Here is a 56,741-nt window from a genome sequence, read left to right on the forward strand (position 1 = left end):
CAGCACTTCGATGCTGGGAAAGCGGATCGGATAGCCGAACTCGATATACCAATCCTTGGTGACGCGGGATTCGCCCTGGTAGGCCAGCGACACGTCGGTGCTGGTGCCGCCCATGTCGAGGCCGATCGAATTCTTGTAGCCGCAGAGCATGGCGATGTAGCGGCTGGCAATGGCGCCGGCGGCAATCCCCGAGCCGGCCAGCCGCGCGGCGAAATCCTTGACGCTCTTTGGGGTCATCACGCCGCCGCCGGTATGCAGCAGCAGGAGATCGCGGGTATAACCCTTGCCGGCGAGGCTCTCGCCCAGCCGCGTCGTGTAATCGACGACGACGGGGCTCAGCGCCGCATTAGCCACCGTGGTCGAGAAACGCTCGTGCTCGAAGATTTCCGGCATGACCTCGGAGGAAATGGAAACGGCGAGTTCGGGGATTTCCTCGGCCAGGATTTCCTTCATCCGCTTCTCGTTGGCGCCATTGACGAAGGCGTTCATGAAGCAGACCGAGATCGCCTTGACGCCGCGCCGCTTGAAGATGCGCGCCACGCGCCGGGCATCATCCTCGTCGAGCGGCGTGACGATCTTGCCGGCGGCATCGACGCGCTCCCTAACGGTCAGGCGGTCCTTGCGAGGAATATAGGGGGGTGCGACGTCGTTATAGGCGTCCCACAGATCCTGCTTGTTGGCACGGCGGATCTCGATCACATCGCGAAAACCTTCGGTCGAGATCATGCCGGTGCGCGGCAGGCGGCGGGTGATCAGCGCATTGGTGGCGACCGTCGTGCCGTGCGAGAACATCGACACCTGGGAGAGGTCGACATTGGCGCGCTCGACGCCGGACATGATGCCGTCGATCGGGTCCGGCGTCGACGATGTCTTTTCGATCCGGAGCGCGCCGGTCTCCTCGTCCATGATGCAGATGTCGGTAAATGTGCCGCCGACATCGACGGCCACGCGTAAATTCGTCATTCTCGTAACCTCTTGCAAATGCGCGCAGCAAGGCTCGCCGCCGCAAACCGCGGGCGCCGGGTGGTCCGTGCTGGTGTTGGGATTGGCCGCGGCAAAGCGCTGCGGCCGTGTCAGCGAGCGCATATCGCCTGAAAGTGAGAACCAGTTTCAGGATAACGACACGCGCAAATAGAAAAGCTTAGAGCCGGTTCCGATCCATCGGAACGCAAAGCGCCCTAACAGAGCGGCTGAAGCCGGTATTCCGATCGCGCCTGGCTCGGCGAACGGCCGAAATACATCCGGTAGTTCTTGGAAAACTGCGATTGGTCGGCGAAACCCCAGCGATAGGCGATCTCGGAGATCGAATGCGGCGTATTGGCCTTGCGCAATTCCTCGTCGCACATCAAGAGCCGCTGTTCCCTGATCCATTCATAGATCGAGCGGCCGCTATCGGTGAACAGCCGCTGCAGGTAGCGCAGCGAGATGCCGCAGGCATCGGCAACGTCCTGCGGCTGCAGGTCGCCCTTGGCGAGATTGGCTCTTATATGCTGCTCCGCCCGGAACAGATGGGCGGCGCGCACCGAACTCAGATTGCTGTCCAGCACCCGTTCATCGTCCTGGATCGCCAGGCACAAGAGATCGATCAGCTGCTGGCCGATCGTTTCCTTGGCCGCCGAATTGAGTTCATCGAGGCGCTTGGCCGTCGAGCGGATCGTATCGATGAAATAGGCCCCCACCCCCTGCTGCGCATCGAAGGAAAAGGCCGAAAACCGCTCGGGCGGCCCGACACGGGCGCGCAAAGCCGAACTCGGCACTTTCAGCACCCAGAGCGAATTGGCGCCCGGCTGGCGGAACTCATAGGGCGCATCGCCCCGCTCGATCAGGAAGCCGCCGGGCCGGCAGCGGGTTTCGCGATTGCACTGCTCGAACTGCACTTCGGCCAGTTCCGGCACCGTGATCAGCAGCGTCTTCTCCCGCTCGGTCAGCACCTGGCGCTGGTTGCGCCGATAAAGAATGGCGTCGGTCCTCAGCCGCGACAGCGAGGCCAACCCCAGCGACCAGCATTTCAGATCGCCATTGAACCTGTCGTCGTCGCGGAAGACCGTATCGAGCGGAAAGAACGTGTCGGAAATCACATTCTGCCAGCAGCTGCTTCGGGCACCCGGCTCGGTGGCCTGCGTCGAAAATTCCATTCCGATCCTCCTTTGCGAAGGCTGGGGCAATCACCGCCAGGTGACACGCCCATAAAGTTCCCTGTCATTTTTATGACATCGATCCTAACACAAACTCAGCCGGAGTCTTGTTGCTGCGCGCCCAAAAAGTCGTCAAATCTGGCACCGGGGGCTGAGGTTCGCGATATTGTAGTGCATGGAGGCAGGGCAATCGCATATGAGGAATTGCTGACGGTCGATGGCTTGGCTCCCTCTTCCCCTCGGGGAGAAGGTGGCCGAAGGCCGGATGAGGGGGCTTCCCGGGTGGGGCGGCCCCCCTCATCGCCTCGCTTTGCTCGGCACTTCTCCCCTCGGGTAGAAGAGGGAGCAAGCGGCAAGCGTCACTAGAAGGAGACGGGTGCTGTGCCGATCGATGGGGCGGTCAAATCCGAGGCGGAGCAGAGGACGTTGCAGGAACCTTATCGGAAGCCGACAAGTCAACGCCGAAATGTGCAGCGACCTCGTCCACGTTCTCACAGCCTGCCTTCCCAAAACCACTGATTTGCAACGATTAATTACTAATATCCGCAATTAAGTTAGGTTATCGACGGGAGGCGCTAGCTCGGCAATCCGATTGCCGCAACAACAGTCAACGCCGCAATTGCCCCGAGTTCTGTAACCGATGTCACAGCAATTCGGCGTTACTCATCGGGAAACAGTCCTGGAAGAAACCGAGTCGCCAGGCTCACAGGAAATGCCAGCCGCAGAGGACTACGACTTGTTTCGGAAGCGATCACGCCCGTATTGATAAGCGATGCCGTGAGCCGTCTGGCCGACCTTCCGCTCATGCCGGTCAAGATTTCCACCTCATTGCGCTCCAACTCTCCGCGATAGAGAATTGCATTCAAAATCACATCTGACCGGGCCTGCAATCTACCGCCAGCGGTTTCTTCCCGGGCCCATGTCATAACCCGATCGCGCAATCTGTTTGGCTGCATCAAGCCGCTCATGAAATCGACCTGATCGATGCAAATCTCAAGAAAAAATTGAGAAAATTCCGCAAGCGCTGACTCGCTGAGTGTTCCTCGTCCATCTAAACTCCCACGACGCGGCTCATCGCAGGATTGGAGATGCGCCTTGTAGTTTCTCTCTTTCCTTGCCAAACCGCGCGCGACGGACCACAAACCCTTCGTGTTTATTGCCGATCTTAAGACGGCATACGATACCAGGCGCGCCACCCGGCCATTTCCGTCGACGAAGGGATGAACCCAAAGAAGTCTGTGATGTCCACAAGCGGCGCTGAGAATCCGCTCTATGCGTCCTTTAGACCGATAGGCCTCTTCTATCCTCAATAAAAAGCGCGGGACTGCCCCCGGACTCACCGCGATGTGCCYGCCGACTTTGACATCCTTCGATCTGACTTCCCCCGAAACCATGGCCACATGTCGGTCTTCTGCCGTTTCGCCGACCAATAGGAGTTCCGGCGGCAGCAACTCGCAAAAGCGTTTGTGTATCTCCAGTACGCTCGCTACCGAATAGGGATCGCTTTCAAGGCCGCCATCGTCGATCCATTTCTGCACCGTGATATGGGCTCGCGCCTCAAGTTGCAGGTCACGCTTTTTCTTGTCATCGCTGTAATCACTCTGCATTGCCCGTTCGATATCGATCGGGTGGGTATTGTGCCCTTCGATGAGGTTGCTGTAGTAGCAATTCATAGCCCTCACGAGGTCTGACAGCGAGTCAGAGATCGCAGAGGGGAGCGACGCGGAAAATGCGGATGACTTTTCGGCCAAAGTCAACGCAAGGTCATTCAACTTCGGTCGGAGCTTGGAGCCTTCCGAGACCATTAAAGGTTCGAACAAGCCAATGCTCTCATTGTCGTCCCGCGCCAACATTGGACATTCCATTTCCATAAATCCTGGCCGCCATTTTGGCCGCTTCTTTGGCCACTTAATTCGCCACAGATAATCAAATTATATCAGGTATTAAGCGGAGCAGAAAGGATTGTTTTGGCCGTTTTTCTGGCCACTTTCGCGGCCGGTTCACGACCACTCGCTGGTACAATCTTACCCAGAATGGGCAAAACCTCACTTTCCCCCGATTCCTCCCACGTTCGCGGCCCCCMCCGCCAAACACCGGTTTCATCCCCCACCCCACCCAAACCACAAGCAGAACCCGCTACCCTCGCAGTGCGCTCAAGCACAAAACTTTGTTCGCTGCTGAATGATGCTATTGCGACGCGTTTTGTTATCGTTTTGGCCCACGGGAGCAGATATCGAAACCAGAAGAACAAGCCCCCGCACGATCCGCATTGCTTTTCGGCGACGCACGGCGCGCGCCCGGCAAGCGGACGGACGACAATAATCAAAAGAGGTGGAACAATGAAAAAAGCTCATATCGCATTCCTGAGTGCGACCGTCCTGGCGCTGCTCCAGGCCCCGGTCGCCAGCGCGGCGGATGTCTGGCCGTTCAACGTCGTCGATGCCGCCAAGGGCGGCAAGGTCGTGCCGTATACCGGGCTGGAAAAGGCATCGAAGAAGTGGAAGATCTGCGTGCTCTTCCCGCATATGAAGGACAGCTACTGGGTCGGCGTCGATTACGGCATCGTCGACCAGGCCCGCAAGCTGGGCGTCAGCGCGACGATTTTCGAAGCCGGCGGCTATACCGAGGCCGCCAAGCAGGTGTCGCAATATAACGACTGTGTCGCGCTCGGCGTCGATGCGATCATCATCGGCGCGATTTCCGAAGCCGGCCTGACCAAGAGCATGGAGGAAGGCAAGACCAAGGGCATCGTTCAGGTGGGCGTCATCAACCCGCTGCAAAACAAGGTCGCCGATGCCAAGATCTATGCCAATTATGACGACGCGGCCGAGGCGGGCGCCAAATTCCTGGCGGAGAAGTTCAAGGGCCATAACGGCAAGGTCAATCTCCTGCATTTCCCTGGCCCCCAGGGCTCGGGCTGGGCGGAATCCTCGACCGAAGGCGTCAAGCGCGCCATCAAGGACACCAACATCAACCTGCTCGATGCGAAATACGGCGACACCGGCAAGAATGTCCAATTGCAGCTCGTCGAAGATGCGCTGCAGGCCTACAGCAATATCGACATCATCTACGGCACGGCTGTCACCGCCGAGGTCGCGCCGCAGGCGGTTCAGGAAGCCGGGCTCGATCATCCGGTGGCGGTCGCCGCCTATTATTCCAACGAAGGCATCGTCAATCTGGTAAAAAGCGGACAGGTCGCGGCGACCGTCACCGAGTCACCGGTCATGGAAGCGCGGATCGCCGTCGACCTCGCGGTGCGCATCCTGGAAAAGAAGGAGCATTACACCTTCCTCAATCCCGGCATGAGCGTCGTCACCAAGGACAATATCGGTTCGATGGACCTGACCAGAACCTTTGCCCCCGAGGGCTGGAAGCCGGTCTACAAGGTCGATTGATGGATATCAGAGTTGAAAGGCTAGCCCGACCGATGACGACAGGCGCGACAGACGACATCCTGGCAATGCGCGGCGTGGTCAAGCGGTTCGGCTCTTTCGCAGCGCTCAGCGACGTGGACTTTTCCCTGAAATCCGGTGAAGTCCACGTCCTCTTCGGCGAAAACGGCGCCGGCAAATCGACGCTGATCCAGATCATCGCTGGTGTGCATACGGCCGATGAGGGCGAGTACACTCTGCTCTCCCAGCCCGTCCTGCATCCGACCCCGGCGAAGCTTCAGCATGCCGGCGTCTCGGCGGTGTTCCAGGAATTCAGCCTCATCCCCGACATGACCGTGGCCGAGAACATTTTTCTCGGCCGCGAGATCACCAGGGGCGGACGTCTCGCCAAAGGCGAGATGCGCCGCGCCTGCGAAGAGGTGCTTGCAAAACTCGGCTTCGCCATCGACCCGGATGCGCGCGTCAAAACGCTCCGGCGCGCGCACCAGCAAATGGTCGAGATCGCCAAGGCGTTGCTCCGGCAGGCACGCGTGATCATCTTCGACGAACCGAGCGCTTCGCTCGCCGACCAGGAAGCGGCTGCCCTCTTCGACATCATCGAAGGCTTGCGGGCTCAAGGCATCGGCATCATCTACATTTCCCACCGCATGTCGGAGATCGACCGCCTGGCCGATCGCGTCACCGTACTCCGCGACGGCCGCAAGATCTGCACGCTGACGCGCGACGAAATCAGCCACGAGCGGCTGGTCACCTCGATGACCGGGCGCAGTTTCGAGAGCTTTTATCCGGAGATCAAGCGACAGCCTTCCGGCGATGCCGTGGTGATCTCCGGGCTCAGCACCGACAACGGCCTTGTCGACGATGTCAGCCTAAGAATCCGGCGCGGCGAAGTGCTCGGCATTGCCGGCCTCGCCGGCTGCGGCAAGTCGGAGCTGATCCGCGCCGTCTTCGGCCTGGAACGGATTGCGGCCGGCACCGTCACCCTGGATGGCGAAGCCATATCGCATCCCTCGCCCGCCGGCATGCTGGCAAGGCGCGTCTGCTACATGCCGTCGGACCGGGCGACGGAAGGCTTGGCGATGCGCCAGAGCGTCGGCCGCAACAGCACCATCGCCTCGCTCGACACAGGCAGTTTCTCCCGCTGGAAGACCTGGCTGCGGCTGAAGGCGGAACAGACATTCGCCAGCGGTGTGATCGACAGGATGCAGATCAAGACCCGCAGTGCCACCACGCCAGTCGATGCGCTCTCGGGCGGCAACAAGCAGAAAGTGCTGCTCGCCCGCGGCCTGTCGCGGGAGCTTGACGTCTATCTGTTCGACGAGCCCACCGTCGGCGTCGACGTGCAGGCCAAGGTCGAGATCTACAATTTCATCAAAGAACTCACCGAGGCCGGCAAGGCAGTGGTCATCGCCTCCTCCGACATGGCCGAGGTCATCCATCTCTCGCACAGGCTGGTCGTCATGCGCGAGGGCAAGATCGTCTCGGAAATGGAAGGCGGCAGTTTTTCCGAGGAAGCGCTGCTCTCCAGTTTCTTCGGCCGCCCGGCCGCGCCGCAGCCACTCAGGGAATTGGCCTCGTGAAGCAAAGGAACCGCCCTTGGAAACCGTAAGAAAATCTAGGGTTACAGGCTTTGGCAGGCTGGCCTTGCCCTTGCTGCCGGTGCTTCTCGTGGCCTTCTGCATCACCTTCGGCATGATCGAGCCGCGCTTCCTGCGCTATGCCAATATCTTCAACATCCTACGAAACGCCTCCTACCTGTCGCTGGTCGCCGCCGGGCAGATGCTGGTCATCGTGGTCGGCGGTTTCGACATTTCCGTCAGCGCCGTGGTGGCACTCACCAGCGTCTCGACCGCGCTGTCGCTTGGCATGATGGGGACCCTCCTGCCGGATGCGGCCATTCTCGCAGCCGTGCTGGGGTGCCTGCTCGGCATGGTGCCGGCGCTGATCGTCGGACTGGCGAACGGCCTGTCGGTGTCGGTGCTGAAGGCGCCGCCCTTCATCGTCACCATCGGCACCATGTCCGTGGCACTCGGCATTGCCGATTACCTCTCCGGCGGCACGCCGATCTATGGCCTGCCCGACAATTTCCTTGCGACCATCGGCACAGGCAAAGTCGGCGGCATCGCCAATGCGATCATCATCGCCGCGGTCACGCTCACCGTGCTTGCCTATATACTCGGCTCGACCCGAAGCGGGCGCTATTTCTATGCCGTCGGCGGCAATGAGCGTGGGGCACGCTTTTCCGGCGTCAATGTCACGCTCTACACCACGCTCGCCTATGTCCTGAGCGCGGCACTCGCCGGCCTCGCCGGCATTCTGCTCACCGCCCGGGTAGGCTCGGGCGAGGCGACGCTCGGCAATTCGCTGATGCTGCAGAGCATTGCCGCCGCCATCCTCGCCGGCGTGTCGCTGCGCGGCGGTTCCGGCAGCCTGCCGATGGTCGTGCTCGGCGCGATCTTTCTGTCGATGGTTTCCAACGGCCTCAACCTCATCCATGTCGACAGCCGCTACGAAGTCATCGTCACCGGCGTCATCGTCATCGCCGCCGTTGCCATGGAAAAGCTCAGAGAGAAGGGTTCGCGGAGATGAAAAGCCTATCCCTGCCCGCTGCGGCACCGGTAAAAGAGATCGGCCTGCCGGTCGCCATCCTGCTCATCTACCTCGCCTTCGTCGCGGCACAGCCGGCCATGGCCTCGCTCGCCAGCATCGAAAACCTGGTCAAGCAGACATCGCTGCTGTTCCTGATCGCCTCGGCCCAGCTGATCGTGCTGGTCGCGAGAGGCTTCGATCTCTCCGTCGGCGCCAATGTCTCCCTGGTCTCGGTCGTCTCTTCCATGGCCATGGTGCATTTTGCCGGCGACGGCAATGCCGCGGCGCTAGCCATGGGTTTCCTCGCCGCCGTCGCCATCGGCCTCCTGGTCGGCGGCCTCAATGGCTTCCTCGTCGCCTATCTCGACATCAATCCCTTCGTCACCACGCTGGGCACGATGAGCATTGTCGGCGGCATCGCGACGACGATTTCCGGCGGCTTTCCGATCTTCGACGTCCCGGCTTCGTTCCCATATGTCTTCAACCAGATGACATGGCTCGTCCTGCCCGCGCCGGTCATGGCCGCTCTGCTGGTCGCCGTCCTGCTGCATCTGACGCTGACCCGCACCGTGCATGGCCGGACGCTCTACCTGATCGGCGACAATGCCCGCGCCGCCGCCGTGGCCGGACGCAATGTGAAACTGCACACGCTCGCCGCCTACACCGCCTGCGGCGTGCTCGCCGCCTTCGCCGGCCTGATGATGACGGCGCAGACGGGATCGGGCGAACCCAATCTCGGCACCAATCTCGTCCTCGACAGCATCGCCGCCGCCGTCGTCGGCGGCGCCTCGCTCCGCGGCGGCACAGGAACGGTCTTCGCCCCGCTGCAGGGTGCTGCCCTGGTAACGATCGTCTCGGTGGGCATGAACCTCGCCCGCATCGACGGCTCGCTGCAATCGGTGGTGATCGGGCTGGTGGTCATAGCCGCAACGCTGTTCGGCGCCCGGCGGGGGCGGTAACTATCCCCACCCTCACCCGGCAAGCCGGCCGCGATAACGGCTGATCTCTTCGATATGTTCCGGGCCGATGCCGCAGCAGCCGCCGACGACGGTGGCGCCCTGGCTGATCCAGCGGTCGATCCATTTGAGATAATTGGCGGGGTCGAGATCGGCGCGGATGTCGGAAATGCCGGCATAGGGCTCATCCGAGGGCGGCTCAGGCGCGAAGGCATTGGCATAGACGCCGACCGGCACCGTTGCATCGGTGGTCACGCGGCGCGCGGCGATCACCGCTTCGCTCATCACTTCCGGCTGGCTGCAATTGAAGAACACGCCGGATGCACCGGCTTCGAGGGTTTTCCTGACGGCATCCTCCACCGGTTCGCCCGAGCGAAGCTCCGGCGGCCCGGTCCGGCCTTCCTCATCCTTGAGCGTGTAGGAAACGTAGACCGGTCGGCCGAAATCCCTGACCGCGGCCAGCGCCGTCAAGGCTTCGGCGGTCGAGCTCTGGGTCTCGATCAGCCAAAGGTCGACATAGGGTTTCAGTCCCCCGACCAGGCTTTCCAGGATTTGCGGCGCCCTTTCGGCCTGGAACCGCCCGGGCCGGTAGCTCTCGAACAAGGGCGGCAGCGAGCCGGCGACGAGCACCTTGCGGCCAGCGGCGGAGGCGACCTCGCGCGCCAGCCGGCCGGCGAGATCCGCCAGCGTCCGGCCCTGCCTCGCGAACCGCTCTTCGCCCAGCATATGCGGAACCAGGCCGTAGGAATTGGTGGTGACGATGTCGGCGCCGCTGTCGACATAGGCCTGGTGCGCCTGGGTGACGAAATGCGGCGCCTCGATCAGCGACAGTGCCGACCATTCGGGCAAGCGGAAGGGCGCTCCCAAGCGCTCGAGCAGGCGGCCCATGCCGCCGTCCAATATCGAAAAGGCAGTGTTGTTCGTCATCATCATTCCTCTCATCGTTCTGCGGCGACGCTGCGTCCAAAATGGCGCTCCAGCCGGCTTTGGATCACTTCCAGCCCGATCGACAGAACCCAGTAGATCACGGCCGCAGAGAGCAGCATTTCCATATAGTGATATGTCGACCGTCCAAAGGACTGCGCGAGAAAATTCAGCTCCCACAATCCCATGATCGACACCAGCGAAGAATCCTTGAGCATCGAGATGAACTGCGCGCCCGCCGGCGGAATGATGACGCGCATCGCCTGCGGCGCGACGATCTTCATGCCGATCAGCGTGCGCCCGAGGCCGAGCGCCATCGCCGCCTCGCGCTGGCCCTTCGGTACGGAGGCGATGCCGGCGCGAATGGTTTCGGCGAGATAGGCGCCATAATTGAGCGACAGCGCCAGAATGCCCGAGACGAAGCCGGACAGGACCAGCCCGAACTGCGGCAGGGCCAGATAGATGATCAGCACCTGCACCAGCAGAGGCGTGCCGCGGAAGAACGACGCGTAGAACGTCGCCACTCCGAACGCGACGGGATTGCTCGACAGCCTGCCGAGCGCGGTGAGCACCGCCACCACCAGCGACACCGCCATCGAAATCACGGTGATCAGGATGGTCAGCGCCACGCCCTGGATGAAGCCGTCCGGCGACAGCTTCAAACCCAGCATGAACGGCAGCTTCTGCCGGATGAGGTCAAAATCGAGGCCGAGGCGATAGAAGCCGAAAAACAGCAAGCCGACCAGCACAAGCCAGACCATCTGCACCTTGAACCAGAACGGGCGCCGGCTGAGCTTCAGGCGAAGCGGCAGCGCCTTCGTCAGCGAACCGCTTCGCAATGCCTGCTCGCCGTCAGAAGGCATATTTGGTGATATCCGTCTTGAACCACTTTTCGGAAATCTTGGCGAGCGTGCCGTCCTGCTGCAATTCAGTGATCACGCGCTTGACCTCGGCATCCCATTCGGGATCGCCCTTGTCGGTGACAACGGCATTCGGCTCGGCAAACAGCGGCGCGCCGAGCACCTTCAGCTTGCCCTGGGCATCGATCTGGCCCTGCGCCGTGCCGAGCGAGGCGACAATGGCATCCAGGCGCACGCCAGGACCGAGCGCGAGGTTCTGGAAATTGACGGTCTCGTCGCCCGGAACGACCTGGACATCGCCAAAGGGGAACGTGATCGCGGCCTGGCCGGGGATGGAAAACTTCTTGTTGAGATAGGCTTCATAGGACGAGCCGGTGCCGACGCCGACGCGCTTGCCGGTGATGTCGGCGATCGATTTGATCGACGTCTCGTCCTTGTTGACGACCAGCACGGCCGGAACGCTGTAATAATTGACCGGGAAGTTGACGACCTTGGCCCGCTCCTCCGTCGGCGTCGACGAGGTGATGGCGATATCCCAGCGATTGGCCCAGCGGCCGCCGATGATCGTTTCCCAGCCCGGCGTTTCGAGCCGAAGCTTGACGCCCAGCTTGGCGGCCAGGGCCTTGGCGACATCGATGTCGAAACCGTCCAACTCGTTCTTGTCGTTGAGATAGGCAAACGGTGGATAGTCGTTGACGACAGCATCGACCACCTCCCCGTTCTTCTTGACGCGATCCAGCACTTCGCCGGCGGATGCGCTTGAGCCGATGCACAAGACCAGCGCAAGCGTGGTCAGAAGAGCATTCAGGGATTTTGCCATCGATACGATCTCCATATTTCACTGCCCGGCCATTTGCCGGATATTGCCGGAAAATAGACGACCGTTCTTATCTCCATAAGAACATATTTTCTATCTTTTTTATCAATTTTATAAAGAGCACATTGCGCGGCGAGCAAGAGCAGCAATCCTGTGTTGCGCGCCAAAAACTTCCACTTGACTTAACTCCACATATGTTCTCTCTTCGTTCCATTTTTGAGAGACACCTATGATCGAAACCAGCGAACTCAATGCCATCATCGTCAGGGCCAAGGCTGCCACTTATGTCGGCGGCGGCACACCGGTGAGCGCGAGCCGGCGCCGTTCCCATGACCTCACATGGTCGGAAGGGGAATGGAGCTACCTCGACAGCTATTTCGGCGGCACCGATTTCGCCGGCCAGGAGGTGCTCTGGTTTCGCGGCGAGCCCATATGGGCGATGAATTATTACGGCACTATCCGGCTTCCGGAACTGATCGACGCCGAGCGCGCGGGCGCGACCATCAAGGCAGCCCTGTCTGCTATGTACAGGCAGGGACGCTTTCTCGGCGGTTTCGAATGGACCGGCGAACATGGAACATATGTCGATCGTAGCGAGGGCGATGCGGCGCATTTCCATGGCCACGAGGCCATCCTCGTCGACCGCCAGAAGGCCTACGCGCTCGACTATTTCGGCGGGCTGATCAAGCCGTAGACGAAGCAAATGATTGCCGTCGCGGAGGCGAAGGCGCAAGCATCTGGCAGAGGCCGAACCGACCGGAGATGAGGAGCTCCGGCCGGGATGGAGGTGCAGAGCGGTAGCAAGCCCGTGCCCGGCACATCGCTTTGCAGACCCATGGACGGTTGGCATGACGGATCTGGCGCATAGAAGGGGAGACACGTCCCATCCGCTGATCGAGGCGACGATCGGGCAATTTTTCGATGCCACCTGCGCCCGCTATCCTGACGTCGATGCGCTGATCTCCGTCCATCAGGATGTCCGCATGACCTATGCCGGGCTTCGTGAGAAGGTCGATGCGCTGGCAGTTTCGCTCCGCCGCCTAACCTACGCAAGGTTCGGTCGAGGGATCCGCACGCCTTCAAGACCATTGCCATTTTCCATCAAGGGGTAGGCGCTGGCAAGGACGTCGTGATCGTGATCCGTGATGTCAATCAGGTCGAACCTCTTATGACCAGTCGGCCCGGGAAGTCCACACTCTCCTTGGGTCGACGACCCAGGATCATTTCGACCGCCGCGGCGGCCATTTGCGTCATTGGTTGATCGTAAGACGTGAGGTCGAAAGCGGGCGACGCAGCGAATGCGGTATTGTCGAAGCCCACGACAGCGACATCCTCAGGCACCCTGATCCCGAGTTCCTGGCGAAGGACGCTCATCGCTCCGAAGGCCAAAGCATCGTTTTCGCACATCAACACGTCGATCGAAGGAATATTTCCCCCGGCTGCGAAAAAGCCGCGTACCGCTTCGGCGCCTGACCAATCGCTATAGGCATCCGCGACCATTCCGGAAATCGGATCGACGCCCTTTTCATGCCAGAAGTCGCGGAACTTGCGTCTGCGGCCAAGTGCCGTCGACAGTACGCGCGGACCGGCGAGGAAGGCGGGTTTTCTATAACCCTTGTCATAGAGATGCTCGCAAATCTCCGTCATGGCCCGATCTGTGTCACAATTGATCGCCGGTACCCCTTCGATCTGCGAGCCTCGCGCCAGAACAAACATTGGGGCAGCGCCGAGCAGCCTTTTGTCTCTTAGCATCTCATTGCGAAACGCCGTGCCGAAAAGGATGACTGCGTCTACCTGGCGCTGTTCGGCATTGATCAAGGCGTCGACATGGTCGTTGTGGTCATTGATGTTGATCAGCAGCGCCAGCAACCCGTTGGCCTGAAGCTCATGGGTGAGTTTCCCGAGATAGGAGAGTTTGCTCGGATTTTCGAAATCGTCCACGAGAACCGCAACCTGATGCGTGAGATTGGTGTTGAGGCTCCTGGCCAACAAGTTGGGCCGATAGTTCAACGTATCTGCGGCTGCGAGCACTTTCTGCCGACTGATATCGGTGATCGAGGCGCCGGGGGTGAATGCCCGAATGACGGTCCATTTCGACACGCCTGCCAGGTCGGCTACATTCTGAGCGGTCGCGCGTTTCGCCATGGTCTTCTCCGAAGCTATCCATGGAACGTCTATTCCGTTTGACCGGAAATTGAAATGAATGGTTGACAAATTTCCGTGCCTCGATATTTGTATCCGCGTTTGCTACCGGTAGCAAATTGGCCGGCAAGCAAGATCGGGAGCGTCAGCGACGTCGGGAGACGCGCTGTTTGAACATTGGGCGCGGGAGGATATGCGCCCTCAGCTGGAGGAATAAATGAAGACCGTATTCAAGAAACTCGCCGTCGGCGTAGCCGTTGTCGGCTGCCTTCTGTCCGGGATGAGACTGGCGGAAGCCAAGGACATCAAGATCATCGCGGTAACCCATGGCCAGGCCAACGATCCGTTCTGGTCGGTGGTCAAGAACGGCGTCGCCGCAGGCGCCAAGGACACCGGCGTCCAGGTCGACTATCGGGCACCCGAAACCTTCGACATGGTTGCCATGAGCCAGCTCATCGATGCTGCGGTCAACCAGAAGCCCGATGGACTGATCGTCTCGATCCCGGACGCCTCGGCGCTTGGACCGTCGATCAAGAAGGCCGTGGCCGCTGGCATTCCGGTGATCTCGATCAATTCGGGATCGGACGTGTCCAAGGAGCTCGGTGCTCTCCTGCATGTCGGCCAGGATGAATACAGCGCCGGCAAGGCAGCGGGCGAAAAGCTCAAGGAAATGGGCGGCAAGATCGGCCTGTGCGTCAACCAGGAGGTCGGCAATGTCGCACTCGACCTGCGTTGCAAAGGGTTTTCGGACGGCTTCGGTGGCAAGGTGACCGTATTGCCGGTCTCCAACGACCCCACGGATGTCCGTGCCAAGGTCAAGGCGGCGCTGAGCGCCAATGCCGATGTCGATACGATCATGGCGCTGGGTGCAAGCACCGCCGGCGAGCCCTCGCTTGACGCGGTCAAGGATGTCGGCAAGACGGGAAAGGTCAATGTCGCGACCTTCGACCTGTCCGCCGGCTTCCTGAAAGCCGTTGCGGCGGGTGACGCGGCCTTCGCCATCGACCAGCAGCAGTTCCTGCAGGGTTATCTGCCGGTCGTGTTCCTGGCGAATTACGCCAAGTATGGCCTGATCCCAGGCGGCAACGTGCCTTCCGGTCCGAACCTTATCACCAAGGACAAGGCGGCTCAGGTGGTGGATCTGTCCGCCAAGGGCATCCGTTGATTTCCTCCAGAGCGTGACCGGGCGGCCCGCTGCAGGCGGCAACCATCCATTCCGACTGCCAAAGGCGACGAGCGTATGCGCAATGTGGGTTTCCTGACCCAGTTGATGCGCCGCCCTGAGCTCGGCGCCGTCGCCGGTCTGATCCTCGTTGTCGTCTTCTTCGCCTTTACAGCTGACGCATCGATGTTCTCGCTTTCGGGCGTGATGACGATCCTGGCGCCGGCGTCGCAGCTGGGAATTCTGGCGATAGCCGCGGCGCTATTGATGATCGGCGGCGAATTCGACCTGTCGATCGGCTCGATGATCGCCTTTGCTGGCCTCATTTTTGGTGTCCTGCTGGTGAATTTCCAACTGCCGCTTTGGGTGGCGATCGTTCTCACGCTGCTGTTTGCCGGTGTGATGGGAGCGGTGAACGGGCAGATCGTCATCCGCACGCGGCTGCCGTCTTTCATCGTCACCCTGGCCTTCCTGTTCATCCTTCGCGGGCTGACCCTTGTCGGGCTCAAATGGGCGACGGGCGGCTCGACGCAATTGCGCGGCATAGAAGGCGTGGTTGGCGATGGGGTTCTCAAACAGATTTTCTCTGGGGTGGCTTTCCAGTCGCTGTTCGGCTGGCTCGCGCAACACAATCTCATCGAGAAGTTCGATAACGGTGTTCCCAAGGTCAGCGGCGTGCCGGTGTCGGTGGTCTGGTTTGTCGTGATTGCCGGTGTCGCGACCTGGGCCCTGCTTCGCACCCGCACTGGCAACTGGATTTTTGCGGTGGGTGGCGATCCGAATGCCGCGCGCAATTCCGGCGTTCCGGTCGACAGGGTCAAGACGGGATTGTTCGCCCTGACAGCATGTGCTGCGGCGCTGGTTGCGATCATCACCGTGCTCGACGCCGGATCGACCGATGCCCGCCGTGGTTTCCAGAAGGAATTCGAAGCGATCATCGCGGCCGTGATCGGCGGCAGCCTGCTGACCGGCGGCTACGGCTCGGCGATCGGGGCGTTCGTCGGTGCGATCATCTTCGGCCTCGTTTCCATCGGCCTGACCTATACGCAATTCGACTCCGATTGGTTCCAGGTCTTCCTCGGTTCGATGCTGCTGCTCGCCGTGCTCTTCAACAACTTTATCCGTCGCAAAGTGACAGGGGAGCGCTGATCATGGTCGATAGCAATGCAAATTCCGCTGGCCCGATCATCGAGGTCAAGGACATCGTCAAGCATTACGGCTCGGTGATCGCTCTTGCGGGCGTGTCGATGAAAGTCTCGGCCGGCGAGGTTCTCTGCCTGCTCGGCGACAACGGTGCGGGCAAATCCACCCTGATAAAAACACTATCCGGCGTTGTCCGCCCATCCGGCGGCGAATTCCTGGTGGAAGGAAAGCCCGTTCAATTTTCAAGCCCGCGCGACGCGCTCGATGCGGGCATTGCCACCGTCTACCAAGACCTGGCAATGATCCCGCTGATGTCGATCACGCGCAACTTCTTCATGGGTCGCGAGCCGCGCAGAGGCATACCGCCGTTCCGCTATATCGACTTCAAGCACTGCAACGATGTCACCCGCGATGAGATGCATAAGATCGGTATCGACATCCGTGATCCGAATCAGGCCGTCGGCACGCTTTCCGGCGGCGAGCGCCAATGCGTCGCCATAGCGCGCGCCGTCTATTTCGGTGCAAAAATCCTGATCCTCGACGAGCCGACCTCGGCTCTCGGCGTGGCCCAGACCTCCATGGTGCTGAAATACATTCACCAGGTGCAGCAGAAAGGGCTGGGCGTGATCTTCATCACCCACAATGTCCGTCACGCTTATGCCGTGGGCAATCGCTTCACCATTCTCAACCGCGGCAAAACGCTGGGAACCTACAGCAAGAGCGACATCTCCATCGATGAGCTCCAGAATCTGATGGCGGGCGGCAAGGAATTGCAAGCTCTGTCGGCAGAGCTCGGTGGAACAATCTGATCAAAAACTGAGGAATATAGTCAATGGTAGACGCAGTCTTACCGACTGAACCGTTCACGCTCGCCGTTTGCGCGGAGATGGTCTTTCGTTCGCTTCCCGTACTTGAGCGGCTCAGACGCATCACAGACCTCGGTTTCGTCGCCGAAATCTGGGACTGGACGAAGCATGACATCAAGGCCTTGGCGGCATCCGGAGCGACGTTTTCTTCGATGACGGGCTACGTCACGGGTACGCTCGCCGATGATGAAGGCGCTGATGAACTGATCCGAACGGCGAAGCTGTCGATACCCGTTGCCAAAGAGATCGATTGCCCCCGACTGAACCTGCATGGGACCGGGTTGGATGGGCAAGGGCTCCCCGTGGTCAAGAGCGAAGTGACGACCGGGCCGATGTGGCTCAAGGCACGAGACACCTTAAATCGCATCGCCGATCTCGGCGAGAAGGAGGGCGTCACCTTCGTGCTCGAAAATCTGAACGAGGCCGTCGACCATCCCAAAACGCCGTTCGCCAAGGCGGCTGACACGATCGCACTCGTCGCGTCGGTCAACCGACCGTCTCTGAAGCTCAATCTCGACCTTTATCATGCCCAGATCGGTGAAGGAAACCTGATCGAGCTCTGCCGGCAGGCCTTGCCCTTCATCGGAGAAATCCAGGTCGCCGACGTGCCCGGGCGTACGGAGCCCGGCACCGGCGAGATCAATTATCCGGCAATCGCCAAGGCTCTTGCCGGGATGGGTTACCGCGGCGTGATCGGCATGGAGGCCTGGCCGTCCTCCGATGACGAACTCGCCCTATCGAGGTTCCGTCAGGCGTTCACGCTCTGACGCGCCACATCACAAACTGACAATCAAGGAATGACATCATGCTCAAAATAGGTCTTCTCGGCGCCGGCCGCATCGGCAACGTGCACGCTAAGGCGATCTCTTCTCATGCCGGCAGCGCCCTCGTCGCCGTGTCGGACGTCAATATGGGAGCGGCACAAAAGCTGGCCACGCAATACGGCGCTCAGGCGGTGACGACCGATCAGGTGATCAGCGACCCCTCGATCGACGCCGTGCTCATCGCCACCTCGACCGACACCCATTCCGACCTGATCGAAGCGGCAACCAAAGCCGGCAAGGCCGTGCTGTGCGAAAAGCCTGTGGATCTGAGCCTCGAACGGGCATGCGCCTGCCAGGCGGTCGCGGCTGCCACCGGCCGTCCCGTGATGATCGGCTTCAACCGCCGCTTCGACCCGAACTTCGCAGCACTGAAGGCCGCTGCTGACCGCGGCGAAATCGGCAGAAGCGAACTCCTGTCGGTGACCTCTTTCGATCCGGCGCCGCCGCCGGTTTCCTATGTCAAGGTGTCGGGCGGTCTCTTCCGCGACATGATGATCCACGATTTCGACATGGCCTGCTGGATCATGGGGGGCCTGCCGGAAAAGGTGACGGCCGTCGGCAGCTCGATTGTCGACCCTGAGATCGGAGCCGCTGGCGATGTCGACACTGCCGTCGTCACACTGCTTTTCGCCGGCGGGCGAATCGCGGTGATCAAGAACAGCCGCCGCGCCGTCTACGGCTACGACCAGCGGGTGGAATTGCTCGGTTCGGAAGGACTGCTGTCGGCCGGCAACGTGCTGGAAAACACGGTCTCGAAAGCCACGAAGGCCGGCGTGGTCGGCGCCAAGCCCGAGTTCTTCTTCCTCGAACGCTATATGCGCGCCTATTCGGCCGAATGGGCAGCCTTTGTCGAAGCCGTGAATGCAGGATCGGCCCTGCCGGTGACGCTTGCCGACGGCGTCAATGCGCTGGCGGTCGCCGAGGCGGCAACGCGGTCGGCAAAGTCGGGTGAGACAGTCAGCCTGGCCAGCATCCTTTAATCCCACCCGTCGAGACACGCCGTGGCCGCGCCGGACGACAGCACAACGCAAGAGATGGCTTTCAGCGATCTCCGGGAGCGCATCCTGAGGCGTGAGCTTACATTCCCGCCGCAAGTGGAGAAGCTTGCGGCGGCATGTTTGGCCCGGCCTGAACTCCTCGCCTTCGAACACACCGCCGCTATTGCCGCCCAAGCAAATGTCCCGAAGGCGACGGTCACGCGGTTCGTGAAGCTGCTCGGAAAATCGAGGCTCAAAGAGGCACGCGAAATCTTCCGAGACGAGCTGAAAAGAAGGGCAGGTCAAGACGCCTGCTCGTCGCGTAATTGACCTGTTCTGCCGAAATCTCGGAGCGCGCGTTTTGTCTCCCTAGCGCCGTCTGATGTTGAAAGAGACCGACGCCGAAGCCGCGCGGGTGAACGTCGATTTTCCTCCATTCGACGCGCAGCATCCCAGCAAATTTCATCTCGACACCATCAATCTTGAGCGGCAGGCCTCGGCGCGTGAAATTCTGAGATGGCTTCAAGCTGCGCCTAATATCGCAATCCCATAACCTTGGCGCTCCGGGCCGCGCTAGCGCTAACGCCGTTGCAGCCCCAAACCGTATCAAATCGTTGCCGTCCTTCGGGTGAAGGCGTAAGCATTTGAGGCAAAGGCCGACCGGCCGGAGATGAGGAGCTCCGGCGGGAAGCGAGGCCCCGGGGCGGTTCTAAGCCGCTGACCGGCACGCCCGCCTTTGTAGGCCCATGGGAGAGGCTGGCATGACGGATCTGGCGCATGTGAAGGGCGACATAGCCCACCCGCTGATCGAGGCGACGATCGGGCAGTTTTTCGATGCCACCTGCGCACGACACCCTGACGTCGATGCGCTGATCTCGGCGCATCAGGATATCCGCCTGACCTATGCCGGGCTTCGCGAGAAGGTCGATGCGCTGGCGGTATCGCTCAGGCGTCTCGGCCTGCGCAAGGGCGACCGGCTGGGCATCTGGGCGCTCAACACCGCCGAATGGGCGCTGACCCAATTCGCCACCGCCAAGCTCGGCGTCATCCTGGTCAATATCAATCCGGCCTACCGCACCTGGGAGCTGAAATATGCGATCAACAAGGTCGGCTGCCGGGCGCTGATCCTCTCGCCGTCGTTCAAGAGCAGCGACTATATCGCCATGCTCAACGAGCTGGCCGTCGAACTGGCGCAGAGCACGCCCGGCGGGCTGGACGCCCACAATCTGCCATCGCTGCGCTGGGTGATCCGACTTGGCACCGACAAGACCCCCGGCATGCTGAATTTCGACGACCTGCTGGCACCGCCGTCGAAGGGCGAACTCGAAACCCTGCAGTCGCTCGGCGAGACGCTCGACGCCAATGATCCGATCAATATCCAGTTCACCTCGGGAACGACAGGCGCGCCGAAAGGCGCCACGCTCACCCATCGCAACATCCTCAACAACGGCTTCTTCGTCGGCGAAGCGATCAAGCTCCGGCGCGGCGAACGGCTCTGCATCCCTGTGCCGCTCTATCATTGTTTCGGCATGGTGATGGGCAATCTCGGCTGCCTCACCCATGCCGCCACGATCGTCTATGCCTCGGCCTCCTTCGACCCCGCAGCCGTGCTGAAAACCGCGGCGGACGAGGGCTGCGTCGGTATCTACGGCGTGCCGACCATGTTCATCGCCATGCTCGACCACCCCGACCGGCCGAAATACCAGTATCCCAGCCTGCGCACCGGCATCATGGCCGGCAGCCCCTGCCCGGTCGAGGTGATGAAGAAGGTGATCAGCATGCTCGGCATGAACGAGGTGACGATCGCCTATGGCATGACCGAGACCTCGCCGGTGTCGTTCCAGAGCGGCACCGACGACACGCTCGAACATCGCGTCTCCACGGTCGGCCGCGTCCAGCCGCATTGCGAGGTCAAGATCGTCGGCGAGGATGGCGAGACACTGGCCCGCGGCACCGCCGGCGAACTCTGCACCCGCGGCTATTCTGTCATGAAAGGCTATTGGGACGATCCCGAAAAGACCGCCGAAGCCGTCGATGCGGAAGGCTGGATGCATACCGGCGATGTCGCCACCATCGACGCCGACGGCTATGGCAATATCGTCGGCCGCATCAAGGACATGGTCATCCGCGGCGGCGAAAACGTCTATCCGCGCGAGATCGAGGAATTCCTCTACGCCCATCCCAAGGTCCGCGACGTCCAGGTGGTCGGCATTCCCGACGCACGCCTGGGCGAGGAATTGTGCGCCTGGATCATTCCGCAAGAGGGCGAACAGCCGACGGAAGCCGAGATCATCGATTATTGCAGGGGGAGGATCGCGCACTACAAGGTGCCGCGCTATGTCCGCTTTGTGGAGAGTTTTCCGATGACGGTGACGGGCAAGATCCAAAAATATCTGATCAGGGATGCGATGAAGCGGGAACTGGGGATAGAGGAGTTGAAGACGGCGTGAGGTCGGTGACAGGGCTATCGCATTTGCCCGACCCACGAAGGCGAGGTATCGGATAATTAAGAAAGACCCTCTCTGGCCTGCCGGCCATCTCCCCCACAAGGGGGGAGAAGACTCGCGGCACGCTCCTTGCCTCAATTTGGGCTGCGAGACTGCGGTTGGGTTAAGCCCCTCCCGCTTCTGGGAAAGGGTACGAAGGCCGGGTGAGCGGCAGCGAACCCTTGGCCGAAGTTGGTGAGGCGTAGAGCACCGCCGAAGCTTCGATTTGGGCGAGCGAGTTCCGCGAGTCTTCTCCCCCCTTGTGGGGGAGATGGCCGGCAGGCCAGAGAGGGTCTTTTTCCAAATGCGCCAACCCTCCCCCTTGTGGTATCCGAAGGACAGGTCGAGACAAGAGGCGCGATCTGGGCTTTGCAATGAGAGCAGTAGACAAAGATGCCGCATTCAAACATCGGATCCAAGACGAGAAAGAATGCGAAAGCTCTTCGCCGTGAGTTGACCAAAGCCGAGCAGGCGATGTGGGATATGTTGCGCGACCTGCTCCCTTATGGCGCCCGGTTTCGGCGCGAGACACCGATCGGACCATATATCGCAGATTTCGCCTGGTTATCCGCCAAAGTGGTCATCGAAGTCGATGGCGACAGCCACGAGACGCTTGCGGGAAAGATGCATGATGAGGCGCGCGATGCATTCCTGAAGCGACAGGGTTTTACGGTTCTGCGCTTCGACAATTTACAGGTTCTGGACGGCGCTGACTATGTTTTTACCGAGATCGAGCGGCATGTGAGGCATCTTCTGAAGGGATATGCCGGCGAGACGATGCCGTCTTAATCTGCTGTCAAAAGCCGCTGCGCACAAAGCCGGGCGTTGCATATGACGCGAAGACCCTCTCTGGCCTGCCGGCCATCTCCCCCACAAGGGGGGAGAAGACTTGCGGCACTCTCCCTGCCTCGATTGGGCCGAGGCGATCCGGACGGATTAGTCTTCTTATGGGAAGCCGAAGGACGGGTCGAGACCGGTGGCTCGACCCTGTAAGTTGGGGGAGGCGTTCCTGCGTCATACGCAACTGCCATCCGCCTCTCGCGGCACTCACCCGGCCGCCGCCACCTTCGCCCCCAGATAAAAATCATGCACATCCTGCCGCGCCAGCAATTCTTCCGCCGTGCCATAGGCCGCCACCCGCCCTGTCTCCAGAATGTAGCCGTAGTCGGCATATCTCAGCGCCAGGTTGACGTTCTGCTCGGCGAGCAGGAAGCTGACGCCGGATTGGCTGTTGAGCGTGCGGATGATCTCGAAGATTTCCTGTACGATGATCGGGGCGAGGCCCATCGAGGGTTCGTCGAGCAGGACGAGCTTGGGCCTGGTCATCAGCGCCCGGCCGATGGCGACCATCTGCTGTTCGCCGCCGGAGGTGAGCCCGGTCCTGACCTTTCGCTTCTCCTTGAGCCGAGGAAACCACGCATAGACCTGTTCGAGGCCCGCCTGCAGCTCGGCGCGCGAGGGCTTGCGGACGAAGCCGCCGGCGAGGATGTTCTCCTCGACGGTCAGTTGCGGGAAGCAGTGGCGGCCTTCGAGCACCTGCACGACGCCCTTGGCGACCAGGCGGGCGGCGGAGAGCGAATTGATCTGCTCGCCCTGCCAAAAAATCTCGCCGTGGCTGACCTTGCCACGCTCGGGTCCCAAGAGGTTGGACACGGCCTTGAGCGTCGTTGTCTTGCCCGCGCCGTTGGCGCCGAGAAGGGCGACGATCTTGCCCTCCCCGACCGTGAGCGAGACGTCCCGCACGGCCAGGATCGCCTGACCATAGAGCGCTTCCATATTGCGGATTTCGAGAAAGCCGCCTGCCTGATTGCTCATGAGATGATCCTGTCCGCCTGATATCAGAGGCTCAGTTCTGGGCTTCGCGCGGCACGATGCCCTTTTCCTTGGCATAGGCCGTGGCCTTGGCCTTCAGCACATCGGCAAACAGCGTCGGGTCCGCCTTGATCCAGTCGGTCCTGGTGTCCCAGGACTGGCCGTTCCACTGGATGATCTTGGCGGCGATCGTCTCGCCCTTGTGGTTGTCGATGGTCGTCTTGAGCGGGCTGATCAGGCCCTTGGCGCCGAGTTCGTCGAGACGCTTGTCGTCGATATTGAGGTTCTCGAGCGCCCACTGGCCCTCGGCGGCGGTCAGCGGCCGGTTGCCGAATTTCTTGTGGCCGGTGCGCAGCGCCTCGACGAAGGTGATAGCTTCGATGACGCCGTAATTGTAGTAGACCGTGCCGAACTTGGCATTGTCCTTGAGATCGGACTCGCCCTTGTCGAGAATGTTCTGCTTGAGCTTGCCGATAATGCCGTAATCGGTGCCCGGCGGGAAGACGGAGACGGCGAGATAGCCCTTGGCGACGGCGCCGGCCGGGCGCGCATCGTCTTCCGAACCCGACCAGATGTCGCCGATGATGTGATTGGCGGGGAAGCCGACGCGGGCGGCGGTCTTGATCGCCACCGGCGTCATCACGCCCCAGCCGCGCAGGAACACCCAGTCGGCATTGGCGCGGCGGATCTGCTGCCATTGCGTCTGCTGCTGCTCGCCCGGATGCGGCACGGGGATCTGGATATCCTCAAAACCGTATTTCTTCGACAGGATGCCCATCGGCTCGATCGTGTCGCGGCCATAGCCGGAATCGTGATAGAGCGTGGCGATCTTGACGCCCTTGAGCTTGTCATAGCCGCCGGCCTGCTCGGCAATATAGTCGACGATGATCTGCGCCTCGCTCCAATAGTCGAATACCAGCGGGAACTGATAGGGGAAGACGCGGCCGTCGGTGGCGATGTTCTGGCCGCCGCCGGGGCTGACGATCGGGATCTTGTCGATGCGCGCCTTGTCGGTCAGCGCCACGTCGAGGCCGCTCGAATGTGGATAGATTGCTGCCGTGAGCGCACCGTCATAGCCGTTTTTGTAGCGCTCGTAGCATTCGATGCCGCGCTCGATCTCATAGGCGGTCTCGCATTCCTTGACCTGGATCTTGACCCCGTCGACGCCGCCCTCGACCTCGTTGACATAGCGCAGATAGTCGATATTGCCGGCGCCGAACGGGATGAACGACGGGGCGTAGGGTCCGGTACGATAGGTGAAGAGCGGATAGAGCTGCTTGCCCTTGCCGTCCTCGGCATGCGCCGAAGCACCGGCCAGCGTTGCGGCGATGACGGCGGAAGCCGCAAGCGCCAGGGTCTTTCTAAGCATGGACATGTTTACCCCCTGTGGGATTGAGATTGACGCCGGATGCTTGGGAGGATGAGCGGACGATCCGGCGTCGGTGTGTTCCGCTCGAAAGGACAAGCGCGCTATCTGCCGGAGCTGAGCGCGCCAAACGTCTTGCGCATCAGGCTCGCCAGGCCATCCGGCTCCTTGATCAGGATCAGGATGATGATCGTGCCGAAGATGATGTGCTGCAGGTTGGCCAGCGCCCCCTGGTCGCCCAGGATCGAGAGATCGACGACCAGCGACAGCCGGTCGAGCAGGATCGGCGTCAGCACGATGAAGGCAGCGCCGAGGAAATTGCCGAATATGGTGGCGACGCCGCCGATCAGCACGATGAACAGCACCTGGAAGGACTTGTCGAGATTGAAGGCATGCGCATCCGACGTGCCGAGATAGGCAAAGGCCCAGAGCGCCCCGGCAATGCCGAGGAAGAAGGAGCCGATGCCGAAGGCTTGCAGCTTGCGCCTGGCAACGTCGATGCCGATCACTGAGGCGGCGGTGTCCATGTCGCGGATCGCCATCCATTCACGCCCAAGTCGGCTCTTGACCACGGCAAAAGCGAGCGCGATCAGCAGCACCGTCACCGTGGCGACCAGCAGATAGCGGCCAATGGCGGATTGCAGGTCGTGGCCGAGGAATTCCAGCCGCGGCGCCGAAATCGTCAGCGACTGGCTGTCATTGGAAAACCAGCTGAAATTGGTGAACAGCCATTCGAAGAAAAACTGCGCGCCCAGCGTCGAGGCGCCGAGATAAAAGCCCTTGATCCGCAGCGACGGCAGGCCGAAGAACACGCCGGCCGCCGCCGTGATCAGCCCCGAAAGGATCAGCACCACCGGAAGCGGCAGGCCGGGCGCGCGCAGCAGCAGATTATAGGTCGAAAACGCGCCGATCGACATGAAGGCCGCCGAGCCGAGCGACACCAGCCCGGCATAGCCTTGCAGCAGGTTGAGCGCGATGCCGGCCAGGCCCAGGATCACCGTCGGGATGATGATCGAGCTCAGCCAGTAGTCCCCGGCGACGGCCGGCACGATGCCGAAGGCGGTGATCAGGCCGCCGACGACCACCAGGCTTTTGAGCACCGGAAAGCCGGCCGGGATCGGTTGCGACAGTGCGGGTTCCTGAAGCGTGGCCATGGGTCAGACCCTTTCGATTTCGCGGTCGCCGAACAGGCCGGCGGGACGGATGAGGAGGAAGGCGACAGCGAGGATGTAGGCGAACCAGGTGGAGACCGAACCATTGACCAGCGGTCCGATATAGATGTCGGCCAGCGCCTCGGTGGCGCCGACCAAGAGCCCGCCGACGATTGCGCCGGGGATCGACGAGAAGCCGCCGATGATCAGCACCGGCAGCGCCTTCAGCGTCACCAGCGACAGTGAATATTGCACGCCTTGCCTGGCACCCCAGACGAGGCCCGCCACCAGCGCCACGATGCCGGCGACGCTCCAGACCACGCGCCAGATCACCGGCAGGCGAACGCCGATCGATTGCGCCGCGAGCGTGTCGTCGGCCACGGCCCGCAGAGATATGCCCATGCGCGTCTTGTTGAAGACGATCGCCAGCACCACGACCAGGCTGATCGCGATCGCCGAGGCGACGATGTCGAACTGGCTGACCAGAATGCCGCCGACATCGACGCCGATATCGGGAATGCCGAGATCGAGCATGTGCACGTCCATGCCCATGATCAGCTGGGCAAAGCCTTCGATGACGAAGCTCAGCCCCAGCGTGGCCATGAACAGGGTGAGCGGATCGCGGTTGCGCAGCGGCCTGAGCACCAGCCATTCGATGAGGATGGCGAGCAGCACCATCAGCGCCGCCGTGATCAGGAAGGCGACGGCGAAGGGTATGCCCTTTTCGGTCAGGGTGACGAAGGTCAGCGCCGAGAACAGCAGCATCGAGCCCTGGGCGAAATTGAACACGCCCGACGCCTTGTAGATCAGCACGAAGCCGATCGCGACGAGCGAATACATGACGCCCGCAAACAGTCCGGGCAACAAGGGTTTCGATGAAATAGGACATGTGTGCATGCCTCCTAGTGGACCGTGCCGAGATAGGCGGCGATGACATCGGGATTGTTGCGCACGTCTTCCGGCGCGCCGTCGGCGACCTTGCGGCCGTAATCGAGCACGACGACATGGTGGGCGAGGCCGAGGACGATGCTGACATCGTGCTCGATCAGCACCACGGTGGTGCCGAAGGTGCGGTTGACCTCGGCGATGATGCGGCTCATATCCTCCTTCTCCTCCTGGTTCATGCCGGCCATCGGCTCGTCGAGGAGGAGAAGTTTTGGTTCGGCGACCAGAGCGCGGGCGAGATCGACGCGCTTCTGGATGCCATAGGGCAGCGTCGAGACGATCCTGTCGCGATGCGTCTGCAGGCCGAGAAAGGCGATGATATTGTCGGCCCGCGCCAGGAAGGAGCGGCGTTCCTCGCCATCGCGGCCGATGCGGAAGATGTTCTCGAGGAAGCCGGTGCGCCCGTGGCGGGCGAGGCCGGCCAGCACATTGTCGCGGACGGAGAGCCGCTTGAACAAGGCGCTGTGCTGGAAGGTCCGGCCGATGCCGAGATGCGCCGCCTTCTTCGGATGGATCGCCTCGAAGCGGTTGCCGTCGAAGACCACGTCGCCGGACTGGGCGCGGTAGACGCCGTTGATGACATTGAGCAGCGAGCTCTTGCCGGCGCCGTTGGGGCCGATCAGGGCGCAGATCTCGCCTTTGCCGACCTTGAAGCTCAGCGCATTGAGCGCACTGACGCCGCGGAACGACAGCGACACGTCGTGCAGTTCGAGCAGCTCGGCCATGTCAGCCGCTCACCGATTTCAGCTGCGGCTGGCGCGCGGCAGCCTCGCCGCGCTTGACGGCCTCGATGTCGCGATAGCGGTCTGCCGGATGGTTCTTGGGCAGATACGGGCCGTCGCCGAACAGTTTTTCGCGCAGCGTGCCGGCCTTATAGGCAGTCGGATAGGCGCCGCGGCGCTGCAATTCCGGCACGATATAGCCGACGACATCCTCGAAACTGTCCGGTGTCACCGCATAGGCGATGTTGAAACCGTCGACATCGGTGTCGGCCACCCATTCCTGCAGCGTATCGGCGATCTGGCTATAGGAGCCGACAAACACCGGACCGAGCCCGCCAATGCCGCCGAACTGCGCCAGCTCGTCGATCGTCCAGGCCTTGTCGCCGCCGGCCAGATGCTCGACCACGGACTGGATGGCATTGGTCTCGACCTTCTTGACCAGATCGGTCGACGCATATTGGCCGAAGTCGATGCCGCTCCAGCCCGACATGAACACCAGCGACCCGTCATAGGAAACGTATTTCCGATAATCCTCGAATTTCGCTTTGGCCTTGGCCTCGGTCTCGTCGGTGATCAGGGTGACCAGCGTATAGATATAGATCTTCTTGGGATCGCGGCCGGCGCGGGCCGCACGCTCGCGGATTTCGGCGACATAGGCCTTGAGCACCGATTTGGTTGGGGCTGCGACGAAGACGCATTCGGCATGTTCGGCGGCAAACGCCTTGCCCGGCCCCGACGCGCCCGCCTGGTAGAGCACCGGCGTGCGCTGCGGCGACGGCTCGGTCAGGCCGTAGCCCGGCACATCGAAATACTTGCCCTTGTGGCCGATCTCGTGAACCTTGGACGGGTCGGTGAAGATGTGCTTCTTGCCGTCGCGCACCACCGCCCCCTCCTCCCAGCTGCCTTCGAGCAGCTTGTAGAGGACCTCGACATATTCGTTGGCGATCTCATAGCGATTGTCATGCCGCTGCAACCCCAGCTGCCCGACATTCTTGGCCCCGCTTTCGAGATAGGAGGTGACCATGTTCCAGCCCACCCTGCCCTTGCTGTGATGGTCGGCGGTGGCGATGCGGCGGGCAAACGTATAGGGGTGCTCGAACGACGTCGACGCGGTAATGCCGATGCCGAGATGTTCGGTCGCCAGCGCGATCGGGGCTGCGAGCTGCAGCGGATCGTTGACCGGGATCTGCGCCGCCTGCTCGATCGCGTGGTAGTTCGAGCCTTTGTAGACGTCGTAATAGCCGATCACGTCGGCAATGAAGATGCCGTCGAAAATGCCGCGCTCCAGCGTCCGGGCGAGATCCTGCCAGTAATCCAGATCCTTGTACTTCCACGACTTGTCGCCGGGATGCGCCCAGAGCCCGGGAGACTGGTGGCCGACGCAATTCATGTCGAAGGCGTTGAAACGGATATGTCGGGTCATTTCGGCTCCAGGACAGTCTGTGAAGATGCCCCTGAGCCTAGGCGGCGGCATCGGCTTAATACAGTTAATATATATTTTTTATGTATAATAATTTAGCCAACTGTTCCGCGATGAGTGACATCCTGGGAAAAACGATTTCGCCGTTTAGCCTGGCGTTAGATTGTTGTGCCGCGGCGAGTCAGTTGCGGTCAGCGACACCAACCGGCGGAGATGGGCACTCGCCACAGATCAGGTCCACGGTGAGACATCCAATTCGCCCATGACGCAAAGCCCTCTGCCCAGAGAATGCATGGCCGGGACTCGGCTCGACAGATCGCCACGCGTCCACAACGGACAGGGGACGGCGCGGAACGGCAACTTGTGAAAATCGTCCCAAAGCCGAGCAGCGATGTTTGACTTTTCCGCACGCCACGTCAGTATGGCGCCGGGAGGAGCCAATGCGAGGCTCGAATGACCAGAATTCCGCTGACGTCACGTCTGATCGAAAGTGTGCAATATAACCAGAGCACGCGCACACTTCACGTCTGGTTCCGGTCTGGCCGGCACAAATACCATTGCAACGTTCCGGCTACGAAGTTCGAGAATCTCGTTCACACGGACTCTCCGGGCTTCTACTATACCTACTATATCGCATCCCATAACCGGAAGGTGCGCAAACCGATCACATGGATTTACAAGGCATTTGGCGCGCTCGTGGCAGTCGCCCTGCTTTCGATCCCGGGTTGATCGCCATCGGCGCTCTGCCCGCGGGCGCCGCCCCCCTCACACCTCGTTCAATCGCCGATCCGCCAGCAACTTCACCAGCCAGTCGACGAACACCCGGACCTTGTTGCTCATGTGCCGGTTGGAGGGGTAGACGACGTAGAGTGGGATCGGCTCGGTGTTCCACTCGGTCAGCACCGGCACCAGCCTGCCCTGGGCGAGCTCGTCGGGAACCATGAAGCGCGGCAATTGCGCGACGCCGAGGCTGGACAAGGCCGCCGTCACATAGCTGCGGGCGTCGTTGACCGAGAGGATGTAGCGGCCGGTCACCGCGATCGTCTCGCCGTCCCGCATGAATTCGAACGGCATTGTCCGGTTGCCCTGGGCGCGAAAATAATTGACGCAATAATGCTTCGTTTCCAGCTCCTCAGGCGACCCCGGCATGCCGAATTTCTCGATATAGAGGGAGGACGCACAGGTGATCAGCCCGACTTCGGACACCCGCCGCGCGATCAGCGACTGGTCGCCCGGCGGGCCGCCGCGCAACGCGCAATCGACATTTTCGGCGAGATAATCGACGGTCCGGTCGCCGACGCCGAGATCGATATGGATGTCGGGGAATTTCTTGCAGAAATCGCAGAGTGCCGGGATCACGACCCAGTCGGCGAAAGCGCCCGCCATTTCGACGCGCAGCCGCCCGCTGGGGCTGGCGGTCGAATTGGTCAGCGTGCCGTCGAGCTCCTCGACTTCGGAAACGATGCGCGCGGCCCGCTCGTAATAGAGCGCGCCATCGGTGGTGACGACCACACGCCGTGTGGTGCGATTGAGCAGTTGGGTGCTCAGATGCGCCTCCAGCCCCTGGATGAGATTGGTCACCGTCGCCTTGGGCATGGCCAGCGCCTCGGCGGCACGGGTAAAATTGCCGGTCTCGACGACGCGGATGAAGGCGCGCATGGCCGAAAGCTGGTCCATCGGAGGTCACCTCGTCTGCTGCAATGCGATATTGTTCGAAATCCTGAATAGTGTTGTCAGTTATAGCCGACTTGTTCTCCAATGTGAACAACCATATGTCTTTATGCAAATCCTGGGCATGCCGCGCTCAGGATGTGCTATTTTTCGGATATGGATATCAGGACGATGCCGGTCGAAGTGAAGGACATGATGCTGGACAAGGTGGCCGTCGGCCCCGTGTCGGCACGCGTCTATCAGGGCGCCGAATATGGCAAGGGTCCGCCGATTGTGCTGTTCTTCGGTGGCGGCGCCTTTGTCGACAAGGGGCTGACCAACTGCCCGATCGCCGAGACCCTGGCGAGCATTGGCGCCATCGTTGTGGTTCCCGATTATAACGCGCCGCTCGGCAGCGCCTTTCCGAAATCGCTCGAAGTCGGCTTCTCGATCTTTTCCTATTTCGCCAAGAAGCGCGCCGGCCTGGGCGACCGCAAGTCGCTGCTGCTGGTGGGCGGCCAGGAGGCCGGCGGCAATGTCGCGGCAGCCGTGGCGCTCAAGGCGCGCGATTACTTCGCCAAGGAGCTCGACGGCCAGGTGCTGATGTCGCCGCTGCTCGACCCGTTCATGAGTTCCGCCTCGATGCGCGAGGCCGACGCCATCGGCATGCGCGAGCGCTGGACCGATGGCTGGAGCCATTATCTCAGCGCCGGGGTCTGCCATCCTTATGCTGCGCCGTGCATGTGTTCGCGCGTCAACGACCTGGCGCCGACGCTGATGCTGACAGCAAATGACGACCCTTTGCGCGATGAAGCAACGGGCTATGCCAAACGGCTTGAGCAGGCCGGCAACAAGGTTCGCCAACATATCCTCCCCGCCGGGACAGGTTGGCCTTCGATTTATGGCGGGACATCCAACCACGCCGCCACGTGGCAAGACATTATTCGCAAGGAGTTCGGCGACTTCGTCCGGGACATCGGTTCGGACCGGTCCGGTTAGTTTTTTGAAATGAAATCTGCGGACCACCCATCTTTTCAGGGTTGGCCGCAAGGAGAGAGACAATGACATCGATCATGAAGCGCTGGGCCCTGGTGGGCGCCGGCCTGGGTTTGGCTGCGTCTTTTGGAGCTGCAGCCCTGTTTCTGGAATTGCCGATGGGCACTGCCGCCACCGCCTCCGAGGCGCCGGCACAACCGCCGGCGATCCCGGTGACGGTGGCGACGGTGACCAGCCGCAGCGTCACCGCCTGGCAGGAATTTTCCGGCCGCCTGGAGGCTGTCGACCGCGTGCAGATCCGCTCGCGCGTCGCCGGCGCCATCCAGTCGGTGAATTTCCGCGAGGGCGCGCTGGTCAAGGCCGGCGACCTGCTGTTCACCATCGACCCGGCCCCTTATGAGGCCGCGGTCGCCCAGGCCGAAGGCCAGGTCGCCTCGGCCAGGGCGCATGCCAGCTTCGCCCAGCTGCAGGTCGATCGCGGCCGCAAGCTGGTGGAAAACAAGGCGATTTCGCAGGCCGACATGGACCAGCGCCAGAACGCGCTGACGGAAGCCGAAGCCGGCTTGCGCACCGCCGAGGCCGCGCTTCAGACCGTCACGCTCGACCTCAGCTACACCAAGGTGCGCGCGCCGGTGGCCGGCCGCGTCGGCAAGGTGGAAATCACGCTCGGCAACCTCGTCGCGGCCGGTTCGGCCTCGCCCGCGTTGACGACGCTGGTCTCGGTCGATCCGATCTATGCCGGCTTCGACGCCAGCGAGGAAGTGGTGACCAAGGCGCTCGCCGAACTACAGCACACCACCGCGGCCACGCCGGATATCGAGCAGATCCCAGTCGAGATCGGCACGCTCGCCGACAACGGCACGCCGATCAAGGGCAAGCTGCAATTGATCGACAACCAGGTCGATGCGGCCAGCGGCACGATTGCCGTACGCGCCGTGTTCGACAATCCCGGCGGCCGGCTAATCCCGGGCCAGTTCGTCAAGGTGCGGATGGGCCAGCCCAAGGCGGAGATGAAGATCCTCGTCAGCGAACGGGCCATCGGCACCGACCAGGACAAGAAATTCGTCTTCGTCGTCGGCGCCGACAACAAGGTCGCGTATCGCCCGGTGGAGCTCGGCGCCAATGCCGAGGGTCTGCGCGTGATCGAAAGCGGGCTGAAGGCGGGCGATAGGATTGTGGTCAACGGGTTGCAGCGGGTGAGGCCCGGCGTGGTCGTGGCGCCGCAGCAGGAAGAGAAGGTCGCGGCAGCGAAGTAAGGCCGCGGGTTTTCCTCTCCCCTTGTGGGAGAGGATACGCAGGCCGGGTGAGTGCAACGAACCCTTGGCCGAAGTTGGTGAGGGGTGAAAGCCCCGTCGCATTACCCCTCACCAAGCGCGCCCAAGCACTCGACCTTTGGTCTCGCGCTGGCTTGCTATCCTCTCCCACAAGGGGAGAGGCAGGGTGCCACGAACGCCCGCCGCGCTTGGGGCACAACGGTGCAGCGGATTTTCCTCGCCCCTTGCGGGAGAGGATACGAAGGCCGGGTGAGCACTTGCGAACCCCTGGCCGAAGTTGGTGAGGGGTGAATCGCCGCCGCATTACCTCTCATCAGCCTTCTGAGTTCATCGAAGGGCGGGAAGCTTCTCCCCAATGGAGGAGAAGATGAAGCCTTACCAATAACGACCCCACCAGCGGCCCTCCCACCGCCGGCGCGGGTCCCTACACCCAATTTCACCCCGGAGAGGGCTTTGAAATGAACATCTCCAGATTCTTCGTCGACCGCCCGGTGTTTGCCGGGGTTCTATCGGTCCTCATCCTCGTCGCCGGCCTGATCGGTCTCAGATCGCTGCCGATCTCGGAATATCCCGAAGTCGTGCCGCCCTCGATCGTCGTGCGTGCCACCTATCCCGGCGCCAATCCGAAGGTCATTGCCGAGACCGTCGCCACCCCGCTCGAAGAGCAGATCAACGGCGTCGAGGGCATGCTCTATATGTCCAGCCAGGCGACGTCGGATGGCGTCATGACGCTGACCGTCACCTTCAAGCTCGGCACCGACCCCGACCAGGCGCAGCAGCTGGTGCAGAACCGCGTCGCGCAGGCCGAGCCGCGCCTGCCCGACGAGGTCAAGAATATCGGCGTCACCACGGTCAAGAGCTCGCCGGACCTGATGATGGTCGTCAACCTCACCTCGCCCGACAATCGCTACGACATCACCTATCTGCGCAATTACGGCGTGCTCAACATCAAGGACCGGCTGGCCAGCATCCCGGGTGTCGGCCAGGTGCAGATCTTCGGTTCGGGCGATTATTCGATGCGCATCTGGATCGATCCGCAGAAGGCCGCCGAACATGGCCTTGCGGCGAGCGACATCACCAACGCCATCCGCCAGCAGAATGTCCAGGCCGCAGCCGGCATTATCGGCGCGTCGCCCAGCCTGCCCGGCGTCGACGTGCAATTGAACGTCAATGCCCAGGGCCGCCTGCAGACGCCTGAGGAATTCGGCAACATCATCGTCAAGAGCGGCACCGGCGGCGCCATCACCCGCCTGCGCGACGTCGCCCGTGTCGAGCTCGGCGCTGCCGACTATTCGCTGCGCTCGCTGCTCGACGGCAAGGCGGCGGTGGCGATCCCGGTGTTCCAGGCGCCGGGTTCCAATGCCATCGCCATCTCCGACGAGGTGGTCAAGACCATGAACGAGCTGCAGCTCGCCATGCCCGAAGGCGTGAAATACGAGATCGTCTACGACACCACCAAGTTCGTCCGCGCCTCGATCGAAAAGGTCGTTGACACGCTGCTCGAAGCCGTGGCGCTGGTCGTGCTCGTCGTCATTCTCTTCCTGCAGACCTGGCGCGCCTCGATCATTCCGCTGATCGCGGTCCCGGTGTCGATCATCGGCACGTTCGGCGTCATGTATGCCTTCGGCTTCTCGATCAATGCGCTCAGCCTCTTCGGTCTGGTGCTGGCGATCGGCATCGTCGTCGATGACGCCATCGTCGTCGTCGAAAATGTCGAGCGCAATATCCAAAACGGCCTGTCACCGCGGCTCGCGACCTACCAGGCGATGAAGGAAGTCTCCGGCCCGATCGTGGCGATCGCGCTGGTGCTGATCGCGGTCTTCGTGCCGCTCGCCTTCATCACCGGCCTTTCCGGCCAGTTCTATCGCCAGTTCGCGCTGACGATTGCGATCTCGACGGTAATTTCGGCGATCAATTCGCTCACCCTCTCCCCTGCCCTCGCGGCCCTGCTGCTCAAGGACCACCACGCGCCGAAGGATTGGCTGACGCGCAGCATGGACTTCGTCTTCGGCTGGTTCTTCCGCGGCTTCAACCGCGCCTTCGGCGCCGGCTCCAATGCCTATGGCAAGGGCGTCGGCGGGCTCTTGTCGCGCAAGAGCATTGTCATGGTCATCTATCTGGCTCTGGCCGGCACCACCTACGGCCTGTTCAACGCCATACCCGGCGGCTTCGTGCCGGCGCAGGACAAGCAGTACCTGATCGGCTTTGCCCAGCTGCCGGACGGCGCCACGCTGGACCGCACCGAAGACGTCATCAAGCGGATGAGCGCGATAGCGCTGGCCGAGCCGGGCGTCGAACATGCCATCGCCTTTCCCGGACTCTCGATCAATGGCTTCACCAATTCGTCGAATGCCGGCATCGTCTTCGTCACGCTCAAGGATTTCGATGAGCGTAAGACGCCGAACCTCTCCGGCGGCGCCATCGCCATGACGCTGAACCAGAAGTTCGGCGCCATCCAGGATGCCTTCATCGCCATGTTCCCGCCGCCGCCGGTGCTCGGCCTCGGCACGACGGGCGGCTTCAAGCTGCAGTTGGAAGACCGCGCCGGCCTGGGCTACCAGGCGCTCGACGATGCGACCAAGGCCTTCCTCATGAAGGCCTATCAGACGCCGCAACTGGCAGGCCTGTTCTCCAGCTACCAGATCAACGTGCCGCAGCTCTATGCCGACCTCGATCGCGCCAAGGCCGAACAGCTGGGCGTCTCCGTGACCGATGTGTTCGAGACGCTGCAGATCTATCTGGGCTCGCTCTATGTCAACGACTTCAATGCCTTCGGCCGCACCTACAGCGTCCGCGCGCAGGCAGACAGCAAGTTCCGCGCGACGGCCGACGATATCGGCAACCTGAAGGTCCGCTCGGCATCGGGCCAGATGATCCCGCTGTCGGCGCTTCTGAAGGTCGAGGCGACGACCGGTCCGGAGCGCACCAACCGCTATAACGGCTTCCTCTCCGCCGACATCAATGGCGGCCCGGCGCCCGGTTTCTCCTCCGGCCAGGCCCAGGAAGCGATCGAAAAGATCGCCGCCGAAGTCCTGCCCAAGGGCATCGGCTATGAATGGACCGACCTGACCTACCAGCAGATCCTCGCCGGAAGTTCGGGCATACTGGTCTTCCCGCTGGCGCTGCTCCTGGTCTACCTCGTGCTCGCCGCCCAGTATGAAAGCCTGACGCTGCCGCTGGCGATCATCATGATCGTGCCGATGGGTGTGCTGGCGGCGCTGACCGGCGTCTGGCTCACCCATGGAGACAACAATATCTTCACCCAGATCGGCCTGATCGTGCTGGTGGGACTGTCGGCGAAGAACGCCATCCTGATCGTGGAATTCGCCCGCGAGCTGGAATTTGCCGGCCGCACCCCGGTCCAGGCGGCGATCGAAGCCAGCCGCCTACGCCTGCGCCCGATCCTGATGACCTCGATGGCCTTCATCATGGGCGTCATCCCGCTGGTTACCTCCACCGGTGCGGGCGCCGAAATGCGCGCCGCCATGGGTGTCGCGGTGTTCTCCGGCATGATCGGCGTCACCTTCTTCGGCATCTTCATGACCCCGGTCTTCTACGTGCTCGTCCGCAAAGCCACCGGCAGCCGCCCGCTGGTGCAGCACACCGAGGAGCATGCCGAGCCGGAAAAGCTGCCGGAACCGGTCGTGCTCGCGGCAGAGCGGGGGGACGCCACACTCGAGGACCGCAGCAAGACGCCGCCGGAACTGGCGCATATGGATCTTGTGTAAAAACATTCGTCCCGGCCGGAAAATCCGGCCGGGACGAAACGCTGCGATGGCACGGATACCGATGCCGAACACTGCTGCCGCTATCGATACCCAACACCCGCGACATAATTCGCGAGCATGTGCTCCTCAAGTTCTTCCTGTTCGAACAACACTTTCATCACATCGCCGATGGCGAGGATGCCGAGCGGTTCGGCGTCCGAACTCAGCACCGGGATGTTTTGAAGGCCGCGCGTGGCCATCCTCTCCCAGACGGCCTGCACTTCGTCGTCGGGATGGCAGGACACGATGTCCCGGCTCATCAGTGCCGCGACGGATGCGTCGGCCTCTTCTCTCTGCGCGAGATGCCGGATGATATCGGATTTGCTCAACACCCCCACCGCCTGTCCCGAAAGATCGGAGACGATGGTCAATCCTTTGCCGGGATTGGAAAGGGCGAGAGCCGCCACCTGCAGCGTGGCGTCGACATCGATCACCACCAGGCGGTCCAGGGTTATTGGCGTGAGTTGTTCGATCTGCATTGCCATCTCCAGACAGGTTCGTTTCTGCTGAACCCGGTGCCCGGCAGTGCGCCGGACACCGGCAAGCGCAAAAGATTATTTCTGGTAGTTCGTCAGGTTCTTCTCGTCGGTGTCGACGACGAACACCGCAATCAGTTTTGCCGGCTTGGTCTTGCTGGCATTCTCACTGACATTGTGGTGGTCGCCGGGAAACTCGGCGAAGCTTTCGCCGGCGTGATAGACCTTGACCGGCCCGTCATTGACCTGGCTCCGGATCGCGCCTTCGAGGACCGTGGCATAGATGAAGGCGGATTTGGGGTGGGTGTGGCCCGGCGAGGTGCCGCCCGGGTCATACTCGACCAGCACCGCCTTGAGGCTCTTGCCGGGGACGTTGGGCAGTGCGTGGTCATAGACGATCGCCACCTTGGCCTGCTCGGTGGAAGCAGCGCTGGCGGCGCCGGCGATGGCGGCGGCGAAGACGGCTGTAGAGATAAAGGTCCGGAACATGTGGTTCTCCTGTCGTGAATGTCGATGATGGGGGCGCCCGATCCGACGGGCGCCGGATGTCTCAAGCGCTTACGCGCGCGGCTGGTAACCGCTCAGCCAATCGTCGAAGCTGATGTGGCCGTGCCGGGCATTGCCGATCGGCACGAGCGAGCCGTCGAGCAGCTCGGTGCCGAAATAGAGCGCGTGGGGATCGGCAACCACCTGGCGGGGATCGTTGGTCGCTTTCAGGAAGCGCGCCACGATTTCGCTCATGCGCACCCTTTCCGGACCGGCAATCTCGATCGTGCCGTTCAGCGGCACGCTGAGTGCGATCTCGGCCATCACATCGGCGACGTCGTCGGACGCGATCGGTTGAATATAGGCCGGCGACAGATGCACGGACTGGCCGACCGTGCCCGACTGGGCGATACCCGGTATGAATTCGTCGAACTGCGTCGAATGCACGATCGTGTAGGGAATGCCCGAATTCTTGATCAGTTCTTCCTGGGCCATCTTGGCGCGCATGTAACCGCTGCCCGGCAGCCGGTCGACGCCGACGATGGAAAGCGCGATGTGATGTTCCACACCGGCGGCGACGCCTGCCTTGAGCAGGTTGCCTCCGGCCGTCTGGAAGAATTCCATCACCGCCTTGTCCTCGAACGAGGGCGAGTTGGCGAGGTCGATCACCACGCTCGCCCCAGCCAGCGCTTCCGGCAAGCCCTTGCCGGTGATCGTGTCGACGCCCGAATTCGGCGACGCCGCCAACACTTCATGGCCCTTCTTGCGCAGGCGCTCCACGGTCTTCGACCCGATGAGCCCGGTGCCACCGATAACGACGATTTTCATGATCGATCTCCTTGATGAATTTGATTGTCAGGTTTTCACGGATCGGCCAGCTGACGATGGTCAGCATGTTTTCTCCAATGCGGTCGGGGAGTGACCGATGGGCTGGAGAATGCGCCGGATCGCGATGCCGAACTATTCTACCGGGGTCGCTGTCGCCCTATGCCAAGGCATAAGGGCAGCTGTCTCAGGTGGTCGAAAAACCTGATCGATTTGCCGGAAACGGCGTCATCAGGCATCAGGCGAATGCACCGTCGGTGCAGATGGCTGTTCGGGATGCAAGGGATAATCACTGCGACTGCGAGCCTTGAGCGCTCGTAGCATCGACCCTCTCATCACGGAGACCAAAATGATCAAGCGTCTGAATATCATGGCCAAGAAAAACGGCGGCATGGAAGCCCTGGTCGCAGCCGAGGCCTGGCTTGCCAAGAGCTTCGACCCCAAGCTGCTCGAACTCGTCAAAGTGCGCGTTTCCCAGATCAATGGCTGCGCAAACTGCCTGCACATGCACCGTCAGGATGCGTTGAAGATGGGTGAAACGGACGACCGGCTGCTGCTGCTCAGCGCGTGGCATGAGTCGCAGCTCTTCACCCCGCGCGAACGGGCCGCCCTCGCCTGGGCAGAGTCTCTCACCGATATCGCCGGGAGCCGCGCGCCGGACGCGGTCTACGAGGAAGCGCACAGCACCTTCTCCGATGATGAACTCGTGGCGCTTTCGATCGGCGTGGCGATGATCAATGCCTGGAACAGGCTGGCGATCGGCTTCAGGATTCAGCATCCCGCCGATCACATGCGGGCTGCCGCTTGACGGCCAGAATGCACAAGACGCCGGCCGGGCGAAGGAAATCGCCCGGCGGCAATCGGAAAGCCGGCCGTCATGCGTCGAGATTTGCCTGGATCGCCTGATATTCGCCGCGCTCGACAGGCAACCGCAAAGTCACGACCGTGCCTAGACGAGGTTCGCTTTCCAGATGGAGATGGCCTCCCGCTTCCCGGGCAAAGCGTTCCACCATCGGCAATCCAAGGCCGCCGAGACCCGATACCTTGGTGGTGAAGTAGGGGTCGCTCGCCCGCTGCAGCACATCCTTCGTCATACCGAAACCGTTGTCGGCAACCCGCAACTCGATCTCGGTCGCCGCGTGCTCGTCGTAGATGGCGGTGGCGACGATGGAAATCACCCCGCCATCCGGCAGGGCATCGCGCGCATTGAGCAACAGGTTCATGACGGCGCTCTGCAGCCCGACACGGCTGCACCTGACGACCGGCAGCGCCTGGCTGGCGTAGAGTTCGAATTGGATATTGCGATCCCAGGTGGCTCTGACCAGCGCTTCGACTTCCATCAGGCAGGCCCAAACGTCCACCGGTTCGACCGCGCCATTGCCATCGCGTGCAATCCTCAGCGTCTGCTGAACCAGCGTGCCGGCGCGCTGCAGCGAGACCCTGGCGCTGGCGACGACCGGCACAAGGCTCGAGCCCAGCTCGGTGTCGGCGCTGCGCGAGATCAGGTTCAGCGCCGAGGTGGCCACCTGGATCAGGTTGCCGAGATCGTGGACGACACCGAAGATCGCGTCTGCCGGATTGGTGTTCAGAGAATAGGGTTCCGGCTTGGCATAGGGGATGAACGCGCCACTCCCCCGTATTTCCATATCTGCCTGTGACATGTTCTGCTCCTCATCAGCTCCAGCGACAGGAGTGTCGTTCCCGAGCTGGATGGAGGCTATGATGCGTGCGGGGCTGCCGTCGATTGGTTCAAGGGCGAGGACAGGCAATACTGCCGTATGGATAGGATATCGGATCGCATCGGTGGCGCTGTCGTGCCATGCCGGCGGGACAATCCCGCCGGCGGATATCCGCTCGTCTCAGTTCGTCGCGAAGACCTTGCGCAGATAACCCGTCACCTGGGCCACCGCCGTGCGTACGGCCGGCGTATGGGCGATCGGGTTCAACATCATGAAGTCATGGATCGTGCCGTTATATCTCAGCGAGAGGACCGGCACTCCGGCATTGGCCAGCTTGCGGCCATAGGCTTCGCCTTCGTCGCGAAGCACGTCGTTCTCCGCAACGATCAGCAATGTCGGCGGCAGGCCGCGCAACTGTTCGACCAACGCATTCAACGGCGAGGCGTAGATGTCGCTGCGCTTGGCGACCTCCGGCACATACTGGTTCCAGAACCAGACCATCCCCTTCTTCGTCAGCCACGGGCCATTGGCGAATTCCTCATAGGAATCCGTCGACATCGATGCGTCGGTAACGGGATAGAACAGCAATTGCGCCAGGATTTCCGGCCCCTTGCGCTCCTTGGCCAAAAGCGCGACGACAGCAGCCATATTGCCGCCGACGCTGTCGCCGGCGATCGCCAGGCGCTTGGCATCGGCGCCAAACTCCGCGGCATGTTCGGCGACATATTTGGTCACCGCATAGGCCTGCTCGACCGCCGTCGGATAACGGCTTTCCGGACAACGATCATAGTCGACAAAGACCACGACCGCGCCGACGCCGACAGCAAGTTCGCGGACAAGGCGGTCATGGGTTTCCTTGTCGCACACGACCCAGCCGCCGCCATGGATATAGACGACAACGGGCAGTTTGCCGGTCGCATCGGCCGGCCGGACGACGCGGATATCGGTCTGGCCGGTCGGGCCGACATCGATGTAGCGATCCTCGATCGAGACATCGGGCAGATGCACCTGGACCGATTTCTGCATGCCCAGAAGCGCTCCGCGTGCGGAATGGGGCGTGAGCAGATAAAGCGGTGCCTCCCCCTTCAGGTCGTCGGCGAAGGCCTGGGTGGCTGGCTCAAGCTGCGGCCGGTCAATCGCCCACGTGGCCGATGGGGCAGCGGGTGAATAGCTGAGATTGGATGACATGGGCATCGTCCTTTGGAAGAGGGCTCGTGAGGGTGAGCGAGGCAGATGCGCCGCTCCACAGCCATGTGGCCATGTCCATCCTCCGAGGGCTATTGACACGGATGGCTGACTTTCCAATGCCGAAGCATGCCGCACTTCATTCTTCTTCAGCGAGGCTATGCCGCAGGGTCTAGACATCCCCGACCTTGGGATTGCACCGGCTATCTGGCGGTGCAGGCGCATCGACCGGCCTGCCGGGCCAGCCATTGTCGCCAGAATGGCCCCGCCCTTCCGGGCGAGGCCATTCGTCCAATGCATTCCCGGCGGAGGGAATGAAAAGTGGAGCCGGACAGGTTGGATGCACGCCTGCCAATTCGTTGGCCACAGGGAGAAACCGAAAAAACCCCYGTGTTCATCATCTCCGTCGCGTTCGGTTAACACAGCTCACATCTTGAAAATTCCACAATGCATCGCCTTCGCCCATCCATACCGCGGCACTGGGCAGGACAAACCAAGGCCTAGATTGGCTGATCATTTGGCGAGAAAAGAGCGAGACGCGGCCCATCATAGCATCGATCTGCACCCGGCTCCTGCGTAAACCGGCAGACGAGCGCCGCCTTCCTGCCTACCGTTCCGATACGATCGCGTAGTCGCTTCGATACCTCGTGATAATACCCGCCCGCATCACCCCTCGCTAACCTCAGGCCCGAAAGCAGTTCGCTGCGACCGGCAGGCTGCTGCAGCCAATTGCCGCCTCGGCAAACGCCGGCCACGAGGAGATCGAGCCAATGTCACTGTTTGCAAGCGACTTTTCCGGCGCAAGCGCCATCCGGATTCCGACGGTTCGTGACGCCCGTCCGATGACCCGTGACGCCTGTCCGAGTATTCGTGACGCCCGGTCCGGTGGGGCATATTCCACGCGGGTCCTGCCCGAAGCGCATCAGCGCATGGTCGGCCCCTTCGTGTTCCTGGAGCAATTCGGCCCGACGCTGTTCGAAGCCGGCCAGGGGTTTGACATGCAGCCGCATCCGCATCTCGGGCTTGCGGCGGTGACCTATCTGATCGATGGCGAGATCGTTCATCGCGATAGCCTCGGCGGCGTGCAGACCATTCGTCCCGGCGACGTCAATTGGCTGACTGCGGGCTCCGGCATCGTGCACTCCGAACGCACGCCGCCGGAAGACAGGATATCCGGCAGCGACTTCCTCGGCATCCAGGCCTGGGTCGCGCTGCCCTCCCGGTTCGAGGAGGTCGACGCCAATCTCGCATACCATCCGGCGCAGGACGTGCCGCGAACCTATGCCGACGGCGTCGAATTCACCTTGATTGCCGGAGAGTCCGACGGCCTCATCGCGCCGGTCAAGACCCTGTCGGACCTGGTCTACGCAGAAATCGTGCTGACCAGCGGCGCGCGCTATCAGGCGCGGCCCGAGCATGTCGAGCGTGCTGTCTATGTCATAGCCGGCGAACTGGAGATCGTCGGCCAGGCCGGCATGTTCGCGGAAGGCGACCTGGTGCTGCTGAAACCCGGCGCCGAAGTCATCCTCAAGGCACCCGCCTTCCATGCCGCACGGCTATTGCTGCTGGGCGGCGAGCCCTTCCCCGAACCGCGATACATGGACTGGAACTTCGTCTCGTCGTCGCCGGAACGGATCGAACAGGCCAAGGCGGACTGGCGCGAGCGGCGCTTCTCCGAGATCCCCGGTGAAGCCGATTCCACCCCGGATGTGTCCAACCACGATCGATACGAGGCAGCGCCATGAGACGGATTCTGAAGATTGCCATTCTTGTCAGTATCGCCGGCCTGCTGATGGGTTTTGCCGGCACCTGGGGTCTCCAATACTGGCAGACCGGCCGTTTCGAGGAGACGACCGACGATGCCTATATCCGCGGCGACATCACCTCGCTTGCGCCGCGCGTCGCCGGCTATGTCACCAAGATCGATGTCGAGGACAATGCGGCGGTCAAGGCCGGCAAGGTGCTCTTCACCATTGACGACCGGGATTATCGCGCTCGTCTCGCCCAGACGGAGGCCAATCTTGCCGCCGCGCGTGCGACGCTGGCCAACAATCGGGCCGAATATGAGCTGCAGCAGGCAATCATCGCCCAGGCCGATGCCCAGCGCCAGGCCACAGTAGCTTCGCAATTGCTGGCGGAACGCAATCTCTCCCGCGTTCTCAATCTCGTCCGCACCCAGGCAACCAGCCAGGCGCAGGTCGACGTGATGCAGGCCCAGCGCGACCAGGCAAATTCCGCCGTTGTCGCCGCCGAAGCCGCACTTGCCGCGCAACGCCGCAAGCTCGACGTCATCGCGGCGCAAAAGCAAGCCGCCGAAGCGACAATCGCCCAGGCAACCGCCGCCCGCGATCTCGTCCGCATCGATCTCAGGAATACCGAGGTGCGGGCGCCGATCGATGGCGTGATCGGCAATCGCCAGGTCAGGCTGGGCCGCTACGTCACGCCGGGCCAGGCGCTGATCGACATCGTGCCGGTTGCCGATGTCTGGATCATCGCCAATTTCAAGGAAACCCAGCTCGAGCATATCAAGATCGGCCAGCCCGTCCGCATCAGCGTCGACGGCTTCAGCGATGTCGCGATCGCGGGCGTGGTCGCCAGTTTCGCACCCGGCAGCGGCTCCGCTTTCAGCCTCCTGCCGGCCGACAATGCGACCGGCAATTTCATCCGTGTCGTCCAGCGGGTCCCGGTGAAGATCCGCCTTTCCAGCAATCCGCTGCCCGGCCGGCTGGTTCCGGGCCTCTCCGCCAAGGTTGCCGTGCGGATCGATGCGCTGGCGGGAGACAAGTGATGGCAACGATGCCGGCCGCCGCCGCAAATGGTGAACAGTCGCTGCAGCAAGCCGCAATAGGCTTGCGTGGATGGATATTGATCGCCGGGATCAGCCTTGCGGCCCTGGCAGAAGCCATCGCCGGCACAGCCGTCTCCACCGGCCGGCTGGACATGATCGGCGACACCCATGCGACCCCGGACGAACTGGCATGGCTCGATATCGGCTACACGGCCGCGAAATTGATCGCATTTGCAATCACCCCCTGGCTGATCAATGTCCTGTCCGGCACCGTCGCGGTTCGCGCCGCCACGGGCCTCCTTGCCCTCGGCTGCGGACTGGCCGCATTGACGCTGGATGCGAACCTGCTCACAGCATTCAGGCTCCTGCAGGGCTTCACCGGCGGCGTGCTGATCGTCTCGGGTCAGACCGCCCTGCTCCAGCTCTTTCATCAGCGCAAACAGCCACTCATCCAATCGCTGTTTGCCATCGGAGTTGTGGTCGCACCCGCCACCTTCGTGCCGCTGATATCAGGGTGGATGATCGACAACTGGTCATGGAACTGGGTTTTCCTGACTGCGTTTGCGACCGCACTCCTGGCGCTGGTACTGGTCATCGCTGGGGGCGAATTGCGCGGCGTGGAAGCGTCAAGCGGCGGGCTCGACTGGCCCGGCCTCACCCTTTTCGCCGCATCAGCGGTCGCACTGACCTACGTGCTCAGCCAGGGCAGCCGATGGAACTGGTTCGACGACAGCCGCATTGCCGTGCTGGCGTGCGTTGGCATCGTGGCGCTGGTGTTGTTTGTCCTTTCGCTGTTCGGCCGTCACGAGGACAAGCTGATCGCGCTTTCAGTGTTCCGTGACCCGGACTTTGCCTTCGCCTTTCCCGTCAGCTTCGTCGCCGGCTTTGCCCTGAGCGGCAGCGCCTATGTCATTCCTGCCTTTGCCGTCTCCGTCCTCGGGATGACCGCGACGCAGGCCGGCTGGCTGCTGCTGCCCAGCGGCTTCCTATTCATCGCGTCCTTGCTGCTGGTCGCATGGCTGATCAGCCTCCGGAGCCTCCCGCCAATCGCAACCGTGCCCTTCGGCATCCTGATATTCATGACCGCGATGTGGATGCTTTCGCGATCGAATGGCGAAAGCGGTGCGCCCGACATGTCGCTGGCGATCCAGCTTCGCGGCCTTGGCCTGGGGCTCTTGTTCTTGTCGCTGACACTGATCGCGCTCACCAACCTGCCGCGCTCCACCCTCGTCTATGGCGTGGCCCTGTTCAACATCGGCAGGCTGGCCGGCGGCCAGATCGGCATAGCCAGCCTGCTGACGCTGATCGATCATCAGACCGCGCGCAACCTTGCCGTCCTCGGCGCCAATCTCACCAACGGCCGTACGGCCGTGATCGATCGCCTTGCCCAGATTGGCAGTCTGCTGGCGGCAAAAGGCGTGGAGCCCGGATCCGTCACCAAAGCCGCGATCAACCTGCTCGGCCGCCAGGTCGCGACACAAGCCACGGTCATCTCGTTTGAAACCGCCTTCCTTGCCATTGCCCTGCTGTTCGTCGCCGCGGCACCGCTCCTGGTTGCCTACAAGATCATGCTTGGCAGGCTTTCAAGGCATTCCAGGGGGCCGCCGGGCCTGGAAAACCTGTCTTCGAAAACCACGCTCTACTCTTCAAAGGAAGCCAATCATGAAACTCTATTATAGCCCCATGGCATGCAGCCTCGCCGATCACATCGCTCTTCAGGAATCAGGCGCACACTATGAGCGCGAGCAGGTCGACCTGAGAACCAAACGGATAATCTCCGGCGGCGATTTCAACACAATCACGCCCAAGGGATATGTCCCGGCGCTGGTGCTCGACAATGGCGAAACACTGACCGAAAACATCGCCATCCTCGACTGGCTGGCGAGCCGGTTCCCCAAACTTGGCGGCGCCGGGCCTCTTGGACGCACCCGCGTCCTCGAAGCACTGACCTATATCTCGACGGAATTGCATGGCGGCTTCAAGCCGATGTGGCATGCCAGCACGGAGGCCGAAAAAACCAAGGCGAAAGCCGATCTTGCCGCCCGGTTCAAGCTGCTCTCCGACAGGCTGACGACGGAATACCTGTTCGGCGACGAGCCGACGGTCGCCGATTTCTATCTGTTCGTCATGCTGCTCTGGGCCGAGCGGTTCGGTGTCGAGGTTTCGCCGCAACTGGCAGACTTGCGGGCGCGCTTGAAGACCAGGCCCGCAGTGCAGATGGCGATGCAACAGGAAGGATTGGCAGCTTAACCGCCGAATATGGCATTCGGCCTGAGCGCGTGTTGCGCTGGATTCGAACCGCCCTGCCGGAAGCATCTCCGGCAGGGCGGTTTACGCTTTAGCGCGCTCCGGCCTGACGCATATGGGCCGGCAGCGTCTCCCATGCCCGGATCAGTTCGCCGATCGAGCCGGCTTCCATCTTGTGCATGACATTGCTGCGATGCAATTTGACCGTCACTTCGCTGATGCCGAGATCGAAGGCGATCTGCTTGTTGAGGCGCCCATGCGCCACTTCATAAAGAACTTCACGCTCGCGCTGGGTCAATGTCTCCAGCCGTTCGATATTGCGCCTGGCGACCGCCGCCTGAACCCGTCGTTCGGCGTCCATGGCAATGCCCGCTGTCACGGCGTCGAGCAGCGTCTGGTCCCGCACCGGCTTGGTGAGAAAATCCACGGCTCCCGCCTTCATCGCCTGCACCGTCATCGGGATGTCGCCGTGCCCGGTCAGGAAGATGATCGGCTTGGGATTGCCGTTCTCGGCCAGATGCTGCTGCAGATGCAGGCCGCTTACGCCCGGCATGCGCACATCGAGGATCAAGCAGCCGGGACTGTCCAGGACATCGGCGTCAAGCAATTCACGGGTCGAGGCAAAACTGACGGGCTCGAAACCGGCCGACAATATCAGCTCGGACAGGGCCTCGCGCACCGATGCGTCATCGTCGACGACAATGACAAGCGGCTGATCCCGTTCGCTTCTCCGCTGCGGTGATGGCGGTGCCGATTTCCGCTGGAACGGCTGGTCAACTCTCATGTCACGCTCCATTTTTCGATGTGTTCAAGGCATTGGCGATGGCCGCGAGCAGGGCCTGCGCGTCGAAGGGCTTGCGGAAGAAACCGCTGATCCCCTGGGCACGGCTCTGATCGGCGATTTCATGCCGGCCCGTGATCAGGAAGACCGGCAGCTCCGGACGCAACCGCTTCACCAGGTCGCGCAGTTCGAAGCCATCCATGCTGGGCATGCCTATATCGGTGATCAGCAGGTCCACGTCCGACAGCCCGTTGACGAGCAGCGATGTCGCCGACGGAAAGCTGCGGGCCACATAGCCCGCCGACTCCAACAGGTCGCCCACCGATTCAAGCAGCCTTGGATCGTCGTCGACAATTGCCACAACATGTCTTGTCTCATTCATGATCAATTCCCTCCCACCCGTCGCGAGTGGGTAATCGGTATGTCCAGTTTCTCGGCGATGCGCACGAGATCGGCCAGCGATGCCGCCGCCATTTTCTGCATCACGTTGCGTCTGTGGATTTGCAGCGTGACTTCGCTGATCCCCAGTTCGGCCGCCGCCTGTTTGTTGAGAAGACCGCTGATGACGAGCGGCAGCACCTCCCGCTCCCGCGGCGTCAGATCGAGATAGCGTTGCCGCAACATGCCGAGTTCGGCGCGTTCCGCCCGCTTCTGCCGATCCTGCGCAATCGCGGCGTGGATTGCTCCCATGAGGTCGGCATCGCTGAACGGCTTGGTGAGAAAATCCACGGCGCCATGCTTGATGGCGCGCACGGAGGATGGAATATCCCCATGCCCGGTGATGAAGATGATCGGCGGATGATCGCCTTCGGCGATCTGGCTCTGCAGGTCGAGGCCGTTGATATCGGGCAATTCGATATCGAGAATGAGGCAGGCGGGGACATCCGGCTTGTCCGCATTCACATAATCGCCGGCCGATCCGAAGGCGATGGCGCGCATGCCGTGCGAGTCCAGGAGCTCGCTGAGCGCCTCCCGGATGCGTTCATCGTCATCGACGATATAGGCAATGTGATCGTCGCTGGTCATGGCGCCGCCTTGTCTTCGACCGGCAGGGTGAAGATGAACTTCGCACCATGCGGATCGTTCTGCTCCGCCCACAACCGTCCGCCATGCGACTCGACGATCGAGCGGCAGATCGCCAGCCCCATGCCCATGCCGTCCTCTTTCGTCGTGAAGAACGGCTCGAACATCCTCTCGGGGAATTCCACGCCCGGGCCGCGATCGCTGATCTCGGTCTCGATGGCATCCTCCCTGTGGCGCACGCGGATGCCGAGCACCTTGTCGCCATCGCTTGCGTCCATCGCCTCCATGCCGTTGCGCATCAGGTTGACAAGGACCTGCTGAATCTGCACCCGATCCACGGCAATCAGTGGAAGATCGGCCTGGATCTTCACATCCATCCGCACGCGCCGCCGCACCGCCTCGTCGGCCATGAGGTTGCGCGCTTCGCCGACGACCAGCGAAATCGCCATATAGGCCCGCGTATCGATCGATTGCCTGAACAGGGCGCGGATGCGGCTGACCACGTCCGCCGCCGAGTTTGCATCGCGGATGATGCGCTCCACCGTCTTCTGCGCCCGCTCCATATTCGGTGGCGTGGCGAGCAGCCAGCGCTGGCAGGCATGCGAGTTTGCTACGACGGCCGCCAAGGGCTGGTTCACCTCGTGGGCGATGGAAGCGGAAAGCTCGGAAAGGCTCGCGACCTGGCTGGCGCGCGCCAGGCTCTCCTGCGCCAGACGCAACTTTGCCTCTGCCCTGACCTCGCCATCGACGTCCAGGCACATGACATTCCACTGCACGATCGTGCCTTCTGCGTTGCGCATCGGCGCAGCGCGTGTTTCGACCCAACGATATTCGCCATCGAAGCGCCGCAGACGATGCCTCCGTGCATAGGGCTCGCCGGTGGCCAGCGAATGGGCATAATCCTCCTTGACGCCAGCGACGTCGTCGGGATGAACGCCGGCATCGAGCGTGCCTTCCAGCCGGGATTTCCCCGTTCCATCCAGCGCTTCGAGCTTGTAGCCGAGGAAGTCGCGGAGCTGGGGATTGCGATAGACAGGCTCGCCATCCGGCGCGGCGCAATCGATCATCGCGGGCAGCGTTTCGACCAGTTGCCAGAGCGAACGTTCTCTTTCGCGTATGGCCTCCTCGATACGCAGTTGATCCTCGATGTCATGCGACAGGCCGTACCATTGGACGATTTGTCCGCTCTCGTCCCGCAACGGCTCGGCGCGGCTGGACATCCAGCGATAAACCCCATCGGCACGCCGCAGCCGGAAATTCAGGGAGAAGGTTTCGCCAGTGGCGAAGGAGTGGTCAAGCGCTTCTGTCAGCCGGGCTGCATCCTCGGGATGGACGAGTGTCGTGATCGCTGCGGGCAACCCGATCGTTTCCAGATCATCGTAATCGGCGACATCCAGACCAAGGAACTCGACCATGCGCCTGCTGAAGAAAACCGGCTCGCCGGAAGGATTCAACCGCCAGAGCAGGCTCGGCACCATGTCGACCAGTTGCGAGAATTCCCGTTCGCGGCTGCGCAATGCCTCCTCGGCCCTCTTGCGCTCGGTGATGTCGATGAAGCCCACCAGGCTCTTGTCGGCAACGGCACCGGGCCGGGCGGTGGTGAAAAGCACGTCCATGACGGTGCCGTCCATCCGCGCCACCCTGGTCTCTTCCTGAAACACCTCCTCGCCGCGATACCGCGCCTCGATGGAGCGGCGTATGGTGGCGATGCTCGGCTGCCAGTAGCGGCTGATCGGCCCGAGCATCTCATCGGCATCCTCTGCGCCGAACATCTCGACGATATGCCGGTTGACCTCCTCGACCTCCAGAGCCTGCACCGCGCGCGGCAGGAATTCCGGGTGCTCGTCGATATAGGTTCTGAGTTCCGTGACCCCTAGCGCCCGCAACTCCTTGAATAGCGGAATGAGCTTGCTGGCATCCACCTGTGTGAGGCCGATCGGCATGTAGTGGAACAGGTCGCGGTAGCGGCGCTCGTTTTGCCGCAGGGCGTCCTGCACGGTCACGAGATCGTGGATGTCGACGCTGACGCCGTACCAGTGGACGATGGCGCCGGTATCGTTGCGCAAGGGTTCCGCGCGGGTCTCGGTCCAACGGTAACTGCCATCGGCGCGAAGCTGGCGATATCTCTGAATATAGGGCACGCCGGTCTTGAACGATTGGTTGATGTCCAGCCGGGCCGTCTCCCGATCATCAGGATGAATGACGCTGAGCGACGGCGAGCCATCCGGCGCGGTGATATCTTCGACCGTCGCGCCCGTCACATCCCGGAAGCGCTTGTTGACATAAACAGGCGTTCCTTCCGGTGTCGTGGCCCAGATCAGAGCCGGCACGGCGTCGATCAATTGCTGCAGTTCCTGCTCCCGATCATGCAGCGCCTGCTGCGCACGCACTTCTTCATCGATGTCGATGGCGGCCGCATACCATTGCACGATCACGCCCTTTTCATCCCGCAACGGCTCGGCGCGGCCCTCCATCCAGCGATAGACCCCATCGGCGCGGCGCCGGCGATAGCGTATGGAATAGGGTTCGCCGTTGGCCAGCGCGTGCTTCATCACCTCGCGCATGCGCGGCCCATCCTCGGGATGCACGGTTGCACCGATGAGCGCCGCCAGGCGGCTCATCTCCGGCTTGTCCCAGGCCGCGACATGGTCGATGCCGATGGATTGCAGGGTCCGCTTGCTGAAGAAAGTCGGCTCCCCGTCGGGCGACATACGGCCGATGTGAACCGGAACCATGTCGACAAGCAGCGACAGCTCCCGCTCCCGCTCCCGCAATGCCTCCTGCGCACGCACCTCTTCATCGACATCGAGGGAAACGCCATACCATTCGGCAATCGACCCGTCTTCCCCACGCCGAGGCTCGATCCTGCACTCCGCCCAGCTGTAACTGTCGGCCTTCTCGCGCCAGCGAAACCGCATCGTGGAGCCAGTGCCGGTTTCGAAACAGGTCCGTAACGTGCCTTGCACCTGCTCGGCATCTTCGGGATGGATCAATTCCTGCAGCAGGCTTTCGATGCGCGGTCGCGCTACGGTATCGACGTCGGCGCCCACGGCGCGGAAATGGTCCTGGTATCGCTTGTTGAAGTAGATCGATCCACCCGAGGGCACGGCACTCCAGATGCGCACCGGCACGGCATCGATCATCTGCTGCAGCTGCCGCTCTCGCTGCAGCAGGGCTTTCTCGGCCCGCATCTGGTCATCGATATCGTGACAGATCCCATACCATTGCGTGATGCTTCCGGCTTGGTCACGCATCGGTTCGGCACGGCTCGACATCCAACGATAGGCTCCATCGGCGCGGCGCATGCGATATCGCAGCGCGAAGCTCTCTCCGGTCGCCAGGCTGTGGCGAAGCGCATCGCCAAATGCCGTGGCATCGTCCTGATGCACGCCGGCCTCGATCATCGCCGCCAGCCGGCTGATGCCCGGCCTGTCCATGTCCGCCACGTCGAGACCGAGGAAATCGACCATGCGCTTGTTGAAGAACGTCGGCTCGCCGTCGGGGGTCAAACGCCAGACGTGGCTGGGAACCATGTCCACGAGCTGCGACATCTCCCGCTCGCGGTCGCGCAACAATTGCTGTGCGCGGACCTCGTCGTCGACATCGACGTTGACGCCGTACCATCGCAGGATGGCACCGGATTCATCATGCAGAGGCGCAACCCGCGCCTCGACCCAGCGATAGACGCCATCGTGCCGAATTTGCCGAAGCCTCAGGCTGTAGGGTCGTCTGCTGACAAGCGAATCGGCCAGTGCCTGTGCTGCCCTTTGCTTATCGTCAGGATGGATCAGATTCAGTGACGCCACGCCATCGGGCGCCCTCATGTCGGCAAGCGTGGCGCCCACCATATCGGTGAACTGCTTGCTGACGTAGTCGGGCTTTCCTTCGTCCGTCACGCTCCAGATCATGGCCGGCACGGCGTCGATCAGTTCCTGAAGCCGCCGCTCGCTTTGCCGCAGCACCTCTTCGGCCCGCAGCTGGTCGTCGATGTCGTTGGCGAGGCCGTACCATTGGACGATGCGTCCGTCCTCATCGCGCATCGGCTCCGCGCGGCCCTCCACCCAACGATAGACGCCGTCCGCACGACGCAGGCGGTATTTCAGCAAAAAGCCCTCGCCGGTGACAAGGGAGTGGTTGAGCGCTTCTCCCATTCTGGCTGCATCGTCGGGATGAATGACCGCCGCGATGGCGGCCGCCAGTGGCGTCATGCCCGGCTTGTCGTAATCCGCCACGCCGAGGCCGAGAAAGTCGATCAGGCGCTTGTTGAAGAATGTCGGCTTGCCGTCGGATGCCAGACGCCAGATGGGGATCGGAACCATGTCCACGAGCTGCGAGAGCTCCCGCTCCCGGTCACGCAAAGCCTCTACGCTTTGGCGCAATGTCAGCAATGCCAGCTGGTGCTGCCGGGATATGGCGGCCACGATCAGCGCCGAAAAGGCCGAGATCGCCAGGAAAAGCTGCAGCATGATCTGCTTGTGTTTCTGGAACTCGGGATCGCCGGCAAACTGACCGATGCCGGATATGGAGAAAATGGCCGTGATCAGCGCCAGCAGAGCCAAGGTGACGGCGGCGCCCTTGAACTCGAAACGAACCGCGGCCCAAAGCAGCGGCGGCATGATGATATAGGCAAATGGCAAAGAACCGCTCAGCGAAAGGGCCGCGACACCAAGCAGGATCAGCCCCAGGACACCGGCTTCCATCCATTGCGCAGCCGAAAGCTCGGCCTTGCCACGCCAGTTGTGCAAAGTGACCAGCGCCAGCGGCGCCACGATAAGGACCCCGGTGGCGTCCCCGATCCACCACAGCGGCCAGGCCGCAGTGAAGGTTTGCGACAGGATGCCGAACCACGCCAAAGTCGCACTTCCCACGGTCGCGCTGACCAGCGGCGCAATTCCGGCCCCCAGAACCACAAAGGCCAGGACTTCCGGCAGGGTCTCCAGCCGAACCGGTGATTTGAGCGTCCGGCCCACGAGCCACGCGCCGGTCATCGCTTCAAGCGCATTGCCGACATTAATCAGGAAGGCTGCAGGCAGAGGACTGTGGAACCACAGCGCATTGGCGAACAATTCAGCCACGCAGCCGGCCAGCACCCACCATGGCCAGCTTCGACGTGGAGCGAGCACAAGCGTGGCGATGAAAAGCCCGCTCGGCGGCCAGATGGAAATGCCCGTTCCCGGCACGATGGCCAGCAACTGGGCAAATCCGCAGCCCAGGACATAGGCTATGGTGAAAAGACCGAGATGCAGGACGTGGGGGCGGTGCGACCAGACGCGCATGATCAGCTGCTCCTGCCGGACAAGGAAAGCCAGAAGACCGTCAGCGTTGCGTGTTTTCGGCGTTGGGACTGGCGAGCTCATGTCCCAAGCGTAATCCTGCGGCGCTTCAGCCGCAACTCATGGAAATCCATGCATTGCAAGGAGACGTTGCCGTTGCGGAGTTTTCGGGGCGGGCTGGAATGGGCGGAAGCAAAGCAAAAATGGGCTGCAGCCGGCTGGCGGCGTCCATCATCATACGGCATGAGCAGGATCTCAGTACCCTCTTGCGAGGTCGCGCATGGTGTCCGGGTCGAGCAAATTGTCGAACCAGACGTCAAGCATGGTTTCCAGCAGAAACTCGTCGTCGGCCGCTTCGGAAAACAACGTCATCGACGCATGCAATTTCTTGGCGTCGACGTCACCGAAAACGGTGTGGGCGCTCAGTTGCGGCAGATGCTGAAGTGCGCCGATACATTCGCGATATCGGCCGCCCAGCACCGGAACCGCCAGATAGGCACGCGCCTCGTCGAGCGAGGTGATGGCAAAAGGTTTCGACGTGAGATCGCCGCTGTTGCCGCCGAGCCGCGGGAAGATGAAATCCATATACGGGCTGCACATCCCGCCGCGCCGGAGAATGGACAGCGCATCGTCATAGATCGGATCTTGTCCGTCGATGAACCGCTGCAGGTCATAGTCGTTGTTCATAGGATCCTCGATCACTTTTCAGCCAACAATCACGACCCAGGCCTATGGGCGGCCTGGGCCTCGTTTTGTGGATCTGCATTGCGCCGACGGTCGCGTTCAACTTGGATCGTCGCGGCCGCTGCGCATTGTCAAAGGTCGCTCGATTTGCGGCTCGAAGGCGCATGCTCGGTGCGGTCGCCGTAAAGCTGCACGGCAGCGATCGTCGCGACGCAAAGCCCGAGCAGGACATGCGTCCACATCGGGTTCCCCGGTACTCCGAATCCGAGCAGGAAAGGTGCTACCACCGCCCAGCAGCCCAAGGTCAGGTTGGACCATTCTGCCCAGGCCGAATAGCGATAGAGAGCCACGGCAGAACAGCACGCAATCAGCGTGCCGACGATACCGGCATCCCAGGCGGCGGCCGGCGCGCCTGCGAATAGAAACGCGGCACAGGCCAGGCCTGCACCCAGAATGAGGTTAGTCCATTCCAATCCCTTGCTTGGCACTTCGCTTCTCATCTTCATCTCCTTTTGCAATCCGTTGATCTACCGTACCTCCGTCCCTGATCGGGTTCCGGACGGTCGGTGCAAGGAGAATGGGAGAGGGCGGCCCACGAAACTATTCTGCGTGAGCGTCTGTTGGATCATACGAAAGGCTACAGCCATTGCGCACTTGGACGACCGCGGGATAGCAAGAGGACCCAGGTCACTCCTACCTGGCGTGTCAAGCTGTGTGCTTTGGGGGAATTGAGGTGCAGCATCGCGAATTCGGCCGCACCGGCTGAAAAATAAACCCTCAATTCTTGCCTCGGCGGCGCACTGCCGTCATACACAAGCCATGACGTCTGATTCGAAAATCTTTGTGGGCCTTAGATCCACCCGCAAAAAATCATCCCCTGAAAACCAACCCACCGGCCCGAAATGCCAGTGGGATGGCTGCGCGAAGTCCGGGACGCACCGCGCCCCTGTCGGCCGGGATGCCGAGGGCCTATTCCTGCTGTTCTGTTCCGAACACATCAAGGAATACAACAGAGGATACAATTTCTCGCCAGATCTCTCGGCACCTGAGGTCGCCCGCTACCAGAGGGAAGCGGCAGCCGGCAGTCGGCCGACCTGGGGAACCAGTGTCAGCCAGTCAACCGAGATACCTATTCCGTCCACTGCCCGCTCCGGCCCCGCCAAGGCCTTGAATGCCCGAAGAGGCGCATCGGATCGCAAGGCGCATGGCGCCGATTTGCACAAACGAAAGCTCAAAGTGCTCGAAGCCAAGGCTTTTGAGACGCTCGGTATTCAGCAAGATGCGACCCCGCAGCAAATTAAGAGCCGCTATAAGGAAAAGCTGAAAATGCATCATCCCGATGCAAACCAGGGCATGCGAGCCTCCGAGGGCGAGCTTCGCGCGGCGATCGAGGCGTATAAGATCCTTAAACTCAACGGATTTTGCTGAGAATTTCCCTCGGCACGTCCTGGCGACGGGGAACTCAGTGCGGCGCATGGCACGACTTCGGCCACGACATGGGGCAATTCTGCCGCATCTGTTCGAACGGCAGGCCGCCGAGGCGATCGGAGGCAAAACCCGATTTCATACGTAGAACTCCGGTTTGGCAATCATTTCGACCGGCATCTTCCGGCCTTCCTCCAGCGCCTTGACGCCCGCTTCGGCGACCACGGCAGCGCAATATCCATCCCAACTGGTCGAGGCGATGTCGGGAAACACGCCGGTCTCGACAAAGCGCAGGAATGCCCGGTTCTGGCGGCGATAGGCGTCGGCATAGCGGCCGCGCCAGTCGGTGTCATAACCGGTGCTCTGCCCGAGTTCGCGATCGAGCTTGGTAAAGGCGACCGGGTTGATGGCGATGGAAGCCTTTTCCGCGACCAGTTCGGCACGCACGTCATAGCCATAGGCGGCGTTGTTGTTGATCTCGATATTGACCAATTGCCCATCCGCGGTTTCCAGGACCATGAACACGGGCGCGACCAGCGCGTCGGAGCGCCTGGGCTGGAAGGCGGAAATCGAGACATAGTCGCAGCCGAGCACGAAACGCACCACGTCGAATTCATGCGGCGCCGAATTGGTGATCGCCATGGCGCCGGTGAAATCCGCCGCCGGCGTTGCCACGTTGCGGTGGAAATTGTGCATCATCAGCGCCCGGCCCAGCGTGCCATCCGCCAGCGCCTGCTTCATTTCCGAATAAGAGCGGTCGAACCGGCGCATGAAGCCGAGTTGGACGAACCTTGCGCCGGCCGCCTGCTCCGCCCGCATCACATCCAGGCATTCCGTCGGCGATTGCGATAGCGGCTTTTCGCAAAGCACTTTCTTGCCCGCCTCGATGCAGGCCATCGACAGAGGCGCATGGGTGAAATCGGGGCTGGCGACGATCACCGCGTCGACATCGGCGCGGGCGATCACCACGCCGGGATCGGTTGCCACATCCTCGGCACCATGGGCATCGGCCACCTGCCGCGCACGCACGTCGTCCCTGTCGCACACGACCTGAAGCCGGGCACCGGGAAGCTCTTCCGCCACGATCCTGGCATGGTCGGCTCCCATGAGCCCCGCGCCGATGATTGCCATTCGCACTGTCATTTCGTCCTGCCTGATACCTTGTCGTTGGATTGACCGGATGCGACCGGACGGCCCACTGGTTTTGTGATCACCTCGGCCCAGAGGAGAAATTCCGGGCCGCTGCCCTGGTCCGCCGTCCACGCGGCAGCCTCGGGAAGAGGGCTTGGTGACGCCATTTGCGGTGCATGTCCTCACGCGGTCAAGACATGACTTTCAATCGGCGCTTCGAGATCGGCCACGGTTTCACCGTCAGCGATGGCGCATTCATCATTCTGGCGTCCATGCAGAACTGGCTGGACGGGGATTTACCCGTGCGGACCTGCGATAAGATTGTCATCCGGAAAGCACAATTGGCGGAAATAAATCCATCC

At 61.9% G+C, this 56,741-nt stretch carries 52 protein-coding genes (2 of these 52 only partly in view); 25 read left to right on the forward strand and 27 right to left on the reverse strand.

All coding sequences use genetic code 11. The features are described 5' to 3' along the window. From AC1DYF_RS27750 to AC1DYF_RS27760, 3 genes are all read right to left on the reverse strand, one after another. Window positions 1-963, reverse strand: partial view of a hydantoinase/oxoprolinase family protein gene (locus AC1DYF_RS27750; protein WP_477880460.1) — the 5' portion only. The gene continues 1,062 nt to the left of window position 1, outside the view; the window shows 963 of its 2,025 coding nt (coding positions 1-963); the start codon lies at window positions 961-963; its stop codon lies beyond the left edge, outside the window. Between the two features lie 215 nt (window positions 964-1,178). Then, window positions 1,179-2,135: a helix-turn-helix domain-containing protein gene (locus AC1DYF_RS27755; protein ID WP_477880462.1), complete on the reverse strand. Its 957-nt coding sequence runs from the start codon at window positions 2,133-2,135 to the stop codon at window positions 1,179-1,181. Between the two features lie 659 nt (window positions 2,136-2,794). Beyond that, window positions 2,795-3,988, reverse strand: coding sequence for a Fic family protein (locus tag AC1DYF_RS27760; protein WP_477880464.1), 1,194 nt, complete (start codon window positions 3,986-3,988; stop codon window positions 2,795-2,797). 486 nt (window positions 3,989-4,474) lie between these two features. Here AC1DYF_RS27760 and torT point away from each other — a divergent pair, with 486 nt between their 5' ends. The 4 genes from torT to AC1DYF_RS27780 are packed head-to-tail and all read left to right on the forward strand — an operon-like array spanning window position 4,475 to window position 9,075. Beyond that, window positions 4,475-5,530, forward strand: a complete 1,056-nt coding sequence (gene torT / locus AC1DYF_RS27765; RefSeq protein ID WP_477880465.1) for a TMAO reductase system periplasmic protein TorT — start codon at window positions 4,475-4,477, stop codon at window positions 5,528-5,530. 32 nt (window positions 5,531-5,562) lie between these two features. After that, window positions 5,563-7,107, forward strand: a complete 1,545-nt coding sequence (locus tag AC1DYF_RS27770) for a sugar ABC transporter ATP-binding protein (protein WP_477880466.1) — start codon at window positions 5,563-5,565, stop codon at window positions 7,105-7,107. Between the two features lie 16 nt (window positions 7,108-7,123). Next, complete coding sequence (locus AC1DYF_RS27775; protein WP_477880467.1) at window positions 7,124-8,116, forward strand: ABC transporter permease; 993 nt, start codon at window positions 7,124-7,126, stop codon at window positions 8,114-8,116. After that, entirely contained in the window at window positions 8,113-9,075 is a 963-nt protein-coding gene (locus AC1DYF_RS27780; RefSeq protein ID WP_477880468.1) for an ABC transporter permease, read from the forward strand. The genes AC1DYF_RS27775 and AC1DYF_RS27780 overlap by 4 nt, the downstream gene beginning before the upstream one ends. A gap of 12 nt (window positions 9,076-9,087) precedes the next feature. Here the strand turns inward: AC1DYF_RS27780 and AC1DYF_RS27785 are convergent, their stop codons facing one another. Genes AC1DYF_RS27785 through AC1DYF_RS27795 form a run of 3 tightly spaced genes read right to left on the reverse strand, consistent with a single transcriptional unit; the run spans window position 9,088 to window position 11,676 of the window. Then, on the reverse strand, window positions 9,088-9,999 hold the full coding sequence (locus tag AC1DYF_RS27785) for a homocysteine S-methyltransferase family protein (RefSeq protein WP_477880470.1): 912 nt from the start codon (window positions 9,997-9,999) through the stop codon (window positions 9,088-9,090). Window positions 10,000-10,010: 11 nt separating this feature from the next. Next, window positions 10,011-10,859 (reverse strand): amino acid ABC transporter permease, encoded by an 849-nt coding sequence (locus AC1DYF_RS27790; protein ID WP_477880472.1) that lies wholly within the window; start codon window positions 10,857-10,859, stop codon window positions 10,011-10,013. Beyond that, the gene (locus AC1DYF_RS27795) at window positions 10,849-11,676 is read right to left on the reverse strand and encodes a transporter substrate-binding domain-containing protein (protein WP_477880474.1); all 828 of its coding nucleotides are present in this window, start codon (window positions 11,674-11,676) and stop codon (window positions 10,849-10,851) included. Before AC1DYF_RS27795 ends, AC1DYF_RS27790 begins: the two co-directional genes overlap by 11 nt. 226 nt (window positions 11,677-11,902) lie before the next feature. Here AC1DYF_RS27795 and AC1DYF_RS27800 point away from each other — a divergent pair, with 226 nt between their 5' ends. Together AC1DYF_RS27800 and AC1DYF_RS27805 are read left to right on the forward strand one after the other, a co-directional pair. Further along, window positions 11,903-12,367 (forward strand): DUF5680 domain-containing protein, encoded by a 465-nt coding sequence (locus AC1DYF_RS27800; protein WP_477880476.1) that lies wholly within the window; start codon window positions 11,903-11,905, stop codon window positions 12,365-12,367. Window positions 12,368-12,521: 154 nt separating this feature from the next. Further along, window positions 12,522-12,785 carry a hypothetical protein gene (locus AC1DYF_RS27805; RefSeq protein WP_477880477.1) on the forward strand — a complete coding sequence of 88 codons (264 nt, stop codon included), beginning with the start codon at window positions 12,522-12,524 and terminating at the stop codon, window positions 12,783-12,785. Window positions 12,786-12,825: 40 nt separating this feature from the next. On the opposite strand, the gene AC1DYF_RS27810 is transcribed toward AC1DYF_RS27805, so the two are convergent. Beyond that, complete coding sequence (locus AC1DYF_RS27810; RefSeq protein ID WP_477880478.1) at window positions 12,826-13,818, reverse strand: LacI family DNA-binding transcriptional regulator; 993 nt, start codon at window positions 13,816-13,818, stop codon at window positions 12,826-12,828. Window positions 13,819-14,032: 214 nt separating this feature from the next. On the opposite strand from AC1DYF_RS27810, the gene AC1DYF_RS27815 reads away from it, so the two are divergent. The 9 genes from AC1DYF_RS27815 (at window position 14,033) to AC1DYF_RS27855 (ending at window position 22,062) form a co-directional block, all read left to right on the forward strand. Continuing rightward, entirely contained in the window at window positions 14,033-14,980 is a 948-nt protein-coding gene (locus AC1DYF_RS27815) for a sugar ABC transporter substrate-binding protein (protein WP_477880480.1), read from the forward strand. 75 nt (window positions 14,981-15,055) lie between these two features. Further along, window positions 15,056-16,126, forward strand: coding sequence for an ABC transporter permease (locus AC1DYF_RS27820; RefSeq protein WP_477880481.1), 1,071 nt, complete (start codon window positions 15,056-15,058; stop codon window positions 16,124-16,126). A gap of 2 nt (window positions 16,127-16,128) precedes the next feature. Next, window positions 16,129-16,929, forward strand: coding sequence for an ATP-binding cassette domain-containing protein (locus tag AC1DYF_RS27825; protein WP_477880483.1), 801 nt, complete (start codon window positions 16,129-16,131; stop codon window positions 16,927-16,929). A 23-nt stretch (window positions 16,930-16,952) separates the two neighbouring features. Further along, window positions 16,953-17,753: a TIM barrel protein gene (locus AC1DYF_RS27830; RefSeq protein ID WP_477880484.1), complete on the forward strand. Its 801-nt coding sequence runs from the start codon at window positions 16,953-16,955 to the stop codon at window positions 17,751-17,753. Between the two features lie 38 nt (window positions 17,754-17,791). Continuing rightward, the gene (gene iolG / locus AC1DYF_RS27835; protein ID WP_477880486.1) at window positions 17,792-18,790 is read left to right on the forward strand and encodes an inositol 2-dehydrogenase; all 999 of its coding nucleotides are present in this window, start codon (window positions 17,792-17,794) and stop codon (window positions 18,788-18,790) included. Between the two features lie 21 nt (window positions 18,791-18,811). Further along, window positions 18,812-19,117 carry an RpiR family transcriptional regulator gene (locus tag AC1DYF_RS27840; protein ID WP_477880487.1) on the forward strand — a complete coding sequence of 102 codons (306 nt, stop codon included), beginning with the start codon at window positions 18,812-18,814 and terminating at the stop codon, window positions 19,115-19,117. A gap of 52 nt (window positions 19,118-19,169) precedes the next feature. Next, entirely contained in the window at window positions 19,170-19,340 is a 171-nt protein-coding gene (locus AC1DYF_RS27845; protein WP_477880488.1) for a hypothetical protein, read from the forward strand. Between the two features lie 208 nt (window positions 19,341-19,548). Then, window positions 19,549-21,237, forward strand: a complete 1,689-nt coding sequence (locus AC1DYF_RS27850; protein ID WP_477880489.1) for an AMP-binding protein — start codon at window positions 19,549-19,551, stop codon at window positions 21,235-21,237. Window positions 21,238-21,666: 429 nt separating this feature from the next. Next, window positions 21,667-22,062 carry an endonuclease domain-containing protein gene (locus AC1DYF_RS27855; RefSeq protein ID WP_477880491.1) on the forward strand — a complete coding sequence of 132 codons (396 nt, stop codon included), beginning with the start codon at window positions 21,667-21,669 and terminating at the stop codon, window positions 22,060-22,062. Between the two features lie 258 nt (window positions 22,063-22,320). Here the strand turns inward: AC1DYF_RS27855 and AC1DYF_RS27860 are convergent, their stop codons facing one another. The 6 genes from AC1DYF_RS27860 to AC1DYF_RS27885 form a co-directional block, all read right to left on the reverse strand. Next, window positions 22,321-23,088 (reverse strand): ABC transporter ATP-binding protein, encoded by a 768-nt coding sequence (locus tag AC1DYF_RS27860; protein ID WP_477880493.1) that lies wholly within the window; start codon window positions 23,086-23,088, stop codon window positions 22,321-22,323. 31 nt (window positions 23,089-23,119) lie between these two features. Next, window positions 23,120-24,460 (reverse strand): ABC transporter substrate-binding protein, encoded by a 1,341-nt coding sequence (locus tag AC1DYF_RS27865; RefSeq protein WP_477880495.1) that lies wholly within the window; start codon window positions 24,458-24,460, stop codon window positions 23,120-23,122. A gap of 95 nt (window positions 24,461-24,555) precedes the next feature. Continuing rightward, window positions 24,556-25,605 carry a branched-chain amino acid ABC transporter permease gene (locus tag AC1DYF_RS27870; protein WP_477880497.1) on the reverse strand — a complete coding sequence of 350 codons (1,050 nt, stop codon included), beginning with the start codon at window positions 25,603-25,605 and terminating at the stop codon, window positions 24,556-24,558. A 3-nt stretch (window positions 25,606-25,608) separates the two neighbouring features. Beyond that, window positions 25,609-26,466 carry a branched-chain amino acid ABC transporter permease gene (locus AC1DYF_RS27875; protein ID WP_477880499.1) on the reverse strand — a complete coding sequence of 286 codons (858 nt, stop codon included), beginning with the start codon at window positions 26,464-26,466 and terminating at the stop codon, window positions 25,609-25,611. A gap of 38 nt (window positions 26,467-26,504) precedes the next feature. After that, entirely contained in the window at window positions 26,505-27,272 is a 768-nt protein-coding gene (locus tag AC1DYF_RS27880; RefSeq protein ID WP_477880501.1) for an ABC transporter ATP-binding protein, read from the reverse strand. Window position 27,273: 1 nt separating this feature from the next. Next, window positions 27,274-28,692 (reverse strand): LLM class flavin-dependent oxidoreductase, encoded by a 1,419-nt coding sequence (locus AC1DYF_RS27885; protein WP_477880502.1) that lies wholly within the window; start codon window positions 28,690-28,692, stop codon window positions 27,274-27,276. A gap of 450 nt (window positions 28,693-29,142) precedes the next feature. Here AC1DYF_RS27885 and AC1DYF_RS27890 point away from each other — a divergent pair, with 450 nt between their 5' ends. Continuing rightward, the gene (locus tag AC1DYF_RS27890) at window positions 29,143-29,418 is read left to right on the forward strand and encodes a KTSC domain-containing protein (protein ID WP_477880504.1); all 276 of its coding nucleotides are present in this window, start codon (window positions 29,143-29,145) and stop codon (window positions 29,416-29,418) included. 36 nt (window positions 29,419-29,454) lie between these two features. Here AC1DYF_RS27890 and AC1DYF_RS27895 read toward each other — a convergent pair whose 3' ends face one another. Next, entirely contained in the window at window positions 29,455-30,366 is a 912-nt protein-coding gene (locus tag AC1DYF_RS27895; RefSeq protein ID WP_477880506.1) for a LysR family transcriptional regulator, read from the reverse strand. Window positions 30,367-30,531: 165 nt separating this feature from the next. Here AC1DYF_RS27895 and AC1DYF_RS27900 point away from each other — a divergent pair, with 165 nt between their 5' ends. The 3 genes from AC1DYF_RS27900 to AC1DYF_RS27910 all read left to right on the forward strand — a co-directional run bounded on the left by AC1DYF_RS27900 (window position 30,532) and on the right by AC1DYF_RS27910 (window position 36,337). Beyond that, the gene (locus AC1DYF_RS27900) at window positions 30,532-31,338 is read left to right on the forward strand and encodes an alpha/beta hydrolase fold domain-containing protein (protein WP_477880508.1); all 807 of its coding nucleotides are present in this window, start codon (window positions 30,532-30,534) and stop codon (window positions 31,336-31,338) included. Between the two features lie 62 nt (window positions 31,339-31,400). After that, the gene (locus AC1DYF_RS27905; protein WP_477880510.1) at window positions 31,401-32,591 is read left to right on the forward strand and encodes an efflux RND transporter periplasmic adaptor subunit; all 1,191 of its coding nucleotides are present in this window, start codon (window positions 31,401-31,403) and stop codon (window positions 32,589-32,591) included. A gap of 476 nt (window positions 32,592-33,067) precedes the next feature. Next, on the forward strand, window positions 33,068-36,337 hold the full coding sequence (locus AC1DYF_RS27910; RefSeq protein WP_477880512.1) for an efflux RND transporter permease subunit: 3,270 nt from the start codon (window positions 33,068-33,070) through the stop codon (window positions 36,335-36,337). A gap of 80 nt (window positions 36,338-36,417) precedes the next feature. Here AC1DYF_RS27910 and AC1DYF_RS27915 read toward each other — a convergent pair whose 3' ends face one another. The 3 genes from AC1DYF_RS27915 to AC1DYF_RS27925 all read right to left on the reverse strand — a co-directional run bounded on the left by AC1DYF_RS27915 (window position 36,418) and on the right by AC1DYF_RS27925 (window position 38,166). After that, complete coding sequence (locus tag AC1DYF_RS27915) at window positions 36,418-36,855, reverse strand: CBS domain-containing protein (RefSeq protein WP_477880513.1); 438 nt, start codon at window positions 36,853-36,855, stop codon at window positions 36,418-36,420. Window positions 36,856-36,930: 75 nt separating this feature from the next. After that, a complete protein-coding gene (locus AC1DYF_RS27920) occupies window positions 36,931-37,341 on the reverse strand; it encodes a cupin domain-containing protein (RefSeq protein ID WP_477880514.1) in 411 nt (136 codons plus the stop codon). A 69-nt stretch (window positions 37,342-37,410) separates the two neighbouring features. Then, window positions 37,411-38,166, reverse strand: a complete 756-nt coding sequence (locus AC1DYF_RS27925; protein WP_477880516.1) for an SDR family oxidoreductase — start codon at window positions 38,164-38,166, stop codon at window positions 37,411-37,413. 346 nt (window positions 38,167-38,512) lie between these two features. Between AC1DYF_RS27925 and AC1DYF_RS27930 the strand changes: the two genes are divergently transcribed. Beyond that, on the forward strand, window positions 38,513-38,971 hold the full coding sequence (locus tag AC1DYF_RS27930) for a carboxymuconolactone decarboxylase family protein (RefSeq protein WP_477880517.1): 459 nt from the start codon (window positions 38,513-38,515) through the stop codon (window positions 38,969-38,971). Between the two features lie 67 nt (window positions 38,972-39,038). Here AC1DYF_RS27930 and AC1DYF_RS27935 read toward each other — a convergent pair whose 3' ends face one another. Both AC1DYF_RS27935 and AC1DYF_RS27940 read right to left on the reverse strand, forming a co-directional pair. Beyond that, window positions 39,039-39,824 carry a sensor histidine kinase gene (locus AC1DYF_RS27935; RefSeq protein ID WP_477880518.1) on the reverse strand — a complete coding sequence of 262 codons (786 nt, stop codon included), beginning with the start codon at window positions 39,822-39,824 and terminating at the stop codon, window positions 39,039-39,041. 198 nt (window positions 39,825-40,022) lie between these two features. Beyond that, on the reverse strand, window positions 40,023-41,030 hold the full coding sequence (locus tag AC1DYF_RS27940) for an alpha/beta hydrolase (protein ID WP_477880520.1): 1,008 nt from the start codon (window positions 41,028-41,030) through the stop codon (window positions 40,023-40,025). A gap of 767 nt (window positions 41,031-41,797) precedes the next feature. On the opposite strand from AC1DYF_RS27940, the gene AC1DYF_RS27945 reads away from it, so the two are divergent. Genes AC1DYF_RS27945 through AC1DYF_RS27960 form a run of 4 tightly spaced genes read left to right on the forward strand, consistent with a single transcriptional unit; the run spans window position 41,798 to window position 46,065 of the window. Next, window positions 41,798-42,772 carry a pirin family protein gene (locus AC1DYF_RS27945; protein WP_477880521.1) on the forward strand — a complete coding sequence of 325 codons (975 nt, stop codon included), beginning with the start codon at window positions 41,798-41,800 and terminating at the stop codon, window positions 42,770-42,772. Beyond that, on the forward strand, window positions 42,769-43,815 hold the full coding sequence (locus AC1DYF_RS27950; RefSeq protein ID WP_477880523.1) for an HlyD family secretion protein: 1,047 nt from the start codon (window positions 42,769-42,771) through the stop codon (window positions 43,813-43,815). Before AC1DYF_RS27945 ends, AC1DYF_RS27950 begins: the two co-directional genes overlap by 4 nt. Further along, on the forward strand, window positions 43,815-45,494 hold the full coding sequence (locus AC1DYF_RS27955) for an MFS transporter (RefSeq protein ID WP_477880525.1): 1,680 nt from the start codon (window positions 43,815-43,817) through the stop codon (window positions 45,492-45,494). Before AC1DYF_RS27950 ends, AC1DYF_RS27955 begins: the two co-directional genes overlap by 1 nt. Continuing rightward, window positions 45,478-46,065 carry a glutathione binding-like protein gene (locus tag AC1DYF_RS27960; RefSeq protein ID WP_477880527.1) on the forward strand — a complete coding sequence of 196 codons (588 nt, stop codon included), beginning with the start codon at window positions 45,478-45,480 and terminating at the stop codon, window positions 46,063-46,065. The genes AC1DYF_RS27955 and AC1DYF_RS27960 overlap by 17 nt, the downstream gene beginning before the upstream one ends. A gap of 88 nt (window positions 46,066-46,153) precedes the next feature. Here AC1DYF_RS27960 and AC1DYF_RS27965 read toward each other — a convergent pair whose 3' ends face one another. The 6 genes from AC1DYF_RS27965 to AC1DYF_RS27990 form a co-directional block, all read right to left on the reverse strand. After that, on the reverse strand, window positions 46,154-46,846 hold the full coding sequence (locus tag AC1DYF_RS27965) for a response regulator transcription factor (RefSeq protein WP_477880529.1): 693 nt from the start codon (window positions 46,844-46,846) through the stop codon (window positions 46,154-46,156). A 1-nt stretch (window position 46,847) separates the two neighbouring features. Further along, window positions 46,848-47,225 carry a response regulator gene (locus AC1DYF_RS27970; protein ID WP_477880531.1) on the reverse strand — a complete coding sequence of 126 codons (378 nt, stop codon included), beginning with the start codon at window positions 47,223-47,225 and terminating at the stop codon, window positions 46,848-46,850. Window positions 47,226-47,227: 2 nt separating this feature from the next. Further along, a complete protein-coding gene (locus AC1DYF_RS27975) occupies window positions 47,228-47,869 on the reverse strand; it encodes a response regulator transcription factor (protein ID WP_477880533.1) in 642 nt (213 codons plus the stop codon). Further along, window positions 47,866-53,145, reverse strand: a complete 5,280-nt coding sequence (locus AC1DYF_RS27980; protein WP_477880607.1) for a PAS domain-containing protein — start codon at window positions 53,143-53,145, stop codon at window positions 47,866-47,868. Before AC1DYF_RS27980 ends, AC1DYF_RS27975 begins: the two co-directional genes overlap by 4 nt. Before the next feature lie 249 nt (window positions 53,146-53,394). Beyond that, window positions 53,395-53,826, reverse strand: coding sequence for a DUF1810 domain-containing protein (locus tag AC1DYF_RS27985; protein ID WP_477880535.1), 432 nt, complete (start codon window positions 53,824-53,826; stop codon window positions 53,395-53,397). Between the two features lie 128 nt (window positions 53,827-53,954). After that, complete coding sequence (locus tag AC1DYF_RS27990; RefSeq protein ID WP_477880537.1) at window positions 53,955-54,323, reverse strand: SPW repeat protein; 369 nt, start codon at window positions 54,321-54,323, stop codon at window positions 53,955-53,957. Between the two features lie 319 nt (window positions 54,324-54,642). Between AC1DYF_RS27990 and AC1DYF_RS27995 the strand changes: the two genes are divergently transcribed. Next, the gene (locus AC1DYF_RS27995) at window positions 54,643-55,251 is read left to right on the forward strand and encodes a J domain-containing protein (protein WP_477880539.1); all 609 of its coding nucleotides are present in this window, start codon (window positions 54,643-54,645) and stop codon (window positions 55,249-55,251) included. Between the two features lie 135 nt (window positions 55,252-55,386). Here AC1DYF_RS27995 and AC1DYF_RS28000 read toward each other — a convergent pair whose 3' ends face one another. Together AC1DYF_RS28000 and AC1DYF_RS28005 are read right to left on the reverse strand one after the other, a co-directional pair. Beyond that, window positions 55,387-56,391, reverse strand: a complete 1,005-nt coding sequence (locus tag AC1DYF_RS28000; RefSeq protein WP_477880541.1) for a Gfo/Idh/MocA family oxidoreductase — start codon at window positions 56,389-56,391, stop codon at window positions 55,387-55,389. A gap of 178 nt (window positions 56,392-56,569) precedes the next feature. Next, window positions 56,570-56,741, reverse strand: partial view of a hypothetical protein gene (locus AC1DYF_RS28005; RefSeq protein WP_477880543.1) — the 3' portion only. It continues 92 nt past the right edge of the window; 172 of the gene's 264 nt are visible here — the last part of the coding sequence; its start codon lies beyond the right edge, outside the window; its stop codon occupies window positions 56,570-56,572.

The sequence above is a fragment of the Rhizobium sp. P2_G9 genome (assembly GCF_056403475.1).

Excerpts from the sequence above, each read along its gene's own strand:
- AC1DYF_RS27940 (WP_477880520.1), bottom strand. The coding sequence starts at position 41,030 with ATGTCATCCAATCTCAGCTATTCACCCGCTGCCCCATCGGCCACGTGG.
- AC1DYF_RS27755 (WP_477880462.1), bottom strand. The coding sequence starts at position 2,135 with ATGGAATTTTCGACGCAGGCCACCGAGCCGGGTGCCCGAAGCAGCTGC.
- AC1DYF_RS27815 (WP_477880480.1), top strand. The coding sequence starts at position 14,033 with ATGAAGACCGTATTCAAGAAACTCGCCGTCGGCGTAGCCGTTGTCGGC.
- AC1DYF_RS27920 (WP_477880514.1), bottom strand. The coding sequence starts at position 37,341 with ATGTTCCGGACCTTTATCTCTACAGCCGTCTTCGCCGCCGCCATCGCC.
- AC1DYF_RS27810 (WP_477880478.1), bottom strand. The coding sequence starts at position 13,818 with ATGGCGAAACGCGCGACCGCTCAGAATGTAGCCGACCTGGCAGGCGTG.
- AC1DYF_RS27950 (WP_477880523.1), top strand. The coding sequence starts at position 42,769 with ATGAGACGGATTCTGAAGATTGCCATTCTTGTCAGTATCGCCGGCCTG.
- AC1DYF_RS28000 (WP_477880541.1), bottom strand. The coding sequence starts at position 56,391 with ATGACAGTGCGAATGGCAATCATCGGCGCGGGGCTCATGGGAGCCGAC.
- AC1DYF_RS27960 (WP_477880527.1), top strand. The coding sequence starts at position 45,478 with ATGAAACTCTATTATAGCCCCATGGCATGCAGCCTCGCCGATCACATC.
- AC1DYF_RS27975 (WP_477880533.1), bottom strand. The coding sequence starts at position 47,869 with ATGACCAGCGACGATCACATTGCCTATATCGTCGATGACGATGAACGC.
- AC1DYF_RS27825 (WP_477880483.1), top strand. The coding sequence starts at position 16,129 with ATGGTCGATAGCAATGCAAATTCCGCTGGCCCGATCATCGAGGTCAAG.
- AC1DYF_RS27970 (WP_477880531.1), bottom strand. The coding sequence starts at position 47,225 with ATGAATGAGACAAGACATGTTGTGGCAATTGTCGACGACGATCCAAGG.
- AC1DYF_RS27855 (WP_477880491.1), top strand. The coding sequence starts at position 21,667 with ATGCCGCATTCAAACATCGGATCCAAGACGAGAAAGAATGCGAAAGCT.
- AC1DYF_RS27865 (WP_477880495.1), bottom strand. The coding sequence starts at position 24,460 with ATGTCCATGCTTAGAAAGACCCTGGCGCTTGCGGCTTCCGCCGTCATC.
- AC1DYF_RS27795 (WP_477880474.1), bottom strand. The coding sequence starts at position 11,676 with ATGGCAAAATCCCTGAATGCTCTTCTGACCACGCTTGCGCTGGTCTTG.
- AC1DYF_RS27935 (WP_477880518.1), bottom strand. The coding sequence starts at position 39,824 with ATGTCACAGGCAGATATGGAAATACGGGGGAGTGGCGCGTTCATCCCC.
- AC1DYF_RS27890 (WP_477880504.1), top strand. The coding sequence starts at position 29,143 with ATGACCAGAATTCCGCTGACGTCACGTCTGATCGAAAGTGTGCAATAT.
- AC1DYF_RS27870 (WP_477880497.1), bottom strand. The coding sequence starts at position 25,605 with ATGGCCACGCTTCAGGAACCCGCACTGTCGCAACCGATCCCGGCCGGC.
- AC1DYF_RS27790 (WP_477880472.1), bottom strand. The coding sequence starts at position 10,859 with ATGCCTTCTGACGGCGAGCAGGCATTGCGAAGCGGTTCGCTGACGAAG.
- AC1DYF_RS27910 (WP_477880512.1), top strand. The coding sequence starts at position 33,068 with ATGAACATCTCCAGATTCTTCGTCGACCGCCCGGTGTTTGCCGGGGTT.
- AC1DYF_RS27860 (WP_477880493.1), bottom strand. The coding sequence starts at position 23,088 with ATGAGCAATCAGGCAGGCGGCTTTCTCGAAATCCGCAATATGGAAGCG.
- AC1DYF_RS27995 (WP_477880539.1), top strand. The coding sequence starts at position 54,643 with ATGACGTCTGATTCGAAAATCTTTGTGGGCCTTAGATCCACCCGCAAA.
- AC1DYF_RS27945 (WP_477880521.1), top strand. The coding sequence starts at position 41,798 with ATGTCACTGTTTGCAAGCGACTTTTCCGGCGCAAGCGCCATCCGGATT.
- AC1DYF_RS27850 (WP_477880489.1), top strand. The coding sequence starts at position 19,549 with ATGACGGATCTGGCGCATGTGAAGGGCGACATAGCCCACCCGCTGATC.
- AC1DYF_RS27780 (WP_477880468.1), top strand. The coding sequence starts at position 8,113 with ATGAAAAGCCTATCCCTGCCCGCTGCGGCACCGGTAAAAGAGATCGGC.
- AC1DYF_RS27880 (WP_477880501.1), bottom strand. The coding sequence starts at position 27,272 with ATGGCCGAGCTGCTCGAACTGCACGACGTGTCGCTGTCGTTCCGCGGC.
- AC1DYF_RS27930 (WP_477880517.1), top strand. The coding sequence starts at position 38,513 with ATGATCAAGCGTCTGAATATCATGGCCAAGAAAAACGGCGGCATGGAA.
- AC1DYF_RS27800 (WP_477880476.1), top strand. The coding sequence starts at position 11,903 with ATGATCGAAACCAGCGAACTCAATGCCATCATCGTCAGGGCCAAGGCT.
- AC1DYF_RS27805 (WP_477880477.1), top strand. The coding sequence starts at position 12,522 with ATGACGGATCTGGCGCATAGAAGGGGAGACACGTCCCATCCGCTGATC.
- AC1DYF_RS27925 (WP_477880516.1), bottom strand. The coding sequence starts at position 38,166 with ATGAAAATCGTCGTTATCGGTGGCACCGGGCTCATCGGGTCGAAGACC.
- AC1DYF_RS27895 (WP_477880506.1), bottom strand. The coding sequence starts at position 30,366 with ATGGACCAGCTTTCGGCCATGCGCGCCTTCATCCGCGTCGTCGAGACC.
- AC1DYF_RS27830 (WP_477880484.1), top strand. The coding sequence starts at position 16,953 with ATGGTAGACGCAGTCTTACCGACTGAACCGTTCACGCTCGCCGTTTGC.
- AC1DYF_RS27820 (WP_477880481.1), top strand. The coding sequence starts at position 15,056 with ATGCGCAATGTGGGTTTCCTGACCCAGTTGATGCGCCGCCCTGAGCTC.
- AC1DYF_RS27885 (WP_477880502.1), bottom strand. The coding sequence starts at position 28,692 with ATGACCCGACATATCCGTTTCAACGCCTTCGACATGAATTGCGTCGGC.
- AC1DYF_RS27845 (WP_477880488.1), top strand. The coding sequence starts at position 19,170 with ATGTTGAAAGAGACCGACGCCGAAGCCGCGCGGGTGAACGTCGATTTT.
- AC1DYF_RS27985 (WP_477880535.1), bottom strand. The coding sequence starts at position 53,826 with ATGAACAACGACTATGACCTGCAGCGGTTCATCGACGGACAAGATCCG.
- AC1DYF_RS27965 (WP_477880529.1), bottom strand. The coding sequence starts at position 46,846 with ATGAGAGTTGACCAGCCGTTCCAGCGGAAATCGGCACCGCCATCACCG.
- AC1DYF_RS27990 (WP_477880537.1), bottom strand. The coding sequence starts at position 54,323 with ATGAGAAGCGAAGTGCCAAGCAAGGGATTGGAATGGACTAACCTCATT.
- AC1DYF_RS27915 (WP_477880513.1), bottom strand. The coding sequence starts at position 36,855 with ATGCAGATCGAACAACTCACGCCAATAACCCTGGACCGCCTGGTGGTG.
- AC1DYF_RS27905 (WP_477880510.1), top strand. The coding sequence starts at position 31,401 with ATGACATCGATCATGAAGCGCTGGGCCCTGGTGGGCGCCGGCCTGGGT.
- AC1DYF_RS27770 (WP_477880466.1), top strand. The coding sequence starts at position 5,563 with ATGACGACAGGCGCGACAGACGACATCCTGGCAATGCGCGGCGTGGTC.
- AC1DYF_RS27900 (WP_477880508.1), top strand. The coding sequence starts at position 30,532 with ATGCCGGTCGAAGTGAAGGACATGATGCTGGACAAGGTGGCCGTCGGC.
- torT (WP_477880465.1), top strand. The coding sequence starts at position 4,475 with ATGAAAAAAGCTCATATCGCATTCCTGAGTGCGACCGTCCTGGCGCTG.
- AC1DYF_RS27955 (WP_477880525.1), top strand. The coding sequence starts at position 43,815 with ATGGCAACGATGCCGGCCGCCGCCGCAAATGGTGAACAGTCGCTGCAG.
- iolG (WP_477880486.1), top strand. The coding sequence starts at position 17,792 with ATGCTCAAAATAGGTCTTCTCGGCGCCGGCCGCATCGGCAACGTGCAC.
- AC1DYF_RS27785 (WP_477880470.1), bottom strand. The coding sequence starts at position 9,999 with ATGACGAACAACACTGCCTTTTCGATATTGGACGGCGGCATGGGCCGC.